This is a genomic window from Pseudomonas sp. TH37 (assembly GCF_016650735.1).
Taxonomy (GTDB): Bacteria; Pseudomonadota; Gammaproteobacteria; order Pseudomonadales; family Pseudomonadaceae; genus Aquipseudomonas; species Aquipseudomonas farris.
On the sequence record NZ_JAEKFD010000007.1, the window covers coordinates 285,409 to 330,795 of the forward strand.

Genomic DNA, 45,387 nt, shown 5'->3' on the forward strand with positions numbered 1-45,387 from the left:
GCGCGTACGGTCTTGAAGGTGTCGGTGCCGGTCAGGTGGCGTTTGACCAGATTAGGCAGCTCAAGGTCCTCGAACATGAACTCGAGGAATTCCTCCTGGGTTATCTGGAAGACGAACTCGTCCATCCCTTCACCCGTGTTACCGGCCTTGCCGGGGCCTCTGCCACCGCCACCTCCGGGCGGGCGGGCAATGTGCTCGCCGCTGGTGAATTCCTTGTTGCCGGGGTGCACGATGGTTTGCTTGCCGCCACGACCGTGGTGAAGCACCGGCTCGTCGATGTCGCGGCCGGGAATGCTGATCTGCTCGCCGTGTTCCATATCGGTAATGGAGCGCCGGCTGACCGCCTCTTCGACAGCCTTTTTGATGTGATCACGGTAGCGCCGCAGAAACCGCTGGCGGTTTACCGTGCTCTTGTTCTTGCCATTGAGACGTCGGTCGATCACATAGCTCATGACTGCTCCTTAGAAGCTGTCCTGAAAGGGGCGAGCGTTAACGCAACATAAGGCCAGTGCCGGAGGGTGTACACGCTTCCCCCAAGCGCTTGATGCTGCCTGAACCTCGCTACCGCATTTCGGACACCTCCAGAGGCCTGTGTAACAGAAAAAGCGTAAACAGGCCTCGGGCTAACGACAACCGGTCTGACCGGCAGCGGGTTACTGTGATTTTCTGACCCGCAAGTACCACTCGGACAGCAGTCGTACCTGTTTGTCGGTGTAGCCCCGCTCGACCATCCGTGTGACGAAGTCGTTGTGCTTCTGCTGGTCCTCTTTGCTGGCCTTGGCGTTGAAGCTGATGACCGGCAGCAAGTCCTCGGTGTTGGAGAACATTTTCTTCTCGATGACCACCCGCAGTTTTTCGTAGCTGAGCCAGGTTGGGTTCTTGCCGTTGTTGTTGGCTCGGGCGCGCAGTACGAAGTTGACGATTTCGTTGCGAAAATCCTTCGGATTGCTGATGCCTGCCGGTTTTTCGATTTTCTCCAGTTCCTCGTTCAGGGCTACGCGGTTGAGGATCTCGCCAGTTTCCGGATCGCGGTATTCCTGATCCTGAATCCAGAAGTCGGCGTACAGCACGTAGCGATCGAAGATGTTCTGACCGTACTCGCTGTAAGACTCGAGGTAGGCAGTCTGGATTTCCTTGCCGATGAATTCGATATAACGCGGCGCCAGGTACTCTTTCAGGAAGCGCAGATAGCGTTCGCGGGTCTCCGCCTGGAACTGTTCCTGCTCGATCTGTTGTTCCAGCACGTAGAGCAGATGCACCGGGTTGGCGGCGATTTCGTGCGGATCGAAGTTGAAGACCTTCGACAGAATCTTGAAGGCGAAGCGGGTTGACAGACCGTTCATGCCTTCGTCGACACCGGCTGCATCGCGGTATTCCTGGATCGACTTGGCCTTCGGATCGGTGTCCTTGAGGTTTTCGCCGTCATACACGCGCATCTTGGAGTAGATGTTGGAGTTTTCCGGCTCCTTGAGGCGCGAGAGCACGGTGAACTGAGCGAGCATTTTCAGGGTGTCGGGCGCGCAATGGGCCTTGGCCAGCGAGCTGTTGAACAGAAGCTTGTCGTAGATCTTCACTTCGTCACTGACGCGCAGGCAGTACGGCACTTTGACGATATAGATCCGGTCGATGAATGCTTCGTTGTTCTTGTTGTTACGGAAGGTGTGCCATTCCGATTCGTTGGAGTGGGCCAGCAGGATCCCGGTAAACGGAATCGCCCCCAGACCTTCGGTACTGTTGTAGTTGCCTTCCTGGGTGGCCGTCAGCAATGGGTGCAGCACCTTGATCGGTGCCTTGAACATTTCGACGAACTCCATCAGGCCCTGGTTGGCCCGGCACAGCGCCCCCGAGTAGCTGTAGGCATCGGCGTCGTTCTGCGGAAACTCTTCCAGTTTGCGAATATCGACCTTGCCCACCAGTGCCGAGATGTCCTGGTTGTTTTCATCTCCCGGCTCGGTTTTCGCGACCGCAATCTGGTTGAGGATCGACGGATAGAGTTTCACCACGCGGAACTGGCTGATATCGCCGCCGAATTCGGCCAGGCGCTTGGTTGCCCATGGCGACATGATGGTATTGAGATAGCGCCGGGGAATGCCGAAGTCTTCTTCGAGGATCGCGCCATCTTCGGTGGCGTTGAACAGACCCAGGGGCGACTCGAAAACCGGCGAGCCCTTGATTGCGTAGAAGGGCACTTTCTCGATCAGTTGTTTGAGCTTTTCGGCCAGGGACGATTTACCGCCACCGACAGGGCCCAGCAGGTAGAGGATCTGTTTCTTTTCTTCCAGACCCTGAGCGGCATGGCGGAAATACGACACGATCTGGTCGATGCATTCTTCCATCCCGTGGAAGTCTTCAAAGGCCGGATAGCGGCGGATCACCTTATTGGAAAAGATTCGCGACAGCCTCGAGTTGGTCGAGGTGTCGAGCAGCTCCGGTTCACCGATGGCCAGCAAAAGTCGCTCTGCTGCGGAAACGTAGGCGCTGCGGTCCTTTTTGCATAGCTCCAGGTACTCTTGCAGAGAGAGTTCTTCCTGGCGCGTGGACTCGAAGCGTTGTTGGAAGTGGCTAAAGATACTCATGACGTCACCTCGCTCGATACGTGGAGCCGACGCCGGATCAGTCAGTCGATGCTGGCAAGCAACTGAATATGCAGTTGCTGTTTACCCCCCAGAACACCTCCAGGGTATCAACCCTGAAAGCTACTCCCGATGACCCGCGCGCCGGTGTACCGGCTCTCCCCTGTTTTGGATGGCCTGCGCTTAAGGATAGTTCGGAATCTTGAAGGTAAAGGCGCAATAAGTAATTAGTTGTGGCAGACCGTTCGTCAGCCAGCGCGCGAGCCCACGGGGGCCGGGCCTTGCGCGCCTTGAAAAAAATTATTCGGAAGTGCCTTGCGCTGTTTCCGAAGGATAGGTCGTACGCCACAGCTCAAAACCGCCATCCATGCTGTAGACGTCGGAGAAGCCCTGACTGATCAGGTAAGCGGCCGCGCCTTGGCTGGAATTGCCGTGATAGCAGACCACTACCGTTGGCGCGTCCAGGTCAGCGCCCTGAATGAAAGCATGCAGGGAATGGTTGTCCAGATGCTTCGAGCCGGCAATGTGCAGCGCGGCAAACGTTGCCGGGTCGCGGACATCGACCACCACCGCGCCTTGTTCGCGCAGGGCCTGGGCCTGTTCTGGGGGGATACGTTTGAATTCGCTCATGGCGGGCTCCTGTGGCTCGGCTGAAAGCGCAGTCTAGCGCGGGGCGCTGGCTGACGTTTGTTCGGGAATAGAGGCGGCGACAGCCGGCCGAGTATGGCCGTGGGCGTCGCATTTACATTGCAGGCGCTCGCCGGTGTCGACGTTCATCAGGGTCATGGCGCCACCCCAGACGCAACCGGTGTCGAGCGCAAACAGACCCGGCTCGTTGCACTGGCCTTCGAGCGCCGCCCAGTGGCCGAAGATGATCTTCAGGCCCTTGGTCTTGCGCTCCTTGTGGGTGAACCACGGCGCATAGCCCGGTGGTGCGGTGTCGATGCCTTCCTTGCCCTTGAGATCAAGCTTGCCGTCGCTGGTGCAAAAACGCATCCGGGTGAAATAGTTGGTGATGACTCGCAAGCGCGCCGCGCCTTTGAGGTCGTTGTCCCATTTCACCGGTTCATTGCCGTACATGCCGTCAAGGTAAGGCGCGAAGCGGTTGTCGTCGCGCAGGGCATCTTCGACTTCTGCGGCGCACTTCAAGGCTTTGCGCAGCGACCATTGAGGCGGGATGCCGGCATGGACCAGGGCGATATCGCGCTGTTCGTCGTAATGCATGAGCTTTTGTTGCCGAACCCACTCCAGCAGCTCCCCGCAATCGGGTGCTTCAAGAATCTCGCGTAGCGTGTCGGCCTTCTTCAGGCGTTCGATGTTTTGCCCGACGGCCAGCAAGTGCAGGTCATGGTTGCCGAGCACGCAGATCAGCGATTCGCGCAGGCTATAGAGGAAGCGCAAGGTTTCCAGCGATTGTGGGCCTCGGTTGACGAGGTCGCCCACCAGCCACAGACGGTCCCGGGCAGGGTCGAAGGCGACTTGCTTGAGCAGGCATTGCAGCGGTTCAAGGCAACCTTGCAAGTCGCCGACGGCATACGTCGCCATCAGTGCAGGGCTCCGGGTACCGCCAGACGAAACGGCGCGATGATGGCGTCGAAGTGCTTACCGTCCTCGGCGACCATTTCATAAGTGCCCTGCATCGTACCGACTTTGGACGTCATGACAGTGCCGCTGCTGTAAGTGTGGCTCTTGCCCACGTCGATCAACGGTTGTTGGCCGACGACGCCTGCACCGCGAACCTCCTCGACATGCCCGTCACCGTCGGTGATCACCCAGTGCCGTGAAAGCAGTTTGGCGGGTACCAGGCCATTGTTCTGCACGGTAATGGTGTAGGCGAAGGCAAAGCGATTTTGCTCGGGTTGCGATTGTTCTGCCAGATAGCGGGTGACGACGCTGACGTCGACCTGATAACGAGGATCGGACATGCAAAAGGCCTTAAAAACGAAGCGGGACGCGGGGCGTAACTGATGGATCTCAGTCTAGGCCAAGTATCGGGTAGTAGACCAGAGTGGCGTCCTACCCGATAGCGCTCATCGCCTGTCAGTCGGTGGCAGGCTTTTGTAGGACCTGTTCGCTGAGCTTGTCGGCCAAGCGCACGAAGGCAGCCAGATCGAGCTGTTCGGGGCGCAGGCTGCCATCGACGCCGGCGGCTTCGATTTCGGCGTTGCTCAGCAGGAGTTTGAGAGTGTTGCGCAATGTTTTGCGGCGCTGGTTGAAGGCTTCGCGCACGACGCGCTCCAGCAGTTTGTGATCTTTGGCTGGATGCGGAAGTACCGCATGAGGCACCAGACGCACGATGGCCGAATCGACTTTCGGCGGCGGATTGAATGCGCCCGGGCCAACGTTGAACAGATGTTCGACCCGGCAATGGTACTGAACCATGATCGACAGGCGACCCCAGTCACCGCCACCAGGCCCCGCCGCCAGACGCTCGACCACTTCCTTTTGCAGCATGAAGTGCATGTCACGAATCAGGCTGGCGTTGTGCAGCAGATGAAAAATCAGCGGCGTAGAGATGTTGTAAGGCAGGTTGCCGACCACTCGCAGGCTGTTCGGCGCGGCGTTCAGGCTGTTGAAGTCGAACTTCAGCGCGTCGCCCTGATGCAGGTGGAAATTGCTCTTGCTGGCGAACTGCTGGTTGAGGATCGGGATCAGGTCCTTGTCCAGCTCCACTACGTCCAGTTGGGCGCCGCTGTTGAGCAGGCCTTCGGTCAATGCCCCCTGGCCCGGGCCGATTTCCAGCAGACGGTCTTCGGGTTTGGCGTGAATGGAACGCAGGATGCGGTCGATAACGCCGGCATCGTGCAGGAAGTTCTGGCCGAAGCGCTTGCGCGCCCGGTGTTGGTAATGCTCGGTCATAAACGGGTCTCGGCCATCTGGTAGGCGGTTTCCAGGGCGACTTGCAGGCTGCCGGTGTCGATTTTGCCGCTACCGGCCAGATCCAGGGCGGTGCCGTGGTCGACCGATGTGCGGATGATCGGCAAGCCGAGGGTCACGTTGACTGCCGCGCCGAAGCCTTTGTATTTCAGCACGGGCAGGCCCTGGTCGTGGTACATCGCCAGCACCGCGTCGCAGTGCTCCAGATATTTGGGGGTAAACAGAGTGTCGGCGGGTAGGGGGCCGCGAAGGTCCATGCCCTCGCCGCGCAGGCGCTCTAATGTAGGTTCGATGATGTCGATTTCTTCATGGCCCAGGTGACCGCCTTCACCGGCGTGCGGGTTAAGCCCGCAAACCAGGATGCGTGGCTGGGCGATGCCGAATTTTTCTTGCAGGTCGGCGTACAGGATCCGCGTGACCCGCTCCAGGCGCTCCGGTGTGATTGCATCGGCAATCTCGCGAAGGGGCAGGTGAGTGGTGACCAATGCCACGCGCAAGCCGCGGGTGGCGAGCATCATTACCACTTGCGCAGTATGAGTCAGGTCAGCGAGAAACTCCGTGTGCCCGGAAAAGGCGATTCCGGATTCATTGATCACGCCCTTGTGCACAGGGGCGGTGATCATGCCGGCGAAATCCCCGTCCAGGCAGCCCTGGCCAGCACGCGTCAGGGTTTCCAGAACGAAAGCCGCATTGGCTTTGTCCAGTTGCCCGGCGATGACCTTGGCGTTAAGCGGCGTATCCCACACATACAGGCTGTTGGCCGGGGCCGGAATATCTGGCCAGCTGTCTGGCGTTACCGACAGCAGATCGACAACCACGCCCAGCTGCGCGGCCCGCTCGATGAGCAGGTCGCGGCTGGTAATGGCAATCAGAGGGTGTGGCTGGGCTTGCGAGGCGAGCAGCAGGCACAGGTCAGGACCTATGCCGGCCGGTTCGCCGGGGGTCAACGCGAAACGCTTGGGTTTCACTGCGTTGCCTGGTCTGCACCAGGGAGCTTGATTTCTACATACGCTTCGTCACGGATCTGACGCAGCCAGGTTTGCAGCTCTTCGTCGTATTTGCGGTTACGCAGTACGGTCATCGCTTGCTGCTCACGGGCCTGGGTAGTGCTGTCGGTGGCGCGGCGGCCAAGGACTTCCAGAACGTGCCAGCCGTATTGAGTCTGGAACGGCTTGGACAGCTGACCTTGCGGGGTCTTGGCCATCACTTCGCGGAATTCAGGCACCAGTGCATTCGGGTCGATCCAGTTAAGGTCGCCACCGTTGAGAGCGGAACCCGGGTCTTCCGAGAAGCTTTTCGCCAGCTCACCGAAATCTTCGCCCGCTTCGATACGGGAGTAGAGCGATTGAGCCAAGGCTTTGGTTTTTTCTTCGTCGCGGATCGGGCTTGGTTTGACCAGGATGTGACGCACATGCACTTCGTCACGCACCTGGGCTTCCCCGCCACGCTTGTCGAGGATCTTCAAAATGATGAAGCCGCCCGGTGTACGCATTGGCTGGGTCACGTCACCCACTGCCATGGTGCCCAGCAGGCGATCGAACGGAGGTGGCAGTTGAGCGGCTTTACGCCAGCCCATGTCGCCGCCTTCCAGCGCGGTTTCGCTGGCGGATTTGGCGATTGCCAACTGACCGAAGTCAGCGCCTTGCTTGAGCTGCTGGTAAACCGCGTCAGCTTGTTTGGCTGCATTCTGAATCGCGTCGGAGTTGGCGCTTTCCGGCGTAGGAATCAGAATGTTGGCCAGACGGAACTCTTCGGACAACTGCATCTTGCCCAGGTCGGACGCCAGGAAGTTCTTCACTTCCTGCTCGGACACCTGGATGCGTTCAGCTACACGGCGCTGACGTACACGGCTGATGATCATTTCGCGGCGGATCTGGTCACGAGCGTCGTCATAAGACAGGCCGTCGCGAGCCAAAGCGGAGCGGAATTGTTCGATCGACATGTTGTTGCGCTGAGCAATGGTGCCGACAGCCTGGTTCAGTTCTTCATCGGTAATGCGGATACCGGAACGCTCGCCGATCTGCAGTTGCAGGTTTTCGACGATCAGACGCTCGAGCACCTGCTGATCCAGCACGCCTGCAGGCGGTACGGCAGCACCGCGTTTGGCGATGGTTTGCTGAACTTCGTGAACACGCTGGTCCAGTTGGCTCTGCATGACCACGTCGTTGTCGACGATGGCCACCACTTTATCGATGGACTGTACCGCGGCGTTGGCTGCGGTACCCAGGAACAGCGCGCCCAGCATCAGCGGGCGCAGACAATCAGAAAGCTTGGTCTTCACGTTCACGATAACCTTGGATGCCTTTGTCGAGGAAGCTCTCTACTTTGGCGCCGGTGAGGCCGCCGAGTCCCTTCAGAACAATTTGGAGGAAGACGCCATGGTCGCCTTTTTCGTTTTGCGGAGCGTTTTGACTGGTTTCGTCATAGTCAACCCAGTAACGGTTGATCAGGCGCAGTTTCCAGCAGCAGTTGTCGTACTCGAAACCACCGAAGGCTTCCAGGGTACGGTTGCGGTTGTAGTCGTACTGCCAGCGGCTGATGACGTTCCATTGCGGCACAACCGGCCAGATCACCGAGAAGTCGTGCTGCTGGATCTTGTAGTAGTCCTTCACGTAGCCAGGAGTGCCCGGGGTTCCGTAGTCACCACCGCCTACCGCCCATTTGCCGGTGTTCTGGTCATAACGAACCTGGTCATTGCGATAGCGATAACCGGCGTTGATGACCTTGTTCGGGTTGTCTTCAGGCTGGTAGTGGAACATCGCGCTGCCCGAGCGAGGGCTGCGGCTGTCCGGGTCCCAGTTGTAATCGGCGGTGGTGCGCCAATCGCGGTTCCAGCGGTATTCGTATTCCAGCGCGTACGGTGAAACTTTGGCTTGTGCATCGTCGCGGGTTTTTCCATCGATACCCGGCAACTGGACTTCGCGGTCCTTGAAGTACAAAGCCTGGCCGACGCTGATGCGTTGACGCTCGAAACCGTTTTCTTCAATCCAGCGGTTGGTGATGCCCAGCGACAGTTTGTTTTCGTCGCCGACACGGTCGGAGCCGGAGAAGCGGTTGTCGCGGAACAGCGAGGCGTAGTTGAAGGTGTATTCGCTAGTATCGAAGACAGGGATGTCTTCCTGGTTAGTCTCAGGAACATAGAGATAGAACAGGCGCGGTTCCAGGGTCTGGCGATAGTTCTTGCCGAACCATTGGGTGTTGCGATCGAAGTACAGGCCGCTGTCGATGCTCGCGATCGGTACGCCGCGATTTTGGTTGCTGCCGAACTCACCACCGACGTAATCGGTGCCTGCGGCCGCTGCTGCGTTTTGCTGAGCAACGATTTGATTCTTGCCGGTGCTGTCCAGGTCCAGTTGATACTGGGTGTACTGATATTTCAGAGACGGCTTCAAGAACCCATAGGTCCAGTTCAACGGCAGACTGACGCCCGGCTTGAGATTCAAACGGTCGCCGGTAGCGCGAACCAGGCCGGTCACGTTGTTATCAAGTCGTGGTGCGACGGTGCCATCTTCGTTTACGTAGTTGCCATTTTTCAAGTCACGGTCGAACCGGACGATTTCGCTCTCGTAATCGAAATCAAGGCCGCCCGGGTGATAGGGCAGCGCGCCATAGAAGTTGATCTGCGGCAAACGATCATACGGCGTGATGTTCGAAACGGTCGCCAGCTGATAAGCCTGGGCATTCAAACGAGCGGTGTAGCTGTCGCCGCGATAGGTGACAGAACCTTGCTGATTCACGAAATCGGCACTTTTCACACCAATCTGATCAGTCTGCAGATCCTGGAAGTAATACGGATCGCTGATCTTGGTGTAATCGACCTGAGTCATTACGCGCGAGTCCAGACCACCCTTATGCTGCCAGTTGTACATGTAGCGGGTTTTATCGTAGTCGGTCTGCAGCTTGCGATCGTCGTTCTCGTCGTTGAGGTACGCGGCGCCGAACTGACCTTCGCTGGACTTGGTCAGGTAGCGGAATTCGCCTTCCATCAACAGGCCACGCTTGCTCATGTAGCGCGGGTACAACGTGGCATCGTAGTTCGGGGCCAGGTTGAAGTAATACGGGGTGACCAGCAGGAAGCCGGTATCGCTGCCGGTGCCAATGGTCGGCGGCAGGAAGCCGGACTGGCGACGGTCGTCGATCGGGAAGTAGATATACGGCGTGTACAGAACCGGAATGTCCTTGACCCGCAGTGTCACGTTGGTCGCAGTACCGAAACCGGTCGCCGGGTTCAAGGTGATGTTATTGCCCTTGAGCTGCCAGGCGTTGCTGTCCGGTTCGCACGTGGTGTACGTACCATCCTTGAGGCGGATGATCGCGTTCTCGGCACGTTTGGCGTACAGCGCGTTACCGCGGATACGGGATTTGTGCATCACGTATTCGGCGTTGTCGACCTTGGCTTCACCGGTGTCGAGTTGCACGTCGGCGTGGTCGCCCACGATCAGTGCGCCGTTGTCGCGAACGCGGACGTTGCCGCTCAGTTCGCCACGGCTCTCGGCCTGGTACAGGTTCGCTTCGTCGGCTTCGGCCTGCATGCTGCCCTGACGCATGACCACGTCACCGGCCAGAGTCGCGACTTGTTCATCCTGCTTATAGCGAGAGGCTTTGGCGCCGAGAAAGGTTGGAGCGTCACTTTTATTCGTCTTGTCATTCATGCCAGGACGAATCGGTTCGATATAGGAACCAGAGCAGTAAGGACCGGTTTCGGCCAATTGCGCTGCAGTGAGCTTCTCGCGCGGAACCCAGTCGAGGTGGCTGTAGTCTTCACTACGCGACTTCAGGCCGCGGCCCTTGGACTCGGTGACCAGTACGGGTTTGGCGCCGGTGTCTGCGGTGTCCGCCGGGGCTTCGCCAGTGGCGGAAACTGCGCTGCCGTCATGGACGGGGCGTGGCGGCAATGCAGCAGCCGGTGCCTTTGGCGCACAGTCCCAGGCACCCGAAGCAGAGACTGAGCAGTCATACTGTTCCGCGGCGACCACGAACGAAGTGGCTAGAGGTTGCAGGGCCAGCAGACTGCCGGTGACCAACAACGGAAATTTTTTACGAAACGCGGGGGATTTCAATGCCATCTTATTAGTCCGGGCTTCCTGCGTGCCATCTGCCCGCGGTGTGGGCCGCACGCCTCTCGATGGTCTGAAAAAGATGCTGGATAATAAAGCATGACCCGCTTGACGGCTAGCGCCGTCGGAGACCCTTGCAATGCCTGACCAAGATGTACGCTTGCAACACCTGAAAGTTTGGCTCGATGAACAGTTGGCTATCCTCTTCGCAGAACAAGGTTGGGGCACCGTGCCCCCGGCCACGTTGACTGCGGCCAGTAGCGACGCGAGTTTTCGGCGCTATTTCCGCTGGGAAGGCGCAGACAGAAGTTTCGTCGTGATGGACGCGCCGCCGCCCCAGGAAAACTGCAAACCCTTCGTGGATATCGCTTTTCTGCTGGCGAAATCCGGAATAAACGTGCCGAAAATTTATGCCGAAGACCTCGAACGTGGTTTTCTTTTGCTCAATGACCTGGGCAACAAGACTTACCTGGACGTGATCGACAGCGAAAACGCCGACGATTTGTTCAAGGATGCCCTGCAAGCGCTGCTGGCTTTCCAGCAGTTGCCGATGGTGGCGCCGCTGCCAAGTTATGACGTGGCACTGCTGCGTCGTGAACTGGAACTGTTCCCCGAGTGGTACGTGAAGCGCGAACTGGGTATCGAATTCGACTCGACGCAGCAAACGCTCTGGCAACAGGTCAGCGACTTGCTGATCGACAGCGCCCTGGCTCAGCCAAAAGTCCTGGTGCATCGCGACTACATGCCGCGCAACCTGATGCTCAGCGAGCCGAATCCCGGCGTGCTGGATTTTCAGGACGCGGTTTATGGCCCGGTAACTTATGACGTGACCTGCCTGTTCAAGGATGCGTTCCTCAGTTGGCCTGAAGAGCGCGTGCGTGGCTGGCTGGAAGATTACTGGCAGCAAGCCGGTGCGCTCGACATCCCGGTGCAGCCTGACTTCGAAGATTTCCTGCGTGCCAGCGACCTGATGGGCGTGCAACGGCACCTGAAAGTCATCGGCATTTTCGCCCGTATCTGCCATCGCGACGGCAAGCCGCGCTACCTCGGCGATGTGCCGCGCTTCTTTGCTTATATAGACGCGGTCATCGCCCGTCGCCCTGAACTGGCGGAACTGGGTGAATTGCTGGCCAGTCTGCGTGCTGGAGCGACGGCATGAAGGCCATGATTCTGGCCGCGGGTAAAGGCGAGCGCATGCGTCCGCTGACCCTGACCACGCCAAAACCGCTGGTTCGCGCCGGCGGAGTGCCCCTGATCGAATATCACTTGGGGGCGTTGGCGGCTGCAGGGTTTACCGAGATCGTGATCAACCATGCCTGGCTCGGTCAGCAGATCGAGGATTACCTGGGCGATGGCTCGCGGTATGGCGTGAGCATTCAGTACTCGGCGGAAGGTGAGCCGCTGGAAACCGGTGGCGGTATTTTCCGTGCATTGCCGTTGTTGGGTGACGAGGCCTTTGTGGTGGTCAACGGTGACATCTGGACCGATTACGATTTCAGCGTGTTGCATCAGCCCATCGTCGGGCTTGCTCATCTCGTATTGGCGGACAATCCGGCGCATCACCCGAGTGGAGATTTCACTTTGGTCGATGGCCATGTGCAGGACGGTCGGCCGGATACATCGACCCTGACCTACAGCGGCATCGCTGTGCTGCACCCGCAGCTGTTTGACGGTTGCTCGGCCGGTGCCTTCAAGCTTGCGCCGCTGCTGCGCAAAGCCATGGCTGACGGGCAAGTGACCGGCGAACGCCTGAACGGGCATTGGGTGGATGTCGGCACCCACGAACGCCTGGCTGAAGTAGAAACCCTGATAGAAGCGAGACGCTGACATGTTGTGGCCAGGGACTCTGATTGGAGCCGGAGCGGGCTTTGCCATAGCCAGCATTCCGGGGGCCATGCTCGGTGCTTTATTGGGACAGGCGCTGGATCGGCGCTTGCACCTGCAGAGCTGGGCGCATTTATGGGAAAAATTCGGTGGTCGCTCGGTGCTGCGCAACGATGAACTGCTGTTCGTGTTGCTGGGCCGATTGGCCAAGAGCGATGGGCGGGTAGTGGATGGGCACATCCAGCAGGCGCGGCAGGAAATGCGCTCGCTGGAGATGACCGAATCGGCGCAACGTCGCGCGATTGCGGCGTTCAATCGTGGTAAGTCGGGACATGACCGGTTGCGCGGTTATCTGCGACGCCTGAGTGCTCAACCCCATGCGGCGGAAGGGGTGTTGCGTGCCTGTTGGCGGATGGTCTGGGCCGATGGCCGCGCCGGTAGCAGTGAGCGCGAGCTGATTGCCCAGTGGGGCAAATGGCTGGGGTGGACGCGGCAGCAGGTACAGGCCTTGGCGACTGACTATGAGCCGCAGAAACGCCCATCGATCAACAGCGCTGTAACTTATCAAGACGCCTTGCGGCTATTGGGCGTGTCGGCGACCAGTGAGCCGGCGCAAATCAAGCGCGCCTATCGACGCCTGCTCAGTCGTCACCACCCGGACAAGATTGCCGGCAGCGGTGCGACAGCGTTGCAGGTTCGCGAGGCCACGGACAAGACTCGTGAATTGCATACTGCCTATACGTTGATTCGAGAACGGCGGGATTTTCGTTAGCAAGTAAGGTTTGTGTCGCTAGTGATGCCGCCATCGCGGGCAAGCCTCGCTCCCACAGGTTTTATGTCGATAGCAAAAATTGCGTACGACTCAAATCCTGTGGGAGCGAGGCTTGCCCGCGATGAGAGCGACTCGGTCTATCAGTCCGCCGCTGGTTGAGGATTCAACCAACCCCGTACACGACGGACCAATTGCTCTTGCTCGGCCTTGGCATTCCCCGGCAGCGCCTTGAGCGAAACCTGACTGAACCCCGACATTTTCAAGCGTTTGCTGGCCTGTAAACGTTCCAGCGCCGCGTTACGATCCCCCGGCTTATCCATATAGAAGATATCTGCGGTAGGCAGCTTCAAGGTGGGCGTGAGCTCAGCCAGCCCCGGCGTCGCTGTAACAGGCGTCTGAGCGGCGACCATCACCAACTTCTCGACTTGCGATGGCTGCTTCTCGCTCAGATAACGTGCGGCCCAGTAAGCGCCGGTCCCATGGCCCAACACGACGATACTGCGAGCACTTTGCTGTTCGGCGTAGGCGATGGCGGCATCGATGCGGGCGAAGATTCGCTCCGCGTCGGCTTTGGCCTGTTCTTCGGTGGTTTCGACGATGGCCTTGTCGGCCACATCCGCTTCGCCGCCGGCCGCCTGTTCGATGGGCGCCGCAGTCGTGGAGTCTTTGCTGTCGGCATCAGGCGTTTTGGGCGCTGGCGCCACTTCAACGATACGTGGCGCAATGGCTTCGCTTTGCAGGTCCGGCAAGGTAATACTCAGGCTGCTCCACTCGACGTCCGGCAACTTGCGCCGCAATGGGCTGATTGCTTGCGGCCAGTCAACGGTTTCACCGGCGCCAGGGATGATAATCACCGCGCCTTTGGGTTCGGCGGTATTGGCCGGTTTCCACAAGGCGAGGAAGCTGTCGGTGCCGGCTTGCAGTTGTTGCTGTTCCTGCGCCGGGATTTTTCGCTCAAGTGCTGCCGCTTCTTCCTGACTACGCTCAAGCAGCGGCTGGCGTTCAACCGGTTTTTCTTCTGCGGGTTTTTCCGCAGCGGCAGGTGCCGGGTCAGCCGCCTCGACAGAAAACGCGCAAGGCAGGATCAACGACAGGCACAATGCTGGCAGTGCCAGGCGGTAGACAGGGGGCATCGGATATTCCAGGCCAGAAGTTAATCCGGCAGCCTAATGGGTTGGTCAGTATTTGTCAGTGTGTGAGACTTCGATGATGCATTTTCGCTGCCTGTGGGTTATCGGCTGTTTATGGTTTCCCTTGATGGGCTGGGCGGCGCCCGCGCCACCGGCGCACGTCGTGCACCTGTCGCCAGCGCAACAGCAATGGCTGGCGCAGCATGGCGAGTTGCGAGTCGGGGTGGTGTTGCAAACGCCCTATGCCCAATACGATCGCCGCTTGCAGCGCCTGTCCGGGGTTAACGTCGAGCTGATGAAGTGGCTGGCCAAGGCGCTCAAGATTGAACTGAGCTGGCGTAATTATCCTGATCTTGCACAACTGGAAGCCGCGGCGCGTGAAGGTGACATCGATATCGCACCGGGGCTGACGCAAACCCCCGCAGGTTTGCGGTTCTGGCAATTTTCCGACCCTTACATGCGGGTGCCGCAACTGGTGGTCAGCGACCAGAAGAGCACCGGTGCAGTAGAGCTGGAAAAGCTCGACAGCCAGACCCGCGTCGCCGTGCGCATGCCCAGCGTCACCGCCGATTATCTGCGCAGCAATTATCCCCATCTGAACCTGCAAGGCGTGCCTCTGGAGCGTCAGGCGCTGCAACTGTTGTTGAGTCAGCAGGCCGGTTACGCCGTGGTCGATGAAGCGCAGTTCGGGCGTCTGTCTGCCGAGCCTGAGTTCTCCGGGCTGGTCGTGGTGGGCGATATCGGTTTCCCGCAACTGCTGCGAGTGGCCACGCGCCGGGACTGGCCGGAGTTGGCCGGCATCGTCGAAAGCGCGCTACGGGCGATCCCGGCCAAGGACCTTGAACAACTGCACAATCAATGGCTGCAACCCAAGTATCCGCGGCTGTCCGAGTCGCCGGGTTTTTGGCAAAACCTCAGCCTGCTCTTGGTGGTGTTGCTGCTGAGCTGCATGGCCATTGTGTTTTGGCAGCGTCGCCAACAACACAGTCTGGAGCAGCGATTGCTGGCGGCGCGCGAAGACATTGCCCTGCGCGAGGCCAGCGAAGAAGCCTTGCGCCTCACACAGTTTTCCATCGATCAGAGCACTGTCGGCATCCTCTGGGTCAACTGGGACAGCCATGTGCGCTACGCCAACCGAGCGGCCGAAACCATGCTCGGCTACCCGGCGGGCGGGATCATTGATCGGCCATTGATCGACTTCGAGCCCGGTTTGCACATGGACCGCTGGCTGAGCCTGTGGAAACGCGCTCGGGCCAGTGAAGAAGGGCCGCAAAGTTTCGAAACCAATTGCGTGCGAGCGGACGGCAGTATTCTGCCGGCGGATGTTTCGTTGAGCTTCTTGCGTTTTCGCGATGGCGAGTACCTGGTGGTTTACCTCAATGACGTCACTGAGCGCCGTCGCGCCCTGGCCGCATTGCAGGAAAGCGAGGCGCGGCTGCAAGGGATCGCCGCCAACGTCCCCGGCCTGGTCTTTCGTCTGGAGCGCGCGCCAGTGACGGGGCAGATCGACTTTGCCTACATCAGTGAAGGCAGCGAGAGCCTGGTGGGGTACTCGCCGGCTACTTTGGCCCATCGGGACAAAGGCCTGCGCAGCCTGGTGCATCCGGATGACAAGGCCAGTTATCACCAGACTCAAGACCATGCACTGGACACCGACAGTGACTGGTCGTGGCAGGGTCGGATTCTGACCCGTCAGGGCGAACAGCGCTGGGCCGAGATCAAGGCTATTACCCGCCGGCTTGAAGACGGCGCCTATGTCTGGGACGGGATCGTCTGGGACATCACCGAGAGCAAGCGCATCGAGCTGGAGCTGGCCAGCTCCCGCGAGCAATTGCGCGAATTGTCCGCGCACCTGGAGAGCGTGCGGGAAGAGGAAAAGGCCCGCATCGCCCGGGAAGTTCACGACGAGTTGGGTCAGATGTTGACCGTGCTGAAGCTGGAAACGTCCATGTGCGAACTGGCCTACGCCCAGCTCGACCCAGGTCTGCACGAGCGCTTGAACAGCATGAAGCGGCTGATCGCTCAATTGTTTCAGCTGGTGCGTGATGTGGCCACGGCGCTACGGCCACCGATTCTCGATGCCGGGATCGCCTCGGCCATCGAGTGGCAGGCGCGGAGGTTCGAGGCGCGCACGCAGATCCCGTGCCTGGTACAAGTGCCGGATAACTTGCCGGTGCTCAGTGATGCCAAGGCCATCGGGCTGTTCCGGATCCTTCAGGAAGCGCTGACCAATGTCATGCGCCACGCCCAGGCGCATACTGTTGAACTGACGCTGACCCTTGAGGGCGATGAACTCTGTCTGACGGTCAGCGATGATGGCGTAGGATTTGTCGCCGCCACTGGCAGGCCGACATCCTTCGGTGTGGTCGGCATGCGTGAGCGGGTGTTGATCATGGGCGGGCAGTTGTCGCTTGAGAGTGAGCCGGGGGAGGGCACGACCCTGAGTGTGCGAGTGCCACTGGACCGCTAAAAGATCGCAGCCTTCGGCAGCTCCTACGCCGAACGCGTATCCCTGTAGGCGCTGCCGAAGGCTGCGATCTTTTCGGCGACAAGGCAATTATTGAGGAGAGGCAAGTGATCCGAGTACTGGTAGCCGAAGACCACACCATCGTTCGCGAAGGCATCAAGCAATTGATCGGCCTGGCCAAGGACTTGCTGGTGGTAGGGGAGGCGAGCAATGGCGAGCAGTTACTCGAGACCTTGCGCCATGTTCCCTGCGAAGTGGTGTTGCTGGATATCTCCATGCCCGGGGTCAATGGCCTGGAAGCGATCCCGCGGATTCGCGCGCTGAACAATCCCCCGGCGATTCTGGTGTTGTCGATGCACGACGAAGCGCAAATGGCCGCACGAGCGTTAAAGGTTGGCGCCGCAGGCTATGCGACCAAGGACAGCGATCCGGCATTGCTGCTGACGGCAATCCGCAAAGTCGCGGCGGGCGGACGATACATCGACCCGGACCTGGCCGACCGGATGGTCTTCGAAGTCGGCCTGACTGATTCACGGCCGTTGCACTCGTTGCTGTCGGAGCGTGAGTTCTCGGTATTCGAACGCCTGGCCCAAGGCGCCAACGTCAACGACATCGCCCAGCAGCTGGCCCTGAGCAGCAAAACCATCAGCACCCACAAGGCGCGGCTGATGCAGAAACTCAACATCACCTCCCTGGCCGAACTGGTGAAGTACGCGATGGAACACAAACTCCTCTGATACACCCCATCCACGGGTTCACTGCAAATCCCTGTGGGAGCGGGCTTGCCCGCGATTGCGGTTTGTCAGTCGATAGGATTTTGAATGTTCCACCGTCATCGCGGGCAAGCCCGCTCCCAGGACCGCGGTGGCATGTCCATTTGCGACATGCACACAAAGCCGCTTTTGCCTGTTTTTGTGGCTTACAGCTCACCGCCTGTCGCGATCCCGAATCGACATATCCATCCCCGCCATCCTTGTAGGGCAATCCCTACCCCCAATCTTCCATCCGGCTGAGGCGATTCTCTCCTGCGCCCCGATTTGCGCCGCTCCCAGCGTCCACTAGGCTTAGTCCACAGCAGTCATCAATAACAAAGGTGTGGGTATGAGCCAGGTTGATTCAAGCGCAGGGGCCAGCGATATTCTGGTCAGCTTTCGTGGAGTGCAAAAGAGCTACGACGGCGAGAACCTGATCGTCAAAGACCTCAACCTGGAGATTCGCAAAGGCGAATTCCTCACCTTGCTCGGGCCGTCCGGCTCCGGCAAGACCACCAGTCTGATGATGCTCGCCGGTTTCGAAACGCCGACCGCCGGCGAAATCCAACTGGCCGGGCGTTCCATCAACAACGTGCCGCCGCATAAGCGCGACATCGGCATGGTGTTCCAGAACTATGCATTGTTTCCGCACATGACGGTCGCCGAGAACCTGGCGTTCCCGCTGACCGTGCGCGGTTTGAACAAGAGCGATGTCAGTGACCGGGTCAAACGTGTTTTGAGCATGGTTCAGCTCGACACCTTCGCCCAGCGTTATCCGGCGCAACTGTCCGGCGGCCAGCAACAGCGTGTGGCCTTGGCCCGTGCGTTGGTGTTCGAACCGCAACTGGTGCTGATGGATGAACCCCTCGGTGCACTGGACAAACAACTGCGTGAACACATGCAGATGGAAATCAAACACCTGCACCAGCGCCTCGGCGTGACCGTGGTCTACGTGACCCACGACCAGGGCGAAGCCCTGACCATGTCCGACCGTGTGGCGGTTTTCCATCAAGGTGAAATCCAGCAGATCGCACCACCGCGCTCCCTCTATGAAGAGCCGAAAAACACCTTCGTCGCCAACTTCATCGGCGAGAACAACCGTCTCAATGGCCGCTTGCACAGCCACACCGGCGACCGCTGCGTGGTTGAGCTCGGCCGCGGTGAAAAGGTTGAAGCCCTGGCGGTCAATGTCGGCAAGACCGGCGAACCCGTCACGCTGTCGATTCGCCCGGAGCGCGTGAGCCTCAATGGTTCGAGCGAGTCCTGCGTCAACCGCTTCTCAGGGAGGGTGGCGGAATTCATCTATCTGGGCGACCACGTCCGGGTTCGCCTGGAAGTCTGCGGCAAGACCGACTTCTTTGTGAAACAACCGATTGCCGAGCTCGATCCCGCGCTCGCCGTCGGCGATGTGGTACCGCTTGGCTGGCAGGTCGAACACGTTCGCGCGCTCGACCCACTTTTAGAGGCGCATTGATCGCCCCCCCTGCTTCACCAACACCAACCCTGCACGTGGAGAACAATAAATGTTGAAATCCCTGAAATGCACCGGCTCATTTAACGCTATCGCTTTGGCAATAGGGATGATGGGTGCGGCGCACGCGATGGCGGCGGGCCCGGACCTGACTGTGGTGTCCTTTGGCGGGGCGAACAAGGCGGCGCAGGCCAAAGCCTTTTACGCACCGTGGGAAGCGGCGGGCAACGGCAAGATCGTTGCTGGCGAATACAACGGTGAGATGGCCAAGGTCAAAGCCATGGTCGACACCAAGAGCGTGTCCTGGGACCTGGTGGAAGTTGAATCGCCAGAACTGTCCCGTGGTTGCGACGAAGACATGTTCGAGCAACTCGATCCTGCGCTATTCGGCAAGACCGAAGACTACGTCAAAGGCGCTATCCAGCCGTGCGGCGTGGGCTTCTTCGTGTGGTCGACCGTGCTGGCCTACAACGCCGACAAACTGAAAACCGCTCCGACCAGCTGGGTGGATTTCTGGGACACCAAGAAATTCCCGGGCAAACGCGGCCTGCGTAAAGGCGCCAAGTACACCCTGGAATTCGCCTTGATGGCCGATGGTGTTGCACCGAAAGACGTCTACAAAGTGCTGGCCGGCAAAGACGGTCAGGATCGCGCGTTCAAGAAACTTGATGAGCTCAAGCCAAGCATTCAGTGGTGGGAAGCCGGCGCGCAACCGCCGCAATACCTCGCCTCCGGTGACGTGGTCATGAGCTCGGCCTACAACGGCCGGATCGCGGCGGTACAGAAAGAAAGCAACCTGAAAGTGGTGTGGAACGGCGGTATCTACGACTTCGACGCATGGGCGATTCCAAAAGGCCTGGATAAAACCCGTGCTGAAGCGGCGAAGAAATTCATCGCGTTCTCGGTGCAACCGCAGCAACAGAAGACTTATTCGGAAAACATCGCTTACGGCCCGGCCAACACCCAAGCCGTGCCATTGCTGGCCAAGGATGTTCTGAAGGATATGCCGACCACCCCGGAAAACATCGCCAACCAGGTGCAGATCGACGTCAGCTTCTGGGCTGACAACGGCGAGCAACTGGAACAGCGCTTCAATTCCTGGGCTGCCAAGTAACCACGCTACACGGGACGACGGTTCACCGGATGATCGTTCCCACGCTCTGCGTGGGAATGCCGCCCGGGACGCTCCGCGTCCCTGTGACGCAGAGCGTCACTGGATGCGTTTCCACGCAGAGCGTGGGAACGATCAGCACCAAAAGTTCGAGGCGGCGTTTGCCACCTTTGCAATGACCAAAGATTTCCGGAGTACGCCATGGCTATCGCCGTTCCCGTGAACGCGGGCACTGACCCCACCTTGAAGCAGCGGCTCAAGCACGCCGAGCGGATCAACCGCTGGAAAGCACAAGCCTTGATCGCGCCGTTGGTGCTGTTTCTGTTGCTGGTGTTCCTGGTGCCGATCGTGGCGCTGCTCTACAAAAGCGTCGGTAACCCGGAAGTGGTCGGCGCCATGCCGCGCACCGTGGCTGCCATCGCCAGTTGGGATGGCCGAGGCCTGCCGGCAGAGCCTGTGTACAAGGCTGCCAGCGAAGACCTCGCCGAAGCCCGCAAAAATCAAACCTTGGGCGACTTGTCCAAGCGCTTGAACATGGAGTTGGCCGGCTACCGCAGCCTGTTGACCAAAACCGCACGCGCCTTGCCATTCGCCACGGAGCCGGCTTCTTATAAAGAAGCGCTGGAAGCGCTGGACGAGCGTTGGGGCGACCCGGCCTATTGGCAGGTCGTGCGTCGCAACACCAGTAACATCACGCCTTATTACCTGCTGGCCGCCGTCGACCACCGTATCGACGACCTCGGCGAAGTGGCCCCGGCCACCCCCGATCAGGCGATCTACCTCGATATCTTTGCCCGGACCTTCTGGATGGGCCTGATCATCACCGTGATTTGCCTGGTGCTGGCCTATCCGTTGGCTTACCTGCTGGCGAACCTGCCATCGCGGCAAAGCAACCTGTTGATGATTCTGGTGCTGTTGCCGTTCTGGACCTCGATTCTGGTGCGGGTCGCCGCGTGGATCGTGTTGCTGCAATCAGGCGGCCTCATCAACAGCGGTCTGATGGCCATGGGCATTATCGATAAGCCGCTGGAGCTGGTGTTCAACCGCACCGGGGTCTACATCTCGATGGTGCACATTCTGCTGCCGTTCATGATTCTGCCGATTTACAGCGTGATGAAAGGCATCTCGCCGACGTACATGCGCGCCGCGATTTCCCTCGGCTGCCACCCGTTCGCCAGTTTCTGGCGGGTGTACTTCCCGCAGACCTATGCCGGTGTCGGCGCCGGTTGCCTGTTGGTGTTCATCCTCGCCATCGGCTACTACATCACCCCGGCGTTGCTGGGCAGCCCGAACGATCAGATGGTCAGTTATTTCGTCGCCTTCTACACCAACACCAGCATCAACTGGGGCATGGCGACCGCACTCGGTGGGCTGTTGCTGCTGGCGACCGTGGTGCTTTATCTGATTTACAGCTGGCTGGTGGGCGCCAGTCGCCTGCGCCTGAGCTAAGGGGAGAATGAAATGCTGAGTCCTTATATGTCGCCCATCGAACGGGTGTGGTTCTACGGTTTGCGGATTCTCTGCGGCTTGATTTTGTTGTTCCTGATCCTGCCGGTGCTGGTGATCATTCCGCTGTCGTTCAACTCGGGGAGTTTTCTGGTCTATCCGCTGCAAGGCTTCTCGCTGCACTGGTACCAGGACTTCTTTGCCTCTGCGGAATGGATGCGTTCGTTGAAGAACAGCATGATCGTGGCCCCGGCCGCGACGGTACTGGCGATGATCTTCGGCACGCTGGCGGCGATCGGCCTGACCCGGGGTGATTTCCCGGGCAAACCGCTGGTGATGGCGCTGGTGATTTCGCCGATGGTGGTGCCGGTAGTGATCATTGGTGTGGCCAGTTACCTGACCTTTGCCCCGCTGGGATTTGGCAACAGCTACATCTCGCTGATCGTCGTGCACGCCGTATTGGGTGTGCCGTTTGTGATCATCACGGTGTCGGCGACCTTGCAGGGGTTTAACCAGAACCTGGTACGGGCCGCTGCAAGCCTGGGGGCTTCGCCGCTGACCGCGTTTCGTCGGGTGACATTGCCGTTGATTGCGCCGGGCGTGATTTCTGGTGCGCTGTTTGCCTTCGCCACTTCATTCGATGAAGTGGTGGTGACGCTGTTCCTCGCCGGTCCTGAGCAAGCGACCTTGCCTCGGCAGATGTTCAGCGGCATCCGCGAAAACCTCAGCCCGACGATCGCCGCTGCCGCGACGCTGTTGATTGCGTTCTCGGTGATCCTGTTGCTGACGCTGGAATGGCTGCGCGGGCGCAGCGAAAAACTGCGTACCGCGCAGGTCTGAAGCCACAGGCGGTAAAAATGTGGGAGCGGGCTTGCCCGCGATGGCGTCATTACATTCAGCATTCATGTTGACTGATACATCGTCATCGCGGGCAAGCCCGCTCTCACAGGGATTTAAGGTAATTTCGGAATCTGCGGTGATTCACAATCTGAATAGCAGACAAACCCCAATCCCCAGCTACTATTGTGCCCAGCTCCCCTATCTATAAGAGGCTGCGCACATGAGTCTTTCCTCTTTCAAAATCGCTCACAAACTGATCACCGGCGCAGGTGCCATCGAGCAACTGGCGGCTGAACTCACACGCCTGGATGTCGACAACCCGCTGATCGTTACCGACGCCGCTCTGGTCAAGTCCGGCACGGTAGAGCTGGCGCTGGCGCAGCTGGGCGAGCGCAGTTACGAGATCTTTGACCGGGTGTTGCCGGACCCGGAAATCGCCATCGTCGAAGATTGCATGCGGGTTTACCGTGAAGGCGGGCATGACGGACTGATCGGCCTCGGTGGCGGCAGTGCCATCGACATCGCCAAGAGTGTTGCAGCCTATGCCGGTTACCACGGCGCGCTGGAGGATTTGTTCGGTGTCGATCAGGTACCGCGCAAAGGCCCGCCGCTGATTGCCATCCCGACCACTGCTGGCACCGGTTCGGAAGTGACCAACGTGGCCATCCTCTCCGACAAGGTCGCGCAGCTGAAGAAAGGCATTGTCAGCGATTACCTGTTGCCGGACGTGGCGCTGGTCAGCCCGCAAATGACCCTGACCTGCCCGCGCAGTGTCACCGCTGCCAGTGGCGTCGATGCGCTGGTGCATGCCATCGAGTCCTACCTGTCGCTTAATGCCTCGCCAATCACCGATGCCCTGGCCATTGGCGCGATCAAGCTGATTACCAAGGCGCTGCCCAAGGCCTACGCCAATCCATCCCATCTGCAAGCCCGGGAAGACATGGCCACCGCCAGCCTGATGGCCGGCATGGCGTTCGGCAATGCCGGGGTCGGCGCGGTGCATGCGTTGGCGTATCCGCTGGGTGGGCGTTTCAACATTGCCCATGGCGTCAGCAATGCCTTGTTGCTGCCGTATGTCATGACCTGGAACAAGATGGCTTGCGTGGAGCGTATGCAGGATATTGCCGAGGCCATGGGGGTGAAGACCGCTCAGCTGAGCGCCAACGAAGCGGCGGACAAAGCCGTGGAGGCGATGACCGAGTTGTGTGCGGCGGTGGAAATCCCGCTGGGCCTGCACAGTTTCGGGGTGCCCGAGGACGCGATCCCGGCCATGGCCGTGGAAGCCGCCGGCATCGAACGCCTGATGCGCAACAATCCGCGCAAGTTGAGTGCTGTCGATATCGAGAAGATCTACCGAGCGGCCTATTAGTACCCAATCATCGCAGCACGGTGCGCGCGTCAAAGCATGAGGTATACAATGCGCGCCATCGTGATTCTGCTCAAAAAAGGTGCGTCATGCAGCCCTTCGTCATTGCTCCGTCGATTCTCTCCGCCGACTTCGCCCGCCTGGGCGAGGAAGTGGACAACGTCCTGGCCGCCGGCGCCGACTTCGTGCACTTCGATGTCATGGACAACCACTACGTGCCCAACCTGACCATCGGCCCGATGGTCTGCGCCGCGCTGCGCAAGTACGGCGTGACCGCGCCGATCGACGCGCACCTGATGGTCAGCCCGGTGGACCGCATCGTCGGTGACTTCATCGAAGCCGGTGCGACCTACATTACCTTCCACCCGGAAGCCACGCAGCACGTCGACCGTTCCCTGCAATTGATCCGCGAAGGCGGCTGCAAGGCAGGCCTGGTGTTCAACCCGGCGACCCCGCTGGACGTGCTCAAGTACGTGATGGACAAGGTCGACATGGTCCTCCTGATGAGCGTCAACCCGGGTTTCGGCGGGCAGAAGTTCATTCCCGGCACTCTCGACAAGTTGCGTGAAGCGCGGGCGCTGATCGATGCCTCCGGTCGTGACATTCGTCTGGAAATCGACGGTGGGGTGAACGTGAACAATATTCGCGAAATCGCTGCTGCTGGCGCCGACACCTTCGTGGCCGGCTCGGCAATCTTCAATGCGCCGAACTACCAGGAAGTGATTGAAAAAATGCGCTCCGAACTGGCGCTGGCTCGTCCATGAGTGGTTTTGAGCAGCTGTTCCCCGGGCGTTTGCCGCGGCTGGTGATGTTCGATCTGGATGGCACGCTGGTCGATTCGGTCCCTGATCTCGCGGCGGCTGTGGATAACATGCTGCTCAAACTCGGGCGTCAACCTGCCGGTATCGAACCGGTACGGGAGTGGGTTGGCAACGGGGTGCACATGCTCGTGCGCCGGGCCTTGGCTAATCACATCGACGCCGAGGGCGTCGATGAGGTCGAGGCCGAGCATGCCCTGGAATTGTTCAACGGCTTTTATGAGGACGGTCACGATTTGACGGTGGTTTACCCCGGCGTGCGTGACACCCTCAAGTGGCTGAATAAACAAGGCATCGAAATGGCGCTGATCACCAACAAGCCGGAGCGCTTTGTCGCGCCGCTGCTGGATCAGATGAAGATCGGCCGCTATTTCAAATGGATCATCGGTGGCGACACCCTGCCGAATAAGAAACCTGACCCGGCCGCGCTGTTTTTCGTGATGAAAATGGCCAACATTCCGGCATCGCAATCGTTGTTCGTCGGCGACTCGCGCAGCGATGTGCTGGCGGCGAAAGCTGCGGGGGTCAAATGCGTGGCCCTCAGTTACGGCTATAACCATGGTCGACCGATTGCCGAAGAATTGCCGACGCTGGTGATCGATGATCTGCGCAAACTAATTCCCGGTTGCCTGGATCCGGCCGCTGAGATAACGTTGCCCGACGCTGTTCAATCCCCTCCTGGAAACGCCATCGTGGTGGTCACTCGCAAACTCTGGATGAAAGTCATCAAGGCCCTGGCCCGCTGGCGTTGGCGCGCCTGACTTGTTCCTGGCCGGCGTACCGGCGCGTTTGCACACCTGACCGTTAGACCCTCAAGCCACGAGGCACCTCATGATCCGCGAAGAATTCCTGCGTTTGGCCGCTGCCGGCTACAACCGCATCCCGCTTGCCTGCGAAACCCTGGCCGACTTCGACACGCCGCTGTCGATCTACCTGAAACTGGCCGACGAGCCGAACTCCTACCTGCTGGAGTCGGTGCAGGGCGGCGAAAAATGGGGCCGTTATTCAATCATCGGCCTGCCGTGCCGCACCGTGCTGCGGGTTCACGATCATCACGTCAGCGTGACCCACGACGGCGTCGAGATCGAAAGCCACGACGTTGAAGACCCGCTGGCCTTCGTCGAAACCTTCAAGGCGCGCTACAACGTGCCGACCATCGCCGGTCTGCCGCGCTTCAATGGTGGTCTGGTGGGCTACTTCGGTTATGACTGCGTGCGCTATGTGGAGAAGCGTCTGGGCAAATGCCCGAACCCGGATCCATTGGGTGTACCGGATATTCTGCTGATGGTCTCCGATGCAGTGGTGGTGTTCGACAACCTCGCGGGCAAAATGCACGCGATCGTCCTGGCCGATCCGGCGCAGGAAGACGCTTTCGAGCAAGGTCAGGCGCGTCTGCAAACACTGCTGGAACAACTCCGTCAGCCAATCACCCCGCGCCGTGGCCTGGACTTCAGCAAACAGCAATCGGCTGATCCGGTGTTCCGTTCGAGCTTCACCCAGGACGATTACGAAAAAGCCGTCGACACCATCAAGGAATACATCCTGGCCGGTGACTGCATGCAGGTTGTGCCGTCCCAGCGTATGTCGATCGACTTCAAGGCTGCGCCTATCGACCTGTACCGGGCGTTGCGCTGCTTCAACCCGACGCCTTACATGTACTTCTTCAACTTCGGCGACTTCCACGTCGTTGGCAGTTCGCCGGAAGTACTGGTGCGGGTCGAAGACAACCTGATCACCGTGCGCCCGATTGCCGGCACCCGTCCGCGAGGCGCCAACGAAGAGGCTGATCTGGCGCTGGAAAAAGACCTGCTGTCGGACGACAAGGAAATCGCCGAGCACTTGATGCTGATCGATCTGGGCCGCAACGACACCGGTCGCGTTTCGGAGATCGGTTCGGTGGAACTCACCGAGAAGATGGTGATCGAGCGTTATTCCAACGTGATGCACATCGTGTCTAACGTTACCGGCCAATTGAAGGCCGGGCTGACGGCGATGGACGCACTGCGGGCGATCCTGCCGGCAGGCACCTTGTCTGGTGCGCCGAAGATTCGCGCGATGGAAATCATCGACGAGCTGGAACCGGTCAAGCGTGGCGTCTACGGCGGCGCGGTCGGTTACTTCGCCTGGAACGGCAACATGGACACCGCGATTGCGATCCGCACCGCAGTGATCAAGAACGGCGAACTGCACGTGCAGGCGGGTGGTGGCATCGTTGCAGACTCGGTGCCGGCACTGGAATGGGAAGAAACCCTGAACAAGCGCCGCGCCATGTTCCGCGCCGTGGCCCTGGCCGAACAAACCCCGGACACCTGAGTTCACCGATAACCCTGTGGGAGCGGGCTTGCCCGCGATGGGGCCAGTACATTCAACATTGATGTTGTCTGTCAGTCCGCTATCGCGGGCAAGCCCGCTCCCACATGGATAGTGCTCATTTCAAAAAACGCGGCACCTGTAAGGCGGCCGCGTTTTTTATTGCCTACGATTTAGAAGTCCAGCGCAACCCCAACGGTCAAACCTTGCTGGGTAAAGTCATCATCCTTGCGCAAGGTATAGCCGCCACGCAGCGCCAGGTCGGCGGTCAATTTGTGGCTGACCCCCAGGCTTAAGCGGTTGAGATGGCTTTGCGGCGTGTAGCCCTGGAGATTGAAGTCGAGGGACGGCAGGCTGTTGAGGGCGATGTTCACTTTCTGGGTGTCGTCCTCGTACTCGCGCTCGTGGGCATATTCGCCAAATACCTGGGTCTGACGGGTGAAGTTGTATTTGCCTTGCAAGCCGACACCCAGGCGTTTCGAGTCTCGGGTCTGATCATCAAAAGTCAGCGCCGTGGAGCGGTTGCTGTTTTCCGAGTAGCCGTCGACTTCCACTTTGGCGTAATCGGCGCTGATGAACGGCGACAAGTGCCACTCGCTGCCCGGTTGCGCGATGTCGTAGCCAAGGCGAGTGCTGAAGGCCCAGAGATCGCCATCGGTATCGCCTTTCTCCGCACCTTCGCTGGCACCCAGATCGAATTTGCGTTTGAGGTTGTCGTAATCCAGCTTGCCACCGGTCAACACGGCATCGGCCCACCAGCGATTCTGCTGGAACTGGGCGAAGGCGGTTGCCAGATAGCTATTGAGTTTGTAGTCCGAATCGTTACTACCTGCTTCCAGGTCCTGACGATAGAAGCCTGCTGCCACACCGACGCGCCAGGCTTCATTAAGGCGATAGCTGCCGCCGATATTCAGGTTGTAGCCGCTGCCGTCGGCGCTGGCTCCGCTGTTTTGGCTATCGACATCCAGATGCTGACCACCGCCGGCGACAATTGCGCGCCATTGGCCGACAGCCTGCCAGTTCTCCCAGTCGGATTGCCACTGGCTACGCAGTTCGTCCTGGTGCGCGCGCAAGGTAGCGTGGGCCATTTCTGGTAGTAATGTCAGCTCCCACGGCGCAGCCAGTAGGGAGTAGGCGTAGTCGGAAATCAGTTTTTGCCCGGCTTCAGTCGGATGGACCCCATCGTTGTAAATCAGTTTGCTGGGATCCGGCGTGGCACTGTTGATGCCATACGTAGGGTTTTCGGTGCAGCTGTTGCCACTGAAACAGGTCGCCGTCAGGTTCTGGCCTGTAGCAAAACCGAATCGCGCCGGGTCGGCGAAGGTTTCCTGCAGCAGCAACGGAATGTTCAGCGGGATGATTTCGGCATCGATCCCCGCGAGACGGGTGACCAGTTGCCGGTTGAAGGCAGAGCTCAGTAGTGAGGTGGGTGTCTGTTGGGGCGTGCCATTGATGGCGGGCGTCAAACCCAGGTCGGGCAGCAGCCATACCACGATGTACCGGGCGCCGGCGGCCTGCAAAACCTGGACGCTGTTTGCCAGTCGATCCGCAGCGGCATTCGCCTGAGCGCCACTTTGTACAAGTCCCTGAAGAAAATCGTTACCACCCCCGGAAATGTAATACAGCGCATTCGGATCGGCGCTGAAGTTGTTTGTCGGCAGATAGCCCGAACGCGTGCGTTCACCCGTAGCGGATACACTGGTGATCGAGGTGAGGATCTGGTCGGTACGGTAACCTCCAACGGCCCAGTTATTGCCATCCGGCAGGCCCTGGGCGGCACGCGCCGCTGAAGTTGAAGCGGCCGTCTGGTCCGGTGAAAACCCGAGCCTTTCACCCAGCAGTTGGGTCGAGTTGGCGGAATAGACTTCGCCGCTGCCGTTCTGGTAAACCGGTCCGGTCCGGTTGGTGAAGCGCAGGGTCGAACCGGGAGGGCCGCCCGTGTCGGTAAACTGCCCGGCATCGTTGAGGCTATCGCCGAAGACGATGAAATTCGAATAAGGGTTGGGCGCCGCGATCGCCTGGGTGCAGGCCATAGCGAGCAAGCAGCCGGCAAGCGGTACAGCCAACGTCTGTCTGATCATGAGCAAGTCCGTTTGTTATTGTTGTAGTGAGCGAAACGATAGTGCCAAAAACTATAGGGCCTGTTGCCGTTCGGCGCGAACCCGTCGATTGTTTCACGCGCTTCGATCGCCCCATATTGCACGCTCTGCCCAGCTAAGTTACTGTGCCAAGACGTATAAATGAGACCTTCCCCGTGTTGATCGTCAGCAAACTTCTGGATCAAGTCATCAAGGCACACGCCCGTTGGCGTTGGCGCGCCTGAATCCTTCTGCCGGCCCGGCCGGATCTTTACCGCTTTGCCTTCTTTACCCGCAAGACAAACCGCTTTGCAGCGCGACTCCAGCGACTGACAAAGTGCAGGACGCTGCGGGTAAATCATTCGAAGGCTGTATTCAAAGTCAGTAAATTCAAGAGGTTCTTAACGCCATGTTGCTGATGATCGATAACTACGACTCTTTTACTTACAACGTTGTGCAATACCTTGGCGAGCTGGGCTCCGAGGTCAAAGTCGTGCGCAACGATGAACTTACCATTGCCGAAATCGAAGCCCTCAAGCCTGAGCGCATTGTCGTGTCGCCCGGTCCTTGCACCCCGACCGAAGCCGGTATTTCCATTGAAGCGATCAAGCACTTCGCCGGCAAGCTGCCGATTCTCGGCGTTTGCCTGGGGCACCAGTCCATTGGCCAAGCCTTTGGTGGCGATGTGGTCCGTGCCCGTCAAGTCATGCACGGTAAGACTAGCCCGGTATTCCACGAGGATAAGGGCGTGTTCGAAGGCCTGAATCGCCCGCTGACGGTCACCCGCTATCACTCGCTGATCGTCAAGCGCGAAACCCTGCCCGATTGCCTGGAACTGACCGCCTGGACCCAGCTTGAAGACGGCTCGGTCGACGAGATCATGGGGCTGCGCCACAAGACGCTGAACATTGAGGGTGTGCAATTCCACCCTGAGTCTATCCTCACCGAACAGGGCCACGAGCTGTTCGCCAACTTCCTCAAACAAACCGGCGGCACGCGCTAAGGACTTTCCATGGATATCAAGACAGCCCTGAGCCGTATCGTCGGCCACCTCGACCTCAGTACCGATGAGATGCGCGATGTCATGCGCGAAATCATGACCGGGCAATGCACGGATGCGCAGATCGGCGCGTTCATGATGGCCATGCGCATGAAGAGCGAAAGCATCGATGAGATCGTCGGCGCCGTGACGGCGATGCGCGAGTTGGCGGACAAGGTTGAACTCAATACCCTCGACGGCGTGGTCGATGTGGTCGGCACCGGCGGCGACGGTGCAAACATTTTCAACGTCTCCACGGCTTCCTCGTTCGTAGTCGCCGCAGCCGGTTGCACCGTAGCCAAGCATGGTAACCGTGCGGTGTCGGGCAAAAGCGGCAGCGCTGATCTGCTTGAGGCGGCGGGTATCTACCTGAACCTGACGCCGGTTCAGGTGGCGCGCTGCATCGACAACGTCGGCATCGGTTTCATGTTTGCCCAGACTCACCATAGCGCCATGAAGCACGCCGCCGGCCCGCGCCGCGAGCTGGGCTTGCGCACGCTGTTCAACATGCTCGGCCCGCTTACGAATCCGGCCGGTGTGAAACATCAGGTGGTGGGTGTGTTCAGTCAGGCGTTGTGCCGGCCATTGGCCGAAGTCTTGCAGCGTCTGGGCAGCAAGCACGTTCTGGTGGTGCACTCGAAGGATGGCCTGGACGAGTTCAGTCTGGCGGCACCGACCTTTGTGGCTGAATTGAAGAATGACCAGATCACCGAGTATTGGGTCGAACCCGAAGACCTCGGGATGAAGAGTCAGAGCCTGCACGGCCTGGCGGTGGAAAGCCCGGCGGCCTCCCTTGAGCTGATTCGCGATGCCTTGGGCAAGCGCAAGACCGAGAACGGTCAGAAAGCCGCCGAGATGATCGTGCTTAATGCCGGTGCCGCGCTGTACGCCGCCGACCATGCCAGCAGTTTGAAAGAAGGCGTTGCCCTGGCGCACGATGCGCTGCACACAGGCCTCGCTCGGGAAAAACTTGAGGAATTGGGTGCATTTACCGCGGTATTCAAAGTGGAGAATGAGGGATGAGTGTACCGACGGTTCTGGAAAATATTCTGGCCCGCAAAGTTCAGGAAGTCGCCGAGCGTAGCGCTCGTGTGAGTCTGGCGGAGCTGGAAAATCTGGCCAAGGCGGCCGATGCACCCCGTGGTTTTGCCAAGGCATTGATCGATCAGGCCAAGACGAAGCAGCCGGCGGTCATTGCTGAAATCAAGAAGGCTTCGCCAAGCAAAGGCGTGATTCGCGAGAATTTCGTGCCTGCGGACATTGCCAGAAGTTACGAAAAGGGCGGGGCCACTTGCCTGTCGGTGCTCACCGACATCGATTACTTCCAGGGCGCCGATGCGTATCTGCAGCAGGCTCGGGCGGCGTGCAAGTTGCCGGTGATCCGCAAGGACTTCATGATCGATCCTTACCAGATCGTCGAATCCCGGGCTCTGGGCGCTGACTGCGTGCTGTTGATCGTCTCCGCACTGGACGACGTGAAGATGGCCGAGCTGGCTGCCGTGGCCAAAAGCGTCGGTCTTGATGTGTTGGTGGAAGTCCACGATGGCGACGAGCTGGAGCGGGCCTTGAAAACCCTCGACACGCCGCTGGTGGGCGTGAACAACCGCAACCTGCACACCTTCGACGTCAATCTGGAAACCACCCTCGACCTGTTGCCGCGCATCCCGCGTGATCGTCTGGTCATCACCGAGAGTGGCATTCTCAATCGGGCCGATGTCGAGCTGATGGAAATCAGCGATGTGTATGCGTTCCTGGTCGGCGAAGCGTTCATGCGTGCTGAAAGCCCGGGTACGGAATTGCAGCGCCTGTTCTTTCCCGAGCGTGGCATTCCAGTGAGCGGTTCTACGCTCGACTGAACACATCTTCGCGGGCAACCCGATCCCTGTGGGAGCGGGCTTGCCCGCGAAGAGGCCATCAAGTACCCCAAAGACTCATGTCTTACGGAGTCATCCATGCCTCAGCCAACCCCTCTGACCATCGAAGCCGGCCTGCTCGCCGAACAGGATCTGCTGGCCCATGTGTGCACCGGTGAGTCGGAGTTCGGTCTGCTGTTCTGGCAACCCACTGACCGCGCGTTGGTCATGCCCCGTCGCTTGAATCGTTTGCCACTGTTCGACGCCGCGTGCGAAATATCTGCTGCCGCCGGTTGGCCGGTGCTGCTGCGTGAAACCGGCGGTGAGCCGGTGCCGCAATCGGCATCGACCATCAACATCGCACTGGTTTATGCCCCACCGCGCAGCGAAGGCGATCTGAACCGCATCGAAACCGGCTACCGGCGTTTGTGCGATCCGATCTGTCAGTTACTGGATGAGCTGGGCGGCACTTCGTCGTTGGGCGAAATCGAGGGCGCGTTCTGCGACGGTCGTTTCAACGTCAACCTCGATGGTCGAAAGATGGTCGGCACCGCCCAGCGTTGGCGCCAGAGCAAGGGCGGTCAGCGTCCGGTCGGTCTGGTGCATGGGGCGATGTTGATCGATGACGAGCGAGAGTCGATGGTCGCGGCGGTCAATCGCTTCAATGAGGCCTGTGGCCTGGAACAGCGGGTTCGCGCTGAAAGCCACATTGCCCTGCATGAAAAGTTTGCCGCTCCTGAGGCACTGGAACGGCTCGATGCGCTGTACCGACAGTTGCTGGCAGAAATGCTCGGGGCTTAAGTTTAGGAACTTAAGTTTTCGAGCTTGAGTTTTCGAGCTTAGCGCGTACCGAAGACCACCATGGTCTTGCCTTTGACGTTGACCAGGTTGCGCTCTTCCAGATCCTTGAGCACACGGCCGACCATCTCACGGGAACAACCGACAATCCGGCCGATTTCCTGACGGGTCACCTTGATCTGCATGCCGTCCGGGTGAGTCATGGCGTCAGGCTGCTTGCACAGTTCCAGCAGACAGCGCGCAACGCGACCGGTCACGTCGAAGAACGCCAGATCGCCGACCTTGCGCGTGGTATTGCGCAGGCGCTGTGCGATTTGTCCGCTGAGCACGTAAAGAATGTCTGGATCTTGTTGGGACAACTCGCGGAATTTTGCGTAGCTGATTTCCGCGACGTCGCATTCGACCTTGGCGCGCACCCAAGCGCTGCGTTCCTGTTCCAGGCCGGCTTGCTCAAACAGACCCAGCTCGCCGAAAAAGTCGCCGGAATTGAGGTAGGCAATGATCATTTCACGGCCGTCGTCATCCTCAATCAGGATGGTTACCGAACCTTTGATGATGAAAAACAGCGTGTCCGAGCGGTCACCTGCACAAATGATGTTGCTCTTGGCGGCATAGCGACGGCGCTGACAGTGCATCAACAGTTTGTCGAGGTTCTTGATTTTGGGTGTGGGAGTAATAGCAACCATGGTTGTATCCCGAAAAGACTGCACGGTGTTTGTTTTTTATAGGAGCTGGCGAAGCCTGCGATCCTTTTTATTCGCTACAAAGCTGGCAATGCGCCACTGAATTGGCGTCAGCTTAACAGACGCATTCCTTCAAGATTCGAGAATTTGCCTACGACGCAGATGGTTATGTCCTAGGAAGGCGAAGCGCTGCCAATCAAGGGCCCTGTGCTAAGCTGGCGACCCTTTTTTATACAGTGGAGTCTTGGCGATGAAGGCACGCATCCAATGGGCTGGCGAAGCCATGTTCCTCGGCGAATCCGGCAGCGGTCATGTCGTGGTCATGGACGGTCCGCCCGATGCCGGCGGTCGTAACCTGGGTGTCCGGCCGATGGAAATGCTTCTGCTGGGTGTTGGCGGTTGCAGCAATTTTGATGTGGTCAGCATCCTCAAGAAGTCCCGTCAGGCCGTCGAAAGCTGCGAAGCCTTTCTCGAAGCCGAACGTGCGACCGAAGATCCGAAGGTTTTCACCAAGATCCACATGCACTTCGTGGTCAAGGGCCGCGGGCTGAAAGAAGCCCAGGTCAGGCGCGCCATTGAGCTGTCGGCGGAGAAGTATTGCTCGGCCTCGATCATGCTCGGCGCGGCAGGCGTGGCGATTACCCACGACTACGAAATCATCGAACTCGGTTGAATCGACATTCAACTATCATAAAAGCGGTGCAGACTCTGGCGATCCATCGCTGACGTCTGCACAGGTCGCTTTCCTGAACAGAAAAACAAAATCGCCATCGCGAAGAGGTGTTAACCGTCCTACGCAGGTGCGTCGTTCGCATCTGACGGGCATGCTTGATCACGCGGCCAGCCCGCAATACATAGAGAGTTTTAACGGTGAAAAGCAAACTCAAGCTCCACGGGTTCAATAACCTGACAAAGACCTTGAGCTTCAATATCTATGACATCTGCTACGCGGAAACTCCGCAAGACCAACAGGCTTACGTCGAGTACATCAATAAAGAGTACAACGCCAAGCGCCTGACGCAGATCCTCACAGAAGTTGTCGATATCATTGGTGCCAACATCCTGAACATCGCCAGTCAGGACTATGAACCCCAGGGCGCCAGCGTCACGATTCTGATCTCTGAAGAGCCGGTGACCCCGACCGACAGTCAGATCGAAGAGTCTCCGGGTCCGTTACCCGAAATCATCCTGGCCCACCTCGACAAGAGCCACATCACGGTGCACACCTACCCGGAAATCCATCCGGTAGACGGTATCGCGACGTTCCGTGTGGACATCGACGTGTCGACCTGTGGCGTCATTTCACCGCTCAAAGCACTCAATTTCCTGATTCACCAGTTCGATTCAGACATCGTGACCGTGGATTACCGCGTGCGCGGCTTTACCCGTGACGTCGAAGGCAAGAAGCATTTCATCGACCACGAGATCAACTCGATCCAGAACTACTTGTCCGAAGACACCCGCGACGCGTACCAGATGACCGACGTGAACGTGTACCAGGAAAACCTGTTCCACACCAAAATGCTTTTGAAGCACTTCGAACTGGATAACTACCTGTTCGGCGACGCCACCAGCAACCTGTCCTCTGAGCAACGTGCCTTGGTGACTGAGCGTGTGAAACACGAAATGCTCGAAATCTTCTACGCGCGCAACATGCCAAACTAAGATCTTCGAGTACAAAAAAAGGCGACTACCTTGCGGTAATCGCCTTTTTATTTGTTGGAATACAGAACCCTTGTGGGAGCGTGGCTTGCCCGCGAAGAGGCCCTATGTAACAACCTGACCCTCAGATCCGATAAGTACTCTTCGTCATCACCTTGGCCAACAAACTCATCCCGAACTTCACCGGCGCCGGAAAACGAAATCCACCCGCATCCAGCGCACTTTCAGCATGATGCTCTTCATCGATACGCATCTGCTCCAGGATCGCCCGGGATTTTTCGTCCTCGGCTGGCAGTTGCTCAAGGTGTTCGTTCAGGTGTTTGCAGACCTGATGCTCGGTGGCAGCAACGAAACCCAGGCTGACTTTGTCGCTGATCAACCCGGCAACCGCGCCAATCCCGAACGACATGCCGTAGAACAGCGGATTGAGGATGCTGGTATGGCTACCCAGCTGATGAATGCGTTGTTCGCACCAGACCAGATGGTCGATTTCTTCTTCGGCGGCGTGCTCCATGGCGGCGCGCACTTTCGGCAGTTTGGCGGTCAGGGCCTGACCTTGATACAGCGCCTGGGCGCAGACTTCGCCGGTATGGTTGATGCGCATCAAGCCGGCGACATGTCGGGTGTCCTCGTCGCTCATTTGCGCATCCGGCTGCACGATGGCCGGCGACGGACGGTAAGGCTGACCACTGAAAGGCAACAAAGTCCGCATCGCAGCATCGGCTTGCAGCAGAAGACGGTCAATTGGCGAGTAGTGACGTTGGGTAGTCATGCTGACCTCCGGGAAGAATCTCGGCGGCCAGTTTAACCCAATCGGCCGGGAGAGGGTTTGCGTTGGGTCATTTCAGCTTTCTACACCCAAAGCAAAAGATCGCAGCCTTCGGCAGCTCCTACGGAGATCGGTGTAGGAGCTGCCGAAGGCTGCGATTTTTTGGTGGTTAGTGGATCAGCCCGGCGGCCAGTGCATCTGACGCTGACCCAGCACGTGCATATGGATGTGATAGACGGTCTGCCCACCCAATTCATTGCAGTTCATGACCACCCGGAAACCTTCCTCACAGCCCAATTCCAGAGCCAGACGCTGGGCCGTGAACAGAATGTGCCCGGCCAAAGCCTTATCGTCCTCGGTGAGGTCGTTAAGGGTGCGCACCGGTTTCTTCGGGACTACCAGGAAATGCACGGGGGCCTGCGGTGCGATGTCGTGGAAGGCCAGTACTTGGTCGTCCTCGTAAATGATCTTCGCCGGGATTTCCCGGTTGATGATCTTGGTGAACAGAGTATCCACAGCTGTTTTCTCCGTTGTTTGGGCTGGCCTGAGTGTAACCATGGGTTATGTCAGAGCCCAGTCTTTTGCCTTGAGGATTGATCAGCGCGGGCAATAGGCTTTGTTGACCATGCCCGCGATTGTCCGGGTCAGCCAGCGTGAGCCGAGCCGCGGCAGGAACGCGAACCAGCGATTCAGGCGACCGGGGATAATAATGGCGCGATTTTTCGCCAGCGCGCGCACGGTATAAAGCGCGACTTCTTCTGGACTCATCAGCAGTTTGCTCTCGACCAGTTTGTCGGTATCCAGTTGCGCGGTGCGGAAAAACGCCGTGCGGGTCGGGCCGGGGCAGAGCACCGACACCTTGACCGCGCATTTCTTCAGTTCGACGCGTAAACCTTCGGAAAAATGCAGTACGTAAGCCTTGCTGGCGTAGTAAGTGCTCATCCAGGGGCCGGGATGGAACGCCGCGACCGAGGCGACGTTCAGAATCTGCCCGCCGCCCTGCAAGGCCATGCTGTTGCCGATGGCATGGCACAAGCGAGTGAGGGCCAGGATGTTCACTTCGATCAAGTCCTGCTCGGTCATCCAGTCCTGGGCCAGGAACGGACCGCAGGTACCGATGCCGGCGCAGTTGACCAGCAAATCGATTTGCCGGTCGCCTTCCTCCAGCTCCAGCAAAAAACCGGACAGCCTCAGCGGCTCGCCCAGGTCACAGGCACGAAACAGCACCTCCACACCAAAACGTTGAGTCAGTTCAATCGCAATGCTTTCCAGCTGATCACGCTGTCGGGCCACCAGAATCAGGCTGCGGCCGCGCCGGGCCAGCGCTTCGGCCATCGCCAGGCCGATGCCGCTGGAAGCGCCAGTGATCAGAGCGTAACGGGTCATGCAGTTCTCCATCGCAACAGCTCCGCGCCGGCGACGCAGGTGTCACGGACGGGGAGCGCTGTTCATTCTTTCGCAGAGTCTACAGGGGGCTCGGCTGCTTCGGCTGCATCATCGGATGAATTTGGTGCTTGCTCGGCCTCTTCGGCCGGCTCGACTTCAACTTCGTCGGTGATCACCGAGTTGCTTTGATAGGTGCTCTCGGTGGCGCTTTTGTACTCATCCTGGATCGCGGTGAGGCCTCCAGTCAGCCCGCCGACGAACATGATCGCGATAAACACCAGCCACAGCGAAGCCAGCACCCTGACCGCGTTGCTGTTGGGCGGTGGTGGTGCGCCATATCGGTTGGCAGTGTTGTTACCCGGCACGATCATTATTACAAACGGAAAAACGCTGCCCACGACCGGTACAAGGTTCAGCAGCCAGAGCCAGCCGGACCAGCCGATATCGTGCAGGCGCTGCACACTGAACTGGATGCTGATGAATGCGAGCACCACGACCAGGATAAAGGCCAGCAGACCCGCGAGGACCAAGCCAGCAGTGGAGTCCGTGCTAATGAGCGCGAAGCCGAAAATAGCCAGCACGGCACCAACGCCAAGCGTCACCAGCGTAAGCGCCATCGTCCAGGCCAGAAAGCGCAAGCGACCGATGCGGCCAACGAAACTGAATGGCTTGAGTGCAGAAAACTCCGGCAGTGCTTCGCCGACAGAGGCTCGGGGCGGTGCATAGGGAGAATCGGGATCTGCCGTGACAGGTTGGTTATTGGCAGGGGCGTGTTCGTGAACGTCGGACAGGTTCAGCTCGATCGAGGGTTCTGTTTCGATTCGGGCATCGATGCCGGTTTTCGTTAGCGCCTGAAGGTAAGTCTGCGCGTCGGCGTGTGACAGGTCGCGCTTGAGTGCAACTGTCCGGCCACTGAATAGGCGCTCGATAGCCGCGACATCGCTTTTGAACAGGTCGGCGAGATTGAGCTTCGCGGTGGTGGCGTCAACACCTGGCTGCAGAGCGCCATCGAAGACGATCTTGAAACGGTTTTCGCTCATGGCCGAGGCATCCTTGTCGCGAGAGTTTGTTTGTAGTAGACGGTGTTGCAAGTATGGAGTGTAGGGCCAGCCGGATTGGGCTGGCCAAGTTTTTCTGTCAGCGCGGCCAGCGCTTGGGCAACGCCGCCGCCAGTTCCAGCGCCTTGCGGTATTCGGCATCGAGACGTGCGACCAGTTGATCGACACTCGGCAGGTCATCGATTTCTCCGACACCCTGGCCTGCGGACCACACGGTTTTCCAGGCTTTGGCTTCGTCGCTCAATGGCTTGAGCTTGGAGCCGAAATTCACCTCGCCCTTGCCTTGCAGGGCTGCCATGTCGAAACCGGCGGCCTCCAGGCTCCGACGCATGAAACTTGCCGGTACTCCCGACACCGCTGGAGTATGGACGATGTCGGCGGCTCTGGAAGTCAGGAGCATCTCCTTATACGCGTCAGGTGCATGACTTTCAGTGGTGCCGATAAATCGCGTACCGAAGTAGGCCAAATCCGCGCCGAGCACTTGCGCGGCAAGAATTTCATGGCCATGGTTCAGGCAACCGGCCAGCAGCAGGGTCTTGTCGAAAAACTGGCGAATCTCGGCGATCAGCGAAAACGGGCTCCAGGTCCCGGCGTGACCACCGGCGCCCGCGGCCACGGCAATCAAACCGTCAACACCTGCTTCAGCGGCTTTTTCCGCGTGGCGACGGGTTGTCACGTCATGAAATACCAGGCCTCCATAGCCATGCACGGCGTCGACCAATTCCTTCACGGCGCCGAGGCTGGTGATCACGATCGGTACTTTGTGCTCGATGCAGATCGCCAGGTCGGCCTGCAATCGCGGGTTGCTGTTGTGGACAATCAGGTTCACCGCGTAAGGAGCGGGATTTTCCAGTATAGCCAGTCCTGCTTCGATTTCTTCCAGCCAGGCCTTGAAACCGCTGCTCTCACGCTGGTTCAGCGCGGGAAAGCTGCCCACCACGCCATTACGGCAGCAGGCGAGCACCAGTTCAGGGTTGGAGATCAGGAACATCGGCGCCGCCACCACGGGCAGACGCAAGCGTTGTTCGAGCAAAGCGGGCAGCGACATTGGAAGTACCCCGGGTGAATTATGCTTATTGGATTAAAACGGCCGAACGACGACCAGAATTACGATAGCCAGCAATATCAGAACCGGCACTTCATTGAACCAGCGATAAAAGACATGGCTGCGGGTGTTTTCGCCACGGGCAAAACGTTTTACCTGTGCGCCGCACATGTGGTGATAGCCGATGAGGATTACCACAAGGGTCAATTTGGCATGCATCCATGCACCTTGGGTGAAGTAGGCGCTTGGGTTGAGGCTGATCAACCAGATGCCGAATACCAGGGTGGCGATCATCGCCGGGCCCATGATGCCCCGGTACAGCTTGCGCTCCATGATACTGAAGCGTTCCTTGCTGACGGTGTCTTCGCTTTGGGCGTGATAGACGAACAGGCGCGGCAGGTAAAACAGGCCGGCAAACCAGCAGACCATGCTGACGATATGAAGCGCTTTGAGCCACAGATAAAGCATTTTTAGTTATTCCCAGGGTTCACGGTAGCGGGAATAGTAGAGGCTTGAGCCGCCACACGTCACCTTGACGGTTGTCGCAGGGCCGCGCGGCCCCTATTATCGACGGCTTTCCAGTGGGTTCGTTGAGGGCAGGTTTATGGTCAAGGTCGGTATCGTCGGCGGCACGGGTTACACCGGTGTCGAACTGCTGCGTCTGTTGGCACAGCATCCGCAAGCTGAAGTGGTAGTGATCACTTCCCGATCCGAGGCTGGCCTGGCCGTGGCCGACATGTACCCGAACCTGCGAGGCCACTACGACGGCCTGGCTTTCAGCGTTCCGGACATCAAGACCCTCGGGGCCTGCGACGTGGTGTTCTTTGCCACGCCGCACGGTGTTGCGCATGCGCTGGCCGGTGAGCTGCTGGCTGCCGGGACCAAGGTCATCGACCTGTCGGCAGACTTCCGTCTGCAAGACGCCGATGAGTGGGCCAAATGGTACGGTCAGCCGCACGGCGCGCCGGAACTGTTGGAGGAGGCGGTCTACGGCTTGCCGGAAGTCAATCGCGAGCAAATCAAGCAAGCGCGCCTGATTGCTGTGCCGGGTTGCTACCCGACTGCCACGCAATTGGGTTTCCTGCCATTGCTTGAAGCCGGTCTGGCAGATACCACTCGTTTGATTGCAGACTGCAAATCCGGTGTCAGCGGTGCCGGTCGTGGCGCTTCTGTAGGTTCGCTGTACTCCGAGACGTCGGAAAGCATGAAGGCTTATGCCGTCAAAGGGCACCGTCATTTGCCGGAAATCCGCCAGGGCCTGCGTCGTGCCGCGGGCAAGGACGTTGGTCTGACCTTCGTTCCGCACCTGACGCCAATGATTCGCGGCATTCACTCGACGCTCTACGCGACTGTCGTGGATCGCTCGGTGGATCTGCAAGCATTGTTCGAAAAGCGCTATGCCAACGAACCGTTCGTCGATGTAATGCCTGCCGGCAGCCATCCGGAAACCCGTAGCGTGCGCGGCGCCAACGTTTGCCGTATCGCCGTGCATCGTCCGCAGGATGGTGATCTGGTGGTGGTATTGTCGGTGATCGACAACCTGGTCAAAGGCGCGTCGGGTCAGGCGGTGCAGAACCTGAATATCCTGTTCGGTCTGGATGAGCGTCTGGGCCTGTCCCATGCAGGCATGCTGCCGTAAGGCTTTATCCCGCTCAGCAAAAAGGCCCGTCGAACGGGCCTTTTGCATTTTGGTCTGACAATTGGGTTGATTGATATACCGTAACAATAGTTGACCGATTTTCTGGGAGAAGCGGATAATGCGCGTCATCACGCATTATGGCGGCGTAACGCCGGGAGATAGTCAGCATGAGCGTCGAATCCTTCACCCCCACGGCTTTGCAATTCACCCACGGTGCCGCGCACAAGGTGAAGAGCCTGGTCGATGAAGAGGGGAATGATCGCTTGAAGCTGCGCGTATTCGTTACGGGCGGCGGTTGTTCAGGGTTTCAGTACGGCTTCACCTTCGATGAAGAAGTGGCCGATGACGACACCATCGTCGAGCGCGAAGGCGTTAGTCTGGTGGTCGATCCAATGAGCTTCCAGTACCTGGCAGGTGCCGAAGTGGATTACCAGGAAGGTCTGGAAGGTTCGCGTTTCGTGATCAAGAACCCGAACGCTACCACCACGTGTGGCTGCGGCTCTTCGTTCTCGATCTGATCGCACCTCACCGCATTACCAGACGCCGCAGAATCTCAGGACTCTGCGGCGTTTTGCTGTCTGGGGTTCAGGCTCAGGCGGGGTAGATGGCGCCGAGTACGCGTAGGCCGCGGGCACCGGTGACACTCGGACGGTTGGCCGCGATACCTTCCAGGCAGCAATGGGCTAGCCAGGCGAAGGCCATGGCTTCGACCCAGTCCGGGTCTACGCCGTAAGCAGCAGTGCTGCTGACTTTCGCATTCGGCAACAGGCTGGCCAAGCGCTTCATCAGCGTGGCGTTGTGCGCGCCGCCGCCACAAACCAGCAGCTCCCGGGTATTCGATTGGGCGCTTTGCAATGACTCGACAATGGTCAGCGCAGTCAGCTCAAGCAGCGTGGCCTGTACGTCTTCGGCAGCGAAGGTCGGTAGCTGCGACAGATGCTGCATCAGCCATGGGAGATTGAATACTTCGCGACCGGTGCTCTTCGGGCCTTGGGTCACAAAGAATGGATCACTGAGCAGCTCGTTCAGCAGAACCGGTTCAACCTTGCCGCTGGCGGCCCATTGACCGTCACGATCAAAGTTGTCGCCGCGTTGCTGGTGAATCCAGGCATCCAGCAAGACATTCCCGGGGCCGCAGTCAAACCCGGCAACAGGCTTGCCGGGTTCGATCAGGCTGAGATTGCTGAACCCGCCGACGTTCAATACCGCGCGGTTGCCAGGTCGTTCTTCAAACAGGGCTTCGTGAAAGGCTGGAACCAGTGGGGCGCCTTGTCCGCCGGCGGCTACATCACGGCTGCGGAAATCGCTGACCACGGTGATGCCGGTCAGCTCGGTGAGCAAGGCAGGGTTGCCGATTTGTACCGTGAACCCGCGCGCCGGCTCATGGCGAATGGTCTGGCCGTGGCTGCCAATTGCGCGAATGTCGTCGGGTTTCAGATTTTGTTGGTCGAGGAGGGTGTGAATGCCCTGTGCGGCCAGTTTCACCCAGTTCTGCTGGGCAATGGCGGAGCGGGCAATCTCGTCCGGGCCGCTGGCGCACAAGCCAAGCAGCTCGGCGCGCAGGGAATCAGGCATAGGGATGTAATGGGTGGCGATCAGCTTGATCGCCGGGGCTTGCTCGATCAACGCAATGTCCAGGCCATCAAGGCTGGTCCCGGACATCACACCTATATAGAGCGTCATGGCTTAGCGTTTACTCGAAGCCAGCTGGGTGGTTTTCTCTTGATCCATGCGCGCCATCAGCGGCTGGCTTTGCGCGAGGAAGCGTGAGCGTTCAGCTTTGGAGATCGGATCGGCCATCGCCACCTTCTGACCCAGCGGGTCGACGTGCACGCCATTGACCTGGAACTCGTAGTGCAAGTGCGGGCCGGTGGACAGGCCGGTAGTGCCGATGTAACCGATCACCTGACCTTGCTTGACGCTGCCGCCAGTCTTGATGCCTTTGGCGAAGCCCTGCATATGACCGTACAGCGTGCGATAGGTATTACCGTGCTGGATGATCACGGTGTTGCCGTAACCGCCGCGACGACCCGCCAACAATACTTTTCCGTCACCGGCAGCCTTGATCGGCGTACCGCGTGGGGCTGCGTAATCGACACCCTTGTGGGCGCGGATCTTGTTCAGGATCGGGTGCTTGCGTCCCATGGAGAATTTCGAGCTGATGCGGGCGAAGTCTACCGGGGTACGGATAAACGCCTTGCGCATGCTGTTGCCGTCAGCCGTGTAGTAGCTGCTGTTGCCTTGTTTGTTGGTGTAGCGCACTGCGGTGTAAGTCTTGCCGCGGTTGGTGAAGCGTGCAGAGAGGATCGGGCCATTGCCAACAGCTTTGCCATTGACGACTTTCTGTTCATAGATCACATCGAACTCGTCACCCTGGCGAATATCCTGGGCGAAGTCGACGTCATAGCCAAACACACTGGCCATATCCATGGTCAGGCTGTGGGACAAACCGGCTCGGGCGGCAGATTGCGACAGCGAGCTGTTGATCACGCCATGAACATAGGCGGAGCGAACTGTGGGCTTGGCGGTAATGCGGTTGAACGTATAACCCTTGTCATTCTTGGTCAGGCTGATGCTTTCCATGTCGCTGACCTTGCTGTGCAAGTTGGTCAGCTGGCCATCCGGGTCCAGTTCGAACTCAAGCTTCTGGCCATGTTTGAGCTGGCTGAACTGCTTGGCCTGCTTGTCGCTGGCTAGCACTTCATGCACCGAAGTGGCCGGAAGGCCGACTTTCTCGAACAAAGTCGAGAGAGTGTCGCCTTTGCTAACAATCACTTCCTTATGGCCTGGCGCCTTCTTCTCTTCGACGACTGGCGCGGGAGCAGGGGCGGGGGCGGCCTGGGCGGTTTCCTGAGTGTCTTCGGCGCTGTTTTCGATCTGCGCGAAGGGGGAGGCGGCCGGCTCATTTGTGGCTTGGACGGATTCGGCGGCGTCTTGATCTTGTGTCAGTTGTTCTGCAGGGCTTTCCAGTTCAAGACTCAGGGTCGTCTTTTTGGCTTCAACATCACTGGAAGGGAATACCAGAAGCGCCAGGCTGAGAAGGGCGGCGATGCCACTTGCTGCAAGCAGGTGGGTCTTCGGGTAAAGCGGAGGCGCTTTAGACGGTTCTGTGGTCATAGGTAATTTTGACTTTGAAAAGATGAATTGGAAAAGATGAATGACATGATGAAGACGAAATAACTGTATAAAATATAACCAAATCATCTCTGAAGCAAGTCTGCGAACGCTCTGTCCGTGGATTGGCGTCCGTGCGCCGGGCAAAACTTGTATTTGGTGCGCGATCTTGTATGGTTGTTCCCCTTTGAATCTGAGCCTTGCGGGTCTGTTATGAAGTCGGTTGAAGAGCAGCTAGCGCTGATCAAACGTGGTGCAGAAGAACTGTTGGTCGAGTCCGAGCTGATCGAGAAACTCAAGCGTGGCCAGCCGCTGCGTATTAAGGCAGGCTTCGATCCGACCGCGCCGGATTTGCACCTGGGTCACACCGTGCTTATTAATAAGCTGCGCCAGTTCCAGGAACTGGGTCACCAGGTGATCTTCCTTATAGGTGACTTCACCGGGATGATCGGTGATCCAAGCGGCAAGAGCGCGACACGTCCTCCGCTCACCCGTGAGCAGGTTCTCGAGAATGCCGAGACCTACAAGACTCAGGTCTTCAAGATTCTTGATCCGGCCAAGACTGAAGTGGCGTTCAACTCCACCTGGATGGATCAGATGGGGCCAGCCGACTTCATTCGTCTGACTTCGCAATACACCGTGGCTCGCATGCTCGAGCGCGACGATTTCGATAAGCGCTACACGACCAATCAGCCAATTGCTATTCACGAGTTCCTCTATCCGCTGGTTCAGGGTTATGACTCGGTCGCGTTGCGCGCGGATGTCGAGCTGGGTGGTACCGATCAGAAATTCAACCTGCTGATGGGGCGCGAGCTGCAGCGTAGTTATGGTCAGGAGGCTCAATGCATTCTGACGATGCCGTTGCTCGAAGGTCTGGATGGTGTGAAGAAGATGTCCAAGTCGTTGGGCAACTACGTCGGTATCCAGGAAGCGCCGGGTGTCATGTATGGCAAGCTGGTCTCTATTCCGGATGTGCTGATGTGGCGTTACTTCGAATTGCTCAGTTTCCGCTCCATGGAAGAGATCGATGCTTTCCGGGCTGACGTCGAGGCGGGCGCGAATCCGCGTGACATCAAGATCAAGCTGGCCGAAGAGATCGTTGCGCGCTTCCATGGTGAAGAGGCTGCGGCCAATGCTCACCGTGCGGCGGGCAACCGTATGAAGGATGGTGAGCTGCCGGATGATCTGCCAGAGATCGAGTTGACCGCTGCCGAGGATATGCCGATTGCTGCTGTCCTTAATAAAGCGGGCCTGGTGAAGAACTCCGCTGTGGCGCGCGATCTTCTCGGTTCTGGTGGTGTGCGTATAGATGGTGAGGTTGTCGATCGCACCTTTATATACGTACTGGGCGCGACCCATGTTTGCCAGGCCGGGAAGAAGGCATTTGCGCGTATTACGCTCAAATCCGAATAAAGCTGAAATCAGGGGTTGACGGCAGATTCTGGAAGC

Annotated in this window: 43 protein-coding genes (1 of these 43 only partly in view); 22 read left to right on the plus strand and 21 right to left on the minus strand. The window is 58.9% G+C overall.

Annotation, left to right across the window (positions count from 1 at the left end):
* The 9 genes from JFU11_RS19435 to JFU11_RS19475 all read right to left on the minus strand — a co-directional run.
* On the minus strand, nucleotides 1-452 hold the start of the coding sequence (locus JFU11_RS19435; RefSeq protein ID WP_007904257.1) for a YeaH/YhbH family protein. 820 nt of this gene lie to the left of the window's left edge; only the first 452 of its 1,272 coding nucleotides appear in the window; its start codon is at nucleotides 450-452; its stop codon lies off the left edge, out of view.
* A gap of 201 nt (nucleotides 453-653) precedes the next feature.
* Nucleotides 654-2,576 (minus strand): PrkA family serine protein kinase, encoded by a 1,923-nt coding sequence (locus JFU11_RS19440; RefSeq protein WP_007904259.1) that lies wholly within the window; start codon nucleotides 2,574-2,576, stop codon nucleotides 654-656.
* A 297-nt stretch (nucleotides 2,577-2,873) separates the two neighbouring features.
* Nucleotides 2,874-3,203 (minus strand): thiosulfate sulfurtransferase GlpE, encoded by a 330-nt coding sequence (gene glpE, locus JFU11_RS19445; protein WP_030130002.1) that lies wholly within the window; start codon nucleotides 3,201-3,203, stop codon nucleotides 2,874-2,876.
* Nucleotides 3,204-3,236: 33 nt separating this feature from the next.
* Nucleotides 3,237-4,118 (minus strand): symmetrical bis(5'-nucleosyl)-tetraphosphatase, encoded by an 882-nt coding sequence (locus JFU11_RS19450; protein ID WP_123719573.1) that lies wholly within the window; start codon nucleotides 4,116-4,118, stop codon nucleotides 3,237-3,239.
* Nucleotides 4,118-4,498 (minus strand): Co2+/Mg2+ efflux protein ApaG, encoded by a 381-nt coding sequence (gene apaG, locus JFU11_RS19455; protein ID WP_008067418.1) that lies wholly within the window; start codon nucleotides 4,496-4,498, stop codon nucleotides 4,118-4,120. The genes JFU11_RS19450 and apaG overlap by 1 nt, the downstream gene beginning before the upstream one ends.
* A gap of 115 nt (nucleotides 4,499-4,613) precedes the next feature.
* The gene (gene rsmA, locus JFU11_RS19460) at nucleotides 4,614-5,432 is read right to left on the minus strand and encodes a 16S rRNA (adenine(1518)-N(6)/adenine(1519)-N(6))-dimethyltransferase RsmA (RefSeq protein ID WP_052967160.1); all 819 of its coding nucleotides are present in this window, start codon (nucleotides 5,430-5,432) and stop codon (nucleotides 4,614-4,616) included.
* A complete protein-coding gene (gene pdxA / locus JFU11_RS19465) occupies nucleotides 5,429-6,418 on the minus strand; it encodes a 4-hydroxythreonine-4-phosphate dehydrogenase PdxA (protein ID WP_201061854.1) in 990 nt (329 codons plus the stop codon). Before pdxA ends, rsmA begins: the two co-directional genes overlap by 4 nt.
* A complete protein-coding gene (surA, locus tag JFU11_RS19470) occupies nucleotides 6,415-7,731 on the minus strand; it encodes a peptidylprolyl isomerase SurA (RefSeq protein WP_201061855.1) in 1,317 nt (438 codons plus the stop codon). The genes pdxA and surA overlap by 4 nt, the downstream gene beginning before the upstream one ends.
* A complete protein-coding gene (locus tag JFU11_RS19475) occupies nucleotides 7,712-10,516 on the minus strand; it encodes an LPS-assembly protein LptD (RefSeq protein WP_201061856.1) in 2,805 nt (934 codons plus the stop codon). The genes surA and JFU11_RS19475 overlap by 20 nt, the downstream gene beginning before the upstream one ends.
* A 130-nt stretch (nucleotides 10,517-10,646) precedes the next feature.
* Here JFU11_RS19475 and JFU11_RS19480 point away from each other — a divergent pair, with 130 nt between their 5' ends.
* Genes JFU11_RS19480 through JFU11_RS19490 form a run of 3 tightly spaced genes read left to right on the plus strand, consistent with a single transcriptional unit; the run spans nucleotide 10,647 to nucleotide 13,103 of the window.
* The gene (locus JFU11_RS19480; protein ID WP_201061857.1) at nucleotides 10,647-11,666 is read left to right on the plus strand and encodes a phosphotransferase; all 1,020 of its coding nucleotides are present in this window, start codon (nucleotides 10,647-10,649) and stop codon (nucleotides 11,664-11,666) included.
* Nucleotides 11,663-12,334, plus strand: a complete 672-nt coding sequence (murU, locus tag JFU11_RS19485; RefSeq protein WP_201061858.1) for an N-acetylmuramate alpha-1-phosphate uridylyltransferase MurU — start codon at nucleotides 11,663-11,665, stop codon at nucleotides 12,332-12,334. Before JFU11_RS19480 ends, murU begins: the two co-directional genes overlap by 4 nt.
* Before the next feature lies 1 nt (nucleotide 12,335).
* Nucleotides 12,336-13,103, plus strand: a complete 768-nt coding sequence (locus tag JFU11_RS19490) for a TerB family tellurite resistance protein (protein ID WP_123719568.1) — start codon at nucleotides 12,336-12,338, stop codon at nucleotides 13,101-13,103.
* 140 nt (nucleotides 13,104-13,243) lie between these two features.
* On the opposite strand, the gene JFU11_RS19495 is transcribed toward JFU11_RS19490, so the two are convergent.
* Nucleotides 13,244-14,236: an alpha/beta hydrolase family protein gene (locus JFU11_RS19495; protein WP_201061859.1), complete on the minus strand. Its 993-nt coding sequence runs from the start codon at nucleotides 14,234-14,236 to the stop codon at nucleotides 13,244-13,246.
* Between the two features lie 73 nt (nucleotides 14,237-14,309).
* Between JFU11_RS19495 and JFU11_RS19500 the strand changes: the two genes are divergently transcribed.
* From JFU11_RS19500 to trpE, 10 genes are all read left to right on the plus strand, one after another.
* On the plus strand, nucleotides 14,310-16,703 hold the full coding sequence (locus tag JFU11_RS19500) for a sensor histidine kinase (RefSeq protein ID WP_123719566.1): 2,394 nt from the start codon (nucleotides 14,310-14,312) through the stop codon (nucleotides 16,701-16,703).
* 104 nt (nucleotides 16,704-16,807) lie between these two features.
* The gene (locus JFU11_RS19505; RefSeq protein WP_003210977.1) at nucleotides 16,808-17,437 is read left to right on the plus strand and encodes a response regulator transcription factor; all 630 of its coding nucleotides are present in this window, start codon (nucleotides 16,808-16,810) and stop codon (nucleotides 17,435-17,437) included.
* A gap of 364 nt (nucleotides 17,438-17,801) precedes the next feature.
* Nucleotides 17,802-18,926: an ABC transporter ATP-binding protein gene (locus JFU11_RS19510; protein ID WP_052967169.1), complete on the plus strand. Its 1,125-nt coding sequence runs from the start codon at nucleotides 17,802-17,804 to the stop codon at nucleotides 18,924-18,926.
* Nucleotides 18,927-18,975: 49 nt separating this feature from the next.
* The gene (locus JFU11_RS19515) at nucleotides 18,976-20,037 is read left to right on the plus strand and encodes an ABC transporter substrate-binding protein (RefSeq protein ID WP_123719565.1); all 1,062 of its coding nucleotides are present in this window, start codon (nucleotides 18,976-18,978) and stop codon (nucleotides 20,035-20,037) included.
* A gap of 198 nt (nucleotides 20,038-20,235) precedes the next feature.
* Nucleotides 20,236-21,483 (plus strand): ABC transporter permease, encoded by a 1,248-nt coding sequence (locus tag JFU11_RS19520; RefSeq protein ID WP_052967171.1) that lies wholly within the window; start codon nucleotides 20,236-20,238, stop codon nucleotides 21,481-21,483.
* Nucleotides 21,484-21,495: 12 nt separating this feature from the next.
* A complete protein-coding gene (locus tag JFU11_RS19525; protein ID WP_008147216.1) occupies nucleotides 21,496-22,320 on the plus strand; it encodes an ABC transporter permease in 825 nt (274 codons plus the stop codon).
* Nucleotides 22,321-22,540: 220 nt separating this feature from the next.
* Nucleotides 22,541-23,689 carry an iron-containing alcohol dehydrogenase gene (locus JFU11_RS19530; RefSeq protein ID WP_201061860.1) on the plus strand — a complete coding sequence of 383 codons (1,149 nt, stop codon included), beginning with the start codon at nucleotides 22,541-22,543 and terminating at the stop codon, nucleotides 23,687-23,689.
* Between the two features lie 86 nt (nucleotides 23,690-23,775).
* Nucleotides 23,776-24,450 carry a ribulose-phosphate 3-epimerase gene (rpe, locus tag JFU11_RS19535; protein WP_052967174.1) on the plus strand — a complete coding sequence of 225 codons (675 nt, stop codon included), beginning with the start codon at nucleotides 23,776-23,778 and terminating at the stop codon, nucleotides 24,448-24,450.
* Nucleotides 24,447-25,265, plus strand: coding sequence for a phosphoglycolate phosphatase (locus JFU11_RS19540; RefSeq protein ID WP_201061861.1), 819 nt, complete (start codon nucleotides 24,447-24,449; stop codon nucleotides 25,263-25,265). The genes rpe and JFU11_RS19540 overlap by 4 nt, the downstream gene beginning before the upstream one ends.
* Before the next feature lie 70 nt (nucleotides 25,266-25,335).
* A complete protein-coding gene (trpE, locus tag JFU11_RS19545; protein WP_201061862.1) occupies nucleotides 25,336-26,817 on the plus strand; it encodes an anthranilate synthase component I in 1,482 nt (493 codons plus the stop codon).
* A 170-nt stretch (nucleotides 26,818-26,987) separates the two neighbouring features.
* Here the strand turns inward: trpE and estP are convergent, their stop codons facing one another.
* Entirely contained in the window at nucleotides 26,988-28,895 is a 1,908-nt protein-coding gene (gene estP, locus JFU11_RS19550) for an esterase EstP (RefSeq protein ID WP_201061863.1), read from the minus strand.
* Nucleotides 28,892-29,254, minus strand: coding sequence for a hypothetical protein (locus tag JFU11_RS19555; protein WP_187326385.1), 363 nt, complete (start codon nucleotides 29,252-29,254; stop codon nucleotides 28,892-28,894). Before JFU11_RS19555 ends, estP begins: the two co-directional genes overlap by 4 nt.
* A gap of 47 nt (nucleotides 29,255-29,301) precedes the next feature.
* On the opposite strand from JFU11_RS19555, the gene JFU11_RS19560 reads away from it, so the two are divergent.
* The 4 genes from JFU11_RS19560 (at nucleotide 29,302) to JFU11_RS19575 (ending at nucleotide 32,585) form a co-directional block, all read left to right on the plus strand.
* The gene (locus tag JFU11_RS19560; protein ID WP_019650349.1) at nucleotides 29,302-29,895 is read left to right on the plus strand and encodes an aminodeoxychorismate/anthranilate synthase component II; all 594 of its coding nucleotides are present in this window, start codon (nucleotides 29,302-29,304) and stop codon (nucleotides 29,893-29,895) included.
* A gap of 9 nt (nucleotides 29,896-29,904) precedes the next feature.
* Nucleotides 29,905-30,954: an anthranilate phosphoribosyltransferase gene (trpD, locus tag JFU11_RS19565; protein ID WP_007906883.1), complete on the plus strand. Its 1,050-nt coding sequence runs from the start codon at nucleotides 29,905-29,907 to the stop codon at nucleotides 30,952-30,954.
* Entirely contained in the window at nucleotides 30,951-31,787 is an 837-nt protein-coding gene (trpC, locus tag JFU11_RS19570; protein WP_123355741.1) for an indole-3-glycerol phosphate synthase TrpC, read from the plus strand. Before trpD ends, trpC begins: the two co-directional genes overlap by 4 nt.
* Nucleotides 31,788-31,883: 96 nt before the next feature.
* On the plus strand, nucleotides 31,884-32,585 hold the full coding sequence (locus tag JFU11_RS19575; protein WP_123719559.1) for a lipoate--protein ligase family protein: 702 nt from the start codon (nucleotides 31,884-31,886) through the stop codon (nucleotides 32,583-32,585).
* Between the two features lie 38 nt (nucleotides 32,586-32,623).
* On the opposite strand, the gene crp is transcribed toward JFU11_RS19575, so the two are convergent.
* The gene (gene crp, locus JFU11_RS19580; protein WP_052967181.1) at nucleotides 32,624-33,268 is read right to left on the minus strand and encodes a cAMP-activated global transcriptional regulator CRP; all 645 of its coding nucleotides are present in this window, start codon (nucleotides 33,266-33,268) and stop codon (nucleotides 32,624-32,626) included.
* A gap of 247 nt (nucleotides 33,269-33,515) precedes the next feature.
* Here crp and JFU11_RS19585 point away from each other — a divergent pair, with 247 nt between their 5' ends.
* Together JFU11_RS19585 and speD are read left to right on the plus strand one after the other, a co-directional pair.
* Nucleotides 33,516-33,938 (plus strand): OsmC family protein, encoded by a 423-nt coding sequence (locus JFU11_RS19585; protein ID WP_123719558.1) that lies wholly within the window; start codon nucleotides 33,516-33,518, stop codon nucleotides 33,936-33,938.
* A gap of 197 nt (nucleotides 33,939-34,135) precedes the next feature.
* Nucleotides 34,136-34,930 carry an adenosylmethionine decarboxylase gene (gene speD, locus JFU11_RS19590; RefSeq protein ID WP_052967182.1) on the plus strand — a complete coding sequence of 265 codons (795 nt, stop codon included), beginning with the start codon at nucleotides 34,136-34,138 and terminating at the stop codon, nucleotides 34,928-34,930.
* A gap of 121 nt (nucleotides 34,931-35,051) precedes the next feature.
* Here the strand turns inward: speD and coq7 are convergent, their stop codons facing one another.
* The 6 genes from coq7 to hemJ all read right to left on the minus strand — a co-directional run bounded on the left by coq7 (nucleotide 35,052) and on the right by hemJ (nucleotide 39,653).
* Nucleotides 35,052-35,699 (minus strand): 2-polyprenyl-3-methyl-6-methoxy-1,4-benzoquinone monooxygenase, encoded by a 648-nt coding sequence (gene coq7 / locus JFU11_RS19595; RefSeq protein ID WP_008008345.1) that lies wholly within the window; start codon nucleotides 35,697-35,699, stop codon nucleotides 35,052-35,054.
* 174 nt (nucleotides 35,700-35,873) lie between these two features.
* Nucleotides 35,874-36,212, minus strand: coding sequence for a histidine triad nucleotide-binding protein (locus tag JFU11_RS19600; RefSeq protein WP_007906873.1), 339 nt, complete (start codon nucleotides 36,210-36,212; stop codon nucleotides 35,874-35,876).
* A gap of 81 nt (nucleotides 36,213-36,293) precedes the next feature.
* Nucleotides 36,294-37,082 (minus strand): SDR family oxidoreductase, encoded by a 789-nt coding sequence (locus JFU11_RS19605; RefSeq protein ID WP_032835131.1) that lies wholly within the window; start codon nucleotides 37,080-37,082, stop codon nucleotides 36,294-36,296.
* Nucleotides 37,083-37,144: 62 nt separating this feature from the next.
* Entirely contained in the window at nucleotides 37,145-38,122 is a 978-nt protein-coding gene (locus tag JFU11_RS19610) for a DUF805 domain-containing protein (protein WP_201061864.1), read from the minus strand.
* 97 nt (nucleotides 38,123-38,219) lie between these two features.
* Complete coding sequence (locus JFU11_RS19615; RefSeq protein WP_123719556.1) at nucleotides 38,220-39,188, minus strand: nitronate monooxygenase family protein; 969 nt, start codon at nucleotides 39,186-39,188, stop codon at nucleotides 38,220-38,222.
* Nucleotides 39,189-39,221: 33 nt separating this feature from the next.
* Nucleotides 39,222-39,653, minus strand: a complete 432-nt coding sequence (gene hemJ / locus JFU11_RS19620) for a protoporphyrinogen oxidase HemJ (protein ID WP_007906869.1) — start codon at nucleotides 39,651-39,653, stop codon at nucleotides 39,222-39,224.
* Between the two features lie 136 nt (nucleotides 39,654-39,789).
* Here hemJ and argC point away from each other — a divergent pair, with 136 nt between their 5' ends.
* Both argC and erpA read left to right on the plus strand, forming a co-directional pair.
* On the plus strand, nucleotides 39,790-40,824 hold the full coding sequence (argC, locus tag JFU11_RS19625) for an N-acetyl-gamma-glutamyl-phosphate reductase (RefSeq protein WP_007941665.1): 1,035 nt from the start codon (nucleotides 39,790-39,792) through the stop codon (nucleotides 40,822-40,824).
* 167 nt (nucleotides 40,825-40,991) lie between these two features.
* Nucleotides 40,992-41,342 carry an iron-sulfur cluster insertion protein ErpA gene (gene erpA, locus JFU11_RS19630; RefSeq protein WP_007906865.1) on the plus strand — a complete coding sequence of 117 codons (351 nt, stop codon included), beginning with the start codon at nucleotides 40,992-40,994 and terminating at the stop codon, nucleotides 41,340-41,342.
* Nucleotides 41,343-41,415: 73 nt separating this feature from the next.
* On the opposite strand, the gene JFU11_RS19635 is transcribed toward erpA, so the two are convergent.
* Together JFU11_RS19635 and JFU11_RS19640 are read right to left on the minus strand one after the other, a co-directional pair.
* Entirely contained in the window at nucleotides 41,416-42,507 is a 1,092-nt protein-coding gene (locus JFU11_RS19635) for an anhydro-N-acetylmuramic acid kinase (protein ID WP_201061865.1), read from the minus strand.
* 3 nt (nucleotides 42,508-42,510) lie between these two features.
* A complete protein-coding gene (locus tag JFU11_RS19640; RefSeq protein WP_201061866.1) occupies nucleotides 42,511-43,941 on the minus strand; it encodes a peptidoglycan DD-metalloendopeptidase family protein in 1,431 nt (476 codons plus the stop codon).
* Between the two features lie 210 nt (nucleotides 43,942-44,151).
* Here JFU11_RS19640 and tyrS point away from each other — a divergent pair, with 210 nt between their 5' ends.
* Nucleotides 44,152-45,351 carry a tyrosine--tRNA ligase gene (gene tyrS / locus JFU11_RS19645; RefSeq protein WP_201061867.1) on the plus strand — a complete coding sequence of 400 codons (1,200 nt, stop codon included), beginning with the start codon at nucleotides 44,152-44,154 and terminating at the stop codon, nucleotides 45,349-45,351.
* The last annotated feature ends 36 nt before the right edge of the window (nucleotides 45,352-45,387 follow it).

Coding starts and splice junctions, on each gene's coding strand:
- apaG (WP_008067418.1), bottom strand. CDS start 4,498: ATGTCCGATCCTCGTTATCAGGTCGACGTCAGCGTCGTCACCCGCTAT.
- glpE (WP_030130002.1), bottom strand. CDS start 3,203: ATGAGCGAATTCAAACGTATCCCCCCAGAACAGGCCCAGGCCCTGCGC.
- JFU11_RS19540 (WP_201061861.1), top strand. CDS start 24,447: ATGAGTGGTTTTGAGCAGCTGTTCCCCGGGCGTTTGCCGCGGCTGGTG.
- JFU11_RS19585 (WP_123719558.1), top strand. CDS start 33,516: ATGAAGGCACGCATCCAATGGGCTGGCGAAGCCATGTTCCTCGGCGAA.
- rpe (WP_052967174.1), top strand. CDS start 23,776: ATGCAGCCCTTCGTCATTGCTCCGTCGATTCTCTCCGCCGACTTCGCC.
- JFU11_RS19575 (WP_123719559.1), top strand. CDS start 31,884: ATGCCTCAGCCAACCCCTCTGACCATCGAAGCCGGCCTGCTCGCCGAA.
- estP (WP_201061863.1), bottom strand. CDS start 28,895: ATGATCAGACAGACGTTGGCTGTACCGCTTGCCGGCTGCTTGCTCGCT.
- JFU11_RS19615 (WP_123719556.1), bottom strand. CDS start 39,188: ATGTCGCTGCCCGCTTTGCTCGAACAACGCTTGCGTCTGCCCGTGGTG.
- JFU11_RS19525 (WP_008147216.1), top strand. CDS start 21,496: ATGCTGAGTCCTTATATGTCGCCCATCGAACGGGTGTGGTTCTACGGT.
- JFU11_RS19515 (WP_123719565.1), top strand. CDS start 18,976: ATGTTGAAATCCCTGAAATGCACCGGCTCATTTAACGCTATCGCTTTG.
- rsmA (WP_052967160.1), bottom strand. CDS start 5,432: ATGACCGAGCATTACCAACACCGGGCGCGCAAGCGCTTCGGCCAGAAC.
- JFU11_RS19530 (WP_201061860.1), top strand. CDS start 22,541: ATGAGTCTTTCCTCTTTCAAAATCGCTCACAAACTGATCACCGGCGCA.
- crp (WP_052967181.1), bottom strand. CDS start 33,268: ATGGTTGCTATTACTCCCACACCCAAAATCAAGAACCTCGACAAACTG.
- JFU11_RS19520 (WP_052967171.1), top strand. CDS start 20,236: ATGGCTATCGCCGTTCCCGTGAACGCGGGCACTGACCCCACCTTGAAG.
- hemJ (WP_007906869.1), bottom strand. CDS start 39,653: ATGCTTTATCTGTGGCTCAAAGCGCTTCATATCGTCAGCATGGTCTGC.
- JFU11_RS19450 (WP_123719573.1), bottom strand. CDS start 4,118: ATGGCGACGTATGCCGTCGGCGACTTGCAAGGTTGCCTTGAACCGCTG.
- JFU11_RS19610 (WP_201061864.1), bottom strand. CDS start 38,122: ATGAGCGAAAACCGTTTCAAGATCGTCTTCGATGGCGCTCTGCAGCCA.
- murU (WP_201061858.1), top strand. CDS start 11,663: ATGAAGGCCATGATTCTGGCCGCGGGTAAAGGCGAGCGCATGCGTCCG.
- JFU11_RS19440 (WP_007904259.1), bottom strand. CDS start 2,576: ATGAGTATCTTTAGCCACTTCCAACAACGCTTCGAGTCCACGCGCCAG.
- tyrS (WP_201061867.1), top strand. CDS start 44,152: ATGAAGTCGGTTGAAGAGCAGCTAGCGCTGATCAAACGTGGTGCAGAA.
- JFU11_RS19500 (WP_123719566.1), top strand. CDS start 14,310: ATGATGCATTTTCGCTGCCTGTGGGTTATCGGCTGTTTATGGTTTCCC.
- JFU11_RS19640 (WP_201061866.1), bottom strand. CDS start 43,941: ATGACCACAGAACCGTCTAAAGCGCCTCCGCTTTACCCGAAGACCCAC.
- JFU11_RS19510 (WP_052967169.1), top strand. CDS start 17,802: ATGAGCCAGGTTGATTCAAGCGCAGGGGCCAGCGATATTCTGGTCAGC.
- trpD (WP_007906883.1), top strand. CDS start 29,905: ATGGATATCAAGACAGCCCTGAGCCGTATCGTCGGCCACCTCGACCTC.
- trpE (WP_201061862.1), top strand. CDS start 25,336: ATGATCCGCGAAGAATTCCTGCGTTTGGCCGCTGCCGGCTACAACCGC.
- JFU11_RS19560 (WP_019650349.1), top strand. CDS start 29,302: ATGTTGCTGATGATCGATAACTACGACTCTTTTACTTACAACGTTGTG.
- argC (WP_007941665.1), top strand. CDS start 39,790: ATGGTCAAGGTCGGTATCGTCGGCGGCACGGGTTACACCGGTGTCGAA.
- trpC (WP_123355741.1), top strand. CDS start 30,951: ATGAGTGTACCGACGGTTCTGGAAAATATTCTGGCCCGCAAAGTTCAG.
- JFU11_RS19555 (WP_187326385.1), bottom strand. CDS start 29,254: ATGATTTACCCGCAGCGTCCTGCACTTTGTCAGTCGCTGGAGTCGCGC.
- JFU11_RS19605 (WP_032835131.1), bottom strand. CDS start 37,082: ATGACCCGTTACGCTCTGATCACTGGCGCTTCCAGCGGCATCGGCCTG.
- JFU11_RS19475 (WP_201061856.1), bottom strand. CDS start 10,516: ATGGCATTGAAATCCCCCGCGTTTCGTAAAAAATTTCCGTTGTTGGTC.
- JFU11_RS19635 (WP_201061865.1), bottom strand. CDS start 42,507: ATGACGCTCTATATAGGTGTGATGTCCGGGACCAGCCTTGATGGCCTG.
- JFU11_RS19480 (WP_201061857.1), top strand. CDS start 10,647: ATGCCTGACCAAGATGTACGCTTGCAACACCTGAAAGTTTGGCTCGAT.
- coq7 (WP_008008345.1), bottom strand. CDS start 35,699: ATGACTACCCAACGTCACTACTCGCCAATTGACCGTCTTCTGCTGCAA.
- JFU11_RS19495 (WP_201061859.1), bottom strand. CDS start 14,236: ATGCCCCCTGTCTACCGCCTGGCACTGCCAGCATTGTGCCTGTCGTTG.
- erpA (WP_007906865.1), top strand. CDS start 40,992: ATGAGCGTCGAATCCTTCACCCCCACGGCTTTGCAATTCACCCACGGT.
- JFU11_RS19490 (WP_123719568.1), top strand. CDS start 12,336: ATGTTGTGGCCAGGGACTCTGATTGGAGCCGGAGCGGGCTTTGCCATA.